This is a genomic window from Streptomyces sp. NPDC088097 (assembly GCF_044741845.1).
Lineage (GTDB): Bacteria > Actinomycetota > Actinomycetes > Streptomycetales > Streptomycetaceae > Streptomyces.
Genome location: NZ_JBIUTJ010000010.1, coordinates 1 through 57,671, shown reverse-complemented (window position 1 = coordinate 57,671; position 57,671 = coordinate 1). Strand labels below are relative to the sequence as shown.

Sequence of the window (57,671 nt, the reverse complement as noted above, 5' to 3'; positions counted from 1 at the left end):
CTGTCCACGGACTGCAACCCCGGCTCCTCCTACACGAGTTCGATGCCGTTCTGCATCGCCCTCGCCGTCCGGGACATGGGCATGACCCCCGACGAGGCGTTGTGGTCCGCCACCGCCGGCGGGGCCCGCGCCCTGCGCCGCCCCGACCTCGGTCGCCTCACCCCCGGCAGCCGCGCCGACCTGGCCCTGTTGGAGGCCCCCAGCCACGTCCACCTCGCCTACCGGCCCGGCGTACCGCTGGTGTCCGCCGTCTGGCAGCGGGGGGTCCGCGCGGTCTGAACCACCGCCAAGCGGCTGAAAATCGTACGGCCGAAAGGCTGTTGAACCGGGCCGTCCTTTGTCTTCCCTCCGTAAGGCCCCGGGCGTACCTTGAGCCACCAATCTGATGTGTCGTCAGTAACTTGTGGCCCGAGGGGAAGACGAAGGTGTCCGACCGGAAACGCTCCACCGCGCTCGCGCTGGCCTCCGTGCTGGCCGGATCGGCGGTACTGCTCAGTGCCCCCGCGGCCCATGCCGACGTGGTCGACGTGCAGTACGACTGCAAGACCCCCATCGGGGACAAGTCGGCCGTATCGCCCATCGACATCAAGGCCGTCAAGGAGGGCGACGGCTACAAACTCACGATGTCCTTCCAGAAGGGCGTCTCCTCCAGCCCCATCGAGCTGGGCAAGGGCGCGATGACCCCCAGCGCCGTCGTCCTCGCCGACGGCGCCGAGAAGGCCTCGATCCCGGTCTCGGGACCGCCCAACCCCGAGGCGATACCCGCCAACACCCCCATCAAGATCACCGACCTCTCGGGCACCTACACCCCGAAGAAGAGCGGCAAGGTCACCTTCACGGCGGGCGTCCTCACCATCAAGGCCATGGGGACCACCACCACCTGCACCCCAGGCAACAGCCCGAAGCCCTCCCTGGAGCTGGACGTCACCGCCCCCGGCGGCGGCTCCGGCGACCCCGCGCCGCAGCCGGGCGCGGGCGGCGGCGACACCCTCCCGCAGACCGGCCCCGAGGACTCCGCCCTCGCGCTCGGCACCCTCGGAGCCACCGTCCTGCTCTCCGGCGCGGCCGGGGTGCTCTGGCTGACCCGGCGCGGCGGGCGGGCCCAGCGGACCCGGTCCTGAACGGAGCGGCCCCGGTCATGCCCGTCCTCCCCACCCTCAAGCGGCTCGGCGCGGTCCTCCTCGCCGCCGCCACCCTGTACGGCGCCCCGGCCGCGGCCGGCGCCGAGGAACCCGGCTGGACCGCCGAACCGGCCACCGGGCGCCCCGGCGCCGCCGCCCGCCCGTACTTCTACCTCGCGGGCACTTCCGGCTCCGTACTGGAGGACCGCCTCGCCGTGGCCAACACCACCGACCGGGAGCGCGTCATCACCCTGCGCGGAGCCGACGCGTACAACACCCCCGACGGAGCCCTCGCGGTGCGCCCGGCCGGGGAGACCACCGGCGCGGGCTCCTGGATCAGCCTCGGCGGCGCCACCTCCGTGAAGGTCCCGCCGCGCACCCGCGCGGTCGTCCCCTTCACGGTCACCGTGCCGCCGGCCTCCCCGCCCGGGGACCACCCCGCCGCCGTCGTCGCCACCGAGGGCGGGCGCGAGGTGGCCGTACGGATCCACCTGCGCGTCGGCGGTCCGACCCTGGCCGCCCTCACCGTCGAGGACGTCTCCGTGCACGGCGCGGGCGCCGCCGGCGTCATCGCCTACACCCTGGTCAACCGGGGCAACGTGGCCCTCGCCCCCGAGCTGGCCGTCCGCGCCGAGGGCCGCTTCGGCAAGGTGCCCGGGCGCACCGCCCGCACCCTGCCCGTCGAGCTGCTGCCCGGCCAGCGCGTCCGGCTGACCGAACCCTGGCCCGGCGCCCCCGTCTTCGGCCGGGTCGCCCTCACCCTCACCGTGACCGCCCCCGGCGGCGCCCGCGCCACCGGCGCCACCTCGGCCTGGTTCCTGCCCCGGGGGATCGCCGCCCGCACCGGAGCGGGGATCCTCGCCCTCGGCCTCCTGGCCCTGGCCACGCTGTTCCTCGTCCGCACCCGGGGCTCCCGGCGCGGGACACCGCCCGACGCCCCGGGCGGGGCGGGGCCCGACGGGGCCACACCACAAGACGCGCTGCCGCACCACGGGACGGAACGGCCGACGGAACAAGGGCCGACGGAACAAGGGCCGACGGAACATGAGCCGACGGAACAAGAGCTGACGGGAGCACCCCGGTGAACACCCAGGTGAACGGCATCCGCAGCCGCGCCCGAGGCCGCGCGGCCCTCCTCGCCGCCGGCCTGGCCGCCCTCGTCGCGGCCCTGCTCCCGGCCGCGGCGCCGGCCGCCGCGGCGGCCGGCAAGCCCGCGGTGACCCTGTCCCTCCAGGCGGCGGCCAAGGGCACCGAGATCACCGTCGACGGCACCGGCTGGCGGCCCAAGACCATGGTCATGCTGCTGGTCTGCGGCCAGAACATGATCGGCGGCACCAACAGCTGCGCCAACGCCGACGGGGTGGCCGTCGCCGTGGCCGAGGACGGACACTTCGGAGCCCAACTGCCGGTCGTGGCACCGCCCAAGCCCTGCCCCTGCGTGGTCAACGTGACCTCCGTCAACGGCGACCAGTCCACCGTCGCCGCCCCCCTGAAGATCACCGACCACCCGGTGGCCGACCTCCCCGCCGAGTCCGGCACGGCCCGCCTCGCGGTCCTCACCGGAGTCCGGCTCAAGGGCGAGGACGGGGTACTGACCTGGTTCGGCGCCCCGCCGAGCCGGAGGTTCACCGTCACCGTCGGCAATCTCGGCTCGGCCCCCGTCAAGGACCCGGTTTTCCAACTCGGCACCGCCCACGGGGTGTTCGCCCCGATCTGGGAGGAGGCCCGCTGGAAGGGGACGATCCCGCCCGGCGGCAAGGCCGAGGTGGAGCTGGGCGCCTCCCTCTCGGCGGGCGCACACGGGGACTACACGCTCTCCCTCAAGTACGGGGACACCGTGCTGGCGAGCCAGCCGTGGGGCGTGGACCGGCCGTACGGGGTGCTGCTGTTCTGGGGCCTGCTGCTGGTGGTGATCCCCACGGCCGTCTTCCGGATCGGCATGGCCGTGGTGGACCGGGTCCGCCCGCACGCCCGCGGGTCCGGCGGCAGCGGCCGCCACCGCGGGGCCAAGGCCCTGGAGGCGGCCGCCGCCGTCACCGCCCGGCTCCCGAAGCTCCCCGTACGGGACCACGCGCCGGTCGGGGCCGCCGACCCGACCGCCCCCCAGACCCCCACGGCGGTCCTGCCGTGGTTCACCCCGACAGATCACGCACAGACGTCCGCACAGACATCCGCACCGTCTGAGAAAAGTCCGACGACGAAGGGACATTCGTGAAGACCCAACGGAGGGTGAGCGCGGCCCTGGTCGCGCTGCTGCTCAGCGGCGCGGGCATCGCGGTGGCGGCTTCCCCCGCCCAGGCCGCCGACGCCACGTTCAAGGTGAAGTGCGTACCGCCCGCGGGCGGCGGCGACCCGGTCGAAGGCGAGACCACCGCCAAGATCACCGCCCCGGCCACGGCCAAGGTGGGCGACGAGGTCGACGTGTCGTGGGAGACGGTCAAACCCGCCTCCAACAACACCGACCTGATGGTGATCCCGAAGGACTCCGTGGTGCCCACCGGCTGGTTCGCGGTGGGCGGCGGGGGCTCCGCCGAGCTGAAGGTCGTCGGGGAGAAGAAGAACCCGGAGATCGCGAAGAAGGCCCCGATGGTCATGTCGACCATGAAGGGCAAGATCAAGCTCACCAAGGCGGGGAAGGTCACCCTGACGCCCGGCCGCTACGAGGTCGCCGTCTCCTTCCCCTTCGGCACCTTCGTCACCAAGTGCGCCCCGGTGGGCACCGTGACCGGCGGAGCCACCATCGACGTCTCCGAGGGCTCGACCGGCGGGGCGACGACCGGGGGCGCGACCACCGGCGGGGCGACGACCGGCGGAGCCACCACGGGCGGGGCGACCACCGGCGGAGCCACCACCGGCGGCGCGACGACCGGGTCCACCACCGGCGGCAGCGGCGGCCAGACCGACTTCCCGGGCAAGGCGGTCGAGGTCGCGTACGACTGCGGCGCGGTCGTCCCCGGCGGGATCAAGACCCCGGTCACCATCAGCGCCAAGAAGAACGGCGGCGGCTACGACCTCACGGTCAAGACCGCCAAGGGCGCGATGGCCGCCCCCATGGCGCTGCCCGCCGGGGCCCTGAAGCCCTCGATGGACATCAAGCTGGGCGGCGCCGACAGCGGCTCCGTCAAGGTCACCGGCCCGGCCAACGCCGAGCCGATCCCCGACAAGGCCCCGGTCAGCCTCAGCGACATGACCGGCACCTACAAGCCGGGCAAGACGGGCAAGACCACGCTGAGCCCCGACCAGCTGACCATCGACGTCACGATGGCCCCCGGCTCCACCCCGATCAACGTGCCGTGCAAGGCCACCGCGAGCGGGGTCTCCCTGGAGCTGGACACCACCGCCCAGCAGGGCGGCACCACCGGCTCCACCACGTCCGGCACCAGCGCCGCGAGCGGCGGCGCCGCCGGCGGACTCGCCGAGACCGGCGCGTCGGACGACGGCGGCCTCAAGGCCCTGGGCCTGATCGCCGGCACGGTGATCCTGCTCGGCGCGGCCGTCTTCACCTTCACCCCCTGGCGCCGCCTGCGCGGCACCCGGTAGGAGCGAGGAGCACCGGCCCGGGAACGGGAACGGCCCGGCACACCGGAAGGTGTGCCGGGCCGTTGCCCGTCGTGAAGGGGTGCGTCAGTGCACCGTGCCCATCATCGACTGGACCTTCTTGCGGTACGAGTAGACCGCGAAGCCGGCGAGGACCGCAGCCGTCGCCTCGAACGCGATCACCCACAGACCGTTGAGGTCCACGCCCGCGATGGAGAGCAGACCGGTCGTGCAGTCACCTGCGGTCACCGCGAGGAACCAGACGCCCATCATCTGCGAGGCGTACTTCTGCGGGGCCATCTTGGTGGTCACCGAGAGGCCGACCGGGGAGAGGCACAGCTCGCCGATGGTCTGGATCATGTAGATCGAGACGAGCCACATCGGGGAGACCTTGGTGCCGTCGCCCGCCATGTTCATCGGGACGATGAAGACGAAGAACGAGGCGCCGACCAGGACCAGACCCATCGCGAACTTCACGATGGTGTTCGGCTCCTGGTTCTTGCGGGCCAGCCACAGCCACATCCAGGCGAAGACCGGCGCGAGGGCCATGACGAACAGCGGGTTCAGCGACTGGTACCAGGTGGCCGGGAAGCCGAAACCGAAGACGGTGTCGGCGGTCTTGCCGTCGGCGAACAGCGACAGGGTCGAACCACCCTGGTCGTAGATCATCCAGAAGACCGCGGCGGCCACGAAGAACCAGATGTACGCGGACATCTTCGACTGCTCGGGGGCCGACAGGTCCTTGTCGCGCTTGATGCGAACGAGGACCGCGATCGGGATGATCAGGCCGGCCAGGGTGATCGGGATGAGCGCCCAGTTCAGGGTGTACACGCCCAGGGCGCCGATCGCGCCGTAGAACATCGCGGCCACGGCGACAACGCCGACGACCTTGAGGATGACGGCCTTGCGCTCGGCGGCCGACAGCGGGTTCGGGACCAGGCTGCTGCGGGCGTCGAGGTGCTTGGTGCCCAGGAGGAACTGGACCAGTCCCAGGCCCATGCCGACGGCGGCCAGCAGGAAGCCGAAGTGCCAGTTGACCTTCTCGCCGACGGTACCGACGACGAAGGGGGCGACGAAGGCACCGAGGTTGATGCCGATGTAGAAGATGGTGAAGCCACCGTCGCGACGCGGGTCGTCCGGACCGTCGTAGAGGTGACCGACCATCGTGGAGATGTTGGCCTTCAGCAGGCCGGAACCGGCGGCCACGAGGGCCAGACCGAGGAAGAACATCGCCTGACCGGGCAGGGCCAGCGACACGTGGCCGGCCATGATCACACCACCGGCGATGGCGACCGTCTTGCGGGCGCCCCAGACACGGTCGCCGAACCATCCGCCCGGCATGGCCATGAGGTAGACCATGGCCACGTAGACGGAGTAGATCGCCGTGGCCGTGGCCATCGTGAAGGCGAGGCCGCCACCCTGGCTGCCGGTCGCGGCCTCCGTCCCTCCCGACACCAGGTACAGGACGAGAAGTGCGCGCATGCCGTAGTAGGAGAAACGCTCCCACATCTCGGTCATGAACAGAGTGGCCAGGCCACGGGGGTGGCCGAAGAAGGTCTTCTCGGGGGACGGAGCCGCCGAGTCCTTCGTCAGGCTGGAAGCCATGGTCGATCCTTGCTTGGTCGGGACGCGTGGCTTCGTGAGCTGAACAGCGCCCGGTGGGGGGTTGGCCGGCACCGGCGAAAGGAGCCCCACCCCACGCCTGGGGGTCTCGCCTCCGGGTAGGAGGCGAAGGGACGGCGTTCACCGGGATCCACGCCCCGAGCGCACCATCGCGCGCAGGGCCCGGCCCACAGGTCATTCACTGTCATCTGGGTCGGACGAAACCGACCAGAGCAGAATTCGAGGACCTCAGCTCGCTTTTCGGCGCAAAGGTCCCCTGGGTAGTGCATCAGGCGTCTCGCCACCATACGACACGACACTGTCGGATAAGGAAGGACTTGAGAGATGGATCACAGGCACCCAGGGAACCGTTTGACCATATTCGAAGGCTCCGGGTCCTCCATAAACCCAGTTCGAGAGGGGTATGGAAGCGGGCACCGTCTTTGAGCCGCTGCGGACTACCATCACCCACATGACGCGTGTACTGCTCGCCGAGGACGACGCATCCATCTCGGAACCCCTGGCCCGCGCCCTGCGCCGGGAGGGCTACGAGGTCGAGGTCCGGGAAGACGGCCCCACCGCCCTGGAGGCCGGACTGCAGGGCGGCATCGACCTCGTCGTCCTGGACCTGGGCCTGCCCGGGATGGACGGCCTGGAAGTGGCGCGGCGCCTGCGCGCCGAGGGCCACGGCTTCCCGATCCTGGTCCTCACCGCCCGGGCCGACGAGGTCGACACGGTCGTGGGCCTGGACGCCGGCGCCGACGACTACGTGACCAAGCCCTTCCGGCTCGCCGAGCTGCTCGCCCGAGTCCGGGCCCTGCTGCGGCGCGGAGCCAACGAGGCCGCTCAGGCCCCCGCCACCCACGGCGTGCGCATCGACGTCGAGTCGCACCGTGCCTGGATGGGGGAGGAGGAGCTCCAGCTCACCGCCAAGGAGTTCGACCTGCTGCGCGTGCTCGTGCGCGACGCCGGCCGGGTCGTCACCCGCGACCAGCTGATGCGCGAGGTCTGGGACACCACCTGGTGGTCCTCCACCAAGACCCTCGACATGCACATCTCCTGGCTGCGCAAGAAGCTCGGCGACGACGCGGCGAACCCCCGCTACATCGCCACCGTCCGGGGCGTCGGCTTCCGGTTCGAGAAGAGCTGACGGGGAGCCGATCGGGCGCCGACGGGGAGCCGACCGCGAACCGATCGGGCGCCGACCCGGAGCCGACCGGGCGCCGTCCGAGTCCACCCGCCCCGGTGGGGCATCCTCTTAGTCATGCGCCGCCGCCTGATCAACTCCACGCTCGCCGTGGTGCTCGTCGTGATCGCCGTGTTCGGGGTCTCCCTGGTCATCGTGGAGACCCGCACCATCACCAGCAGTGCCCAGGACCGGATCAGCTCCGAGGCCCAGGGACTGCTGGGCATAGTGGAGTCCGACGCCCTGGAGCACAAGCTGCTCGACGAGCGCGCCCTCGCCGAGCAGCTCGACGTCGGCACGTACGCCCGTGTCGTCGCCCCCGGCCGGCCCGTCCTGGAGGTCGGTGACCGGATCGAGGGCAGCGTCATCCGGGGCACCGCCCGCAACGAACAGGGCGACTCGGTGGTCGTCGAGCAGTCCCGCTCCACGGTCACCAAGGAGGTCGGCCGCACCCTGGCGGTGGTCGGCGCCGTCGCGCTGCTGGCCGTGGTCGCCGCCGTGCTGCTCGCCGTACGCCAGGCCAACCGCCTGGCCTCCCCGCTCACCGACCTCGCCGAGACCGCCGAACGCCTCGGCTCGGGCGACCCCCGGCCCCGGCACAAGCGCTACGGGGTCCCCGAGCTGGACCGGGTCGCGGACGTACTGGACTCCAGCGCCGAGCGGATCGGCCGGATGCTCACCGCCGAGCGCAGACTCGCCGCGGACGCCTCCCACCAACTGCGGACCCCGCTGACGGCCCTGTCGATGCGGCTGGAGGAGATCACCGTCACCGACGACCTGGAGACCGTGCGGGAGGAGGCGACCATCGCCCTGACCCAGGTGGAACGGCTCACGGACGTGGTGGAGCGGCTGCTGACGAACTCACGGGACCCGCGCACCGGCTCCGCGGTCCCCTTCGACCTGGACGAGGTCGTCAAGCAGCAGGTGGAGGAGTGGCGGCCGGCCTACCGCAGCGCCGGACGGGCCATCGTGCGCTCCGGGAAGACGGGGATGCGGGCCGTCGGCACCCCGGGAGCGGTCTCCCAGGTGCTGGCCACGCTCGTGGAGAACGCGCTCATGCACGGCGGCGGCACCGTCGCGCTGCGCACGCGCGTCATCGGGAACCAGGCCGTCCTGGAGGTCACGGACGAGGGCCCCGGGGTTCCGCCGGACCTCGGCAACCGGATCTTCGAGCGGGCCATCAGCGGTCGCAACTCCACCGGGATCGGCCTCGCCGTCGCCCGGGACCTCGCCGAGGCCGACGGGGGCCGCCTGGAGCTGCTCCAGGCCCAGCCCCCGGTGTTCGCCCTGTTCCTCAGCCGCACCGCCCCGCCCCGGACGGAGACCCCCGAGCCGACGGTGCGCTGAGCGGAGCGGGGGAGCGGACGGGGAAGCGGGGGAAGGCAGGGCGAGCGGGGGAGAGCGGCGGGGACTAGTTCCCGGCCGGCTCGGGGGTGCGGGGAGCCGCGGGCGCGTCCACGACCTGTGCGTCCGCGGCCGGCAGGTCGCCGTCCGGCGATTCGCGCTGCTCGACGATCAGCGAGGGGGCCGCCGGGGTGGGCAGGGCCTGGAACACCCAGGTCCGGTAGGACCAGAAGCGGAAGACGGTCGCCACGGCCATGCCGACGAACTTGAAGACGTTGTTCTGGAGCGAGCTGTCCAGGTGGAAGCCGTACGTGGCGATGTAGAGGACACCGCTCTCGATGACCATGCCGATCAGGCTGAACAGGACGAACAGCGCCATCTCGCGGCGCCGGCTGCCCAGGTCGCGGTCACGGTAGGTGAAGTAGCGGAACCCCACGTAGTTCGTGACGATGGCCACGACGATGGCTATGACGTTCGCGCGCACCGTCTGCAGGTCCGTGGTGGCGCGCAGCAGGTTGAACACTCCGAAGTTGACCAGGACGCCCGCCCCGCCGACCGCGCCGAACTTCACTGCCTCCCTGGCCAGACCGCGGAAGCGCTCGGACAGCGGTGCTGCTTTCGGCGTGCTCATGTGATGGCTCAGTCCTGTCAATCGATGACGTCAACCCGCCCATGGTAATTGTCGTCCCGGCGCTCCGTCCGTGCCTCCCGCCCCGTGGGACGTACGGCACACGGGACCGGTACACGACCGTCACACGGGACGGGCCCGCGGGACCGGCGCGCCGCCACCCGCCAGGGTCCCGTCCGGATGGCGGAATACCGACGGATACCCTGGAGGCGTGACGTTCCCGGTAGTCGGCATGGTCGGCGGCGGACAGCTCGCCCGCATGACCCACGAGGCGGGCATCCCCCTCGGCATCAGATTCAAGATCCTCAGTGACACCCCACAGGACTCGGCGGCCCAGGTCGTGAGCGACGTCGTCATCGGCGACCATCGCGACCTGGAGACGCTCCGTGCCTTCGCGCGCGGCTGCGACGTGATCACCTTCGACCACGAGCACGTACCCATCGAGCACCTGCGGGCCCTGGAAGCGGACGGCATCCCCGTCCGACCGGGGCCCGACGCGTTGGTGCACGCCGCGGACAAGGGGGTGATGCGCGCCCGCCTCGACGAGATCGGCGCGCCCAGCCCCCGCCACCGGATCGTGACCGATCCGGCGGACGCGGCGGCCTTCGCCGAGGAGGTCGGGGGCTTCCCCGTCATCCTCAAGACGGTGCGCGGCGGGTACGACGGCAAGGGCGTGTGGTTCGTCCGCACCCCTCAGGACGCGGAGGCCCCCTTCAAGGCGGGCGTCCCGGTCCTCGCGGAGGAGAAGGTCGAGTACGTCCGCGAACTCGCGGCCAACATCGTCCGCTCCCCGCACGGACAGGCCGTGGCCTACCCCGTCGTGGAGTCCGTCCAGGTGGACGGCGTGTGCGACACGGTGATCGCCCCCGCCCCGAACCTCTCCGAGGAGCTGGCGGGCCAGGCCCAGGCCCTGGCCCTGCGCATCGCCAAGGAACTCGGCGTGACCGGCCACCTGGCCGTGGAGCTGTTCGAGACCACCGACGGCCGCATCCTCGTCAACGAACTGGCCATGCGCCCGCACAACAGCGGGCACTGGACGCAGGACGGTGCCATCACCTCCCAGTTCGCCAACCACGTCCGCGCGGTCCTGGACCTCCCCTTGGGCGACCCCCGCCCCCGGGCCCGCTGGACGGTCATGGCCAACGTGCTCGGCGGGGACTACCCCGACATGTACGCGGCGTACCTGCACTGCATGGCGCACGATCCGCAGGTGAAGATCCACATGTACGGCAAGGACGTGAAACACGGCCGCAAGGTCGGCCACGTCAACACCTACGGCGACGACCTGGACGACGTGTTGGAGCGCGCACGTCACGCTGCCGGCTACCTCAGAGGAACGATCACCGAATGAGCACCTCCCCCGCGGGCGCACGCCCCGTCATCGGCATCGTCATGGGTTCGGACTCCGACTGGCCGGTCATGGAGGCCGCGGCCCAGGCCCTCGACGAGTTCGAGATCCCCTACGAGGTGGACGTGGTCTCCGCCCACCGGATGCCCCGCGAGATGATCGCGTACGGCGAGCAGGCCGACGGCCGGGGCCTCAAGGCGATCATCGCGGGCGCGGGCGGAGCCGCCCACCTGCCCGGCATGCTGGCCTCCGTCACCCCGCTGCCCGTCATCGGGGTCCCGGTGCCGCTGAAGTACCTCGACGGCATGGACTCCCTGATGTCGATCGTCCAGATGCCCGCGGGGGTTCCCGTCGCCACCGTCTCCGTCGCCGGAGCGCGCAACGCCGGCCTCCTCGCCGTGCGCATGCTGGCCGCGCACGACCCGGAGCTGCTGACGCGCATGCGCGATTTCCAGCAGGAACTCAACGACCAGGCCACCGAGAAGGGCAAGCGGCTACGGACGAAGGTCGCCGGCACCGAGACGTTCGGGTTCGCCAAGTGAGCGCCGGGCGCCACCTCGCCGAGGCCCGGGAACTCCTCGCCGAGTACCCGGTCGTCGACGGGCACAACGACCTCCCGTGGAGCCTGCGGCTCCAGGTCCGCTACGACCTCGACCAGCGGGACATCGCCGTCGACCAGTCCGCGTACCTGCACACCGACATCCCCCGGCTGCGCGCCGGCGGCGTCGGCGCGCAGTTCTGGTCGGTGTACGTCCCCGCGCGCCTGACCGGCGACGACGCGGTCAGCGCCACCCTGGAGCAGATCGACTCCGTCGACCAGCTGATCGCCCGTTACCCGGACGACCTGGTGCGGGCGCTGACGGCCGACGACATGGAGGCCGCCCGCGCCGAGGGCCGGATCGCCTCCCTGATGGGCGCCGAGGGCGGGCACTCCGTCAACAACTCGCTCGCCACCCTGCGCTCCCTGCACCGGCTCGGCGTGCGGTACATGACGCTCACGCACAACGACACCATCGACTGGGCGGACTCGGCGACCGACGAGGCCCGGCACGGCGGCCTCACGGACTTCGGCCGCGAAGTCGTCCGCGAGATGAACCGCGTCGGGATGCTGGTGGACCTCTCGCACGTGGCCGACACGACGATGCGCGACGCCCTCGCCGTCTCGCGGGCGCCGGTGATCTTCTCGCACTCCTCGGCCCGCGCCGTGTGCGACCACCCGCGCAACGTCCCGGACGACGTCCTCGCCCTGCTCCCGGCCAACGGCGGGGTCGCGATGGCCACCTTCGTACCGAAGTTCGTCCTCCCGGCGGCGGTCGCCTGGACCAAGGCCGCCGACGAGAACCTGCGCGCGCACGGCTTCGACGCCCTCGACACCACCCCCGGGGCGATGGCCCTGCACCAGGCCTTCGAGGCCGAGCACCCGCGCCCGGCGGCCACCGCCGCCACGGTCGCCGACCACCTGGACCACATGCGCGAGGTCGCCGGCGTCGACCACATCGGCATCGGCGGGGACTTCGACGGCACCGCCTTCACCCCCACCGGCCTGGACGACGTGGCGGGCTACCCGAACCTGATCGCGGAGCTCCTCGGCCGCGGCTGGTCCAAGACCGACCTGTCGAAGCTGACGTGGTCCAACGCGGTGCGCGCCCTGCGCGACGCCGAGGCGGTCTCCCGCGAGCTGACCGCGGACCGGGGCCCGTCGAACGCCCACCTCTGACCGGCGCGAAGGGGGTGTCACCACCGCGAAAGCGGTGGTGGCACCCCCTTCCGCAGCCCCGCCATGACCCGAACGCCACATCCGCCAGGCGCCCCCCTCGCCCCACATGTCACGGTGGCAGCATCTCCCTGCTGCCGCCGAGACCGGAGCGAACGCCATGGCCGACCTGCAGGACGAACCCCACTCCGTGGGCATCGGTGCCACTGACGTGCCCGCCCCCGCCGTGGTGGCCGGCGCCTTGGACCGCGCCGCGACGCTGCTCGCCGTCCATCCCGTCGCGGATGGCTGCAACACCCTGGTCTGGACCCTGCGCCAGAGCCCGTACCACGACATCGACACCCCGGACATCGGCGTCGACACCGACATCCCGCGGCTGCGCGCCGGGGGAGTGGGCGCCCAGTTCTGGTCCCTGCTCGTCCCCTCCTGGCGCGCCCACGAGCCGGGCGGCGAGGACCGGGTGGTCCGCGACACCCTGGAACAGATCGACGTCGCCCTCGCCCTGATGCGCCGCTACCCCGACGGGCTCTGCCTCGCCCTGACCGCCGACGACATGGCCGACGCCCGCAACCGCGGCCGGATCGCGTCCTTCCTCGGCCCCGTCCCCGGACGGACCCTCGGCGACTCCCTCGGCACCCTGCGGGCCTTCCACGCGCTCGGCGTACGGATCCTCGCGCCCGCCGGGGCCCCCTGGGCCGAGGACGGGCTGACGGCCTTCGGCCACGAGGTCGTCCGGGAGGCCAACCGCCTCGCGATCCTGCTCGACCTGACGGGCTGCGAACCCGCGGCGGCCTGCCTCCTCGCGGGCGCCTCGAAGGCCCCGGTGATCATCTCGAACACGGGGGCGGCGGCGCTCAACCCCCACCCGGGCAACGTCACGGACGAGGTGCTGCTCGCGCTGCGCGCGGCGGACGGCCTGGCGATGGTCACCTTCGACACGGCCCGCACGGGGGACTCCCTGCACGCGGTCGCGGACCACGTGGACCACGTACGGGCCCTCGCGGGCCCGCACGGCGTCGGCCTGGGCGCCGCCTTCGGCGCGGAACGGGGAACCCCCCGCCCGGCCGGACTGACCGACCCCTCGGGCTACCCCAAGCTGATCGCGGAACTACTCGAACGGGGCTGGTCGGAGTCCGACCTGGCCCTGCTCACCTGGGGCAACGCCCAGAGGGTGCTGCGCGACGCGGAGTTCACCGCCCGCGCCGCACAGCACCGCAGGACGCCCTAGAGCGTGTCCGCGCCCTGCGCCGTGCCCGCCAGTTCGTGCTTCGGGCGGACGGTGGCCTTCCACAGCCGGACCCCGGACCACACCGTGGCGTAGAGCAGGATGCCGTTGCGCGCGCACAGCAGGAAGGTGCCGAGCGGGCTGGTGGTGAGGATGTCCGAGCCGTACCAGACCGGGAAGATCAACGTGGTCAGAGCGGTGGCGACCACCATCAGCCAGGCGATCGGCCGCTGGGTGGTGTGACGCGAGGTCAGGCAGACGGCGGACAGGCCGAGCAGCCAGATCATGTACTGCGGGCTGATCACCCGGCTGGTCACCGTGAACAGCATGATGGCGCACAGCGCGGCGTCGAACGGCGTCGCGGTGGACCAGCGGTTGGCCCTGATCCGCCACAGCAGGAGCAGCAGGAAGCCGATCACGGTGAGCCCGAGCGAGGCCCGCGCGATGCTGGACACGTACGGGCCGACGTACTCGAAGGCCCCGTACTGGAAGTTGATCTTGCCGGGCCAGATGTCGAAGAGTCGGGCCGCCATCAGCGCGGAACCGCCGAGCGACTCGACCTGCACCCCGCGGTCGCCCTGGTTGCCCAGGAAGCCGAGGGTGTCGCGGAAGAGTGCGGCGAAGACGGCGAGCAGCGCCACGCACGAGAGCGCGGCCGCGATGACCGCGTCCCGGGTGGACTTGCCGCGCGGGGTGCCGAGCAGCGCGAGCAGCGGCCACACCTTGACCATGGCGCCGATGCCGGCGACGACCCCGCCGAGGCGCGGCCGGAAGCGCAGGAAGAGCAGGGAGAACACGGCGAGCAGGGTGACCTGGACGTCGTAGCGGGCGAACGGGGTGCCCATCAGCATCGGCAGGGAGATGAGCCACAGGACGGCTCCGCCCATGCTGCCGTCGCTGCGACGGGCCGCCCGCATCAGGCCGCCGAGGATCGCCGCGTCGCACAGGACGGTGAGGGCGACGAAGGCCTGGAAGTAGGTGAGGAAGGGCAGCAGGTCGGGCGAGAGGAAGATCGCCGCGGCGGCCGGGGGGTACTGCCACATGATGTCGTTGTGCGGCATCGTCCACGTGACGAGGATGTTGTACCAGTTGTGGTAGGTCGCGGTGATCTCTACTCGGACGACGTTCGAGCTGTAGAAGTCGTTGACGAGCATCCAGAGCATCGCGGCCCGGGAGGCCAGCCAGAAGCCCGCGATGCCCCACAGGGCCCCGCGTCCTCGCATGGCTGCTTCGAAGGGTCCCCGCCGGTCACGCGTGGCGGGCGCCGCCGTCGCAGATGCGGTGGGGTTGGTCGGAGGGCTGCTGGTCGTGGTCATCGGCCCGAAGTCTACCTAGTGATTTATTGCGTCCCTTTGACTGCAACCCGTCAAATCTGGGTAGGTAGCCGTGTTCTGACCAGCGCCGACGCCCCCCGATCCGGCCCCGCGCGGCCGCCGAGATCGTTACGCGACCGCCGAATTACGCGTGCGGTCGCCCCATCGCCCGGTACGTCCAGCCGGCCGCCCGCCAGACCTCCGGGTCCAGGGCGTTGCGGCCGTCCAGGAGCAGGCGGTCCGTCACCACCTCGCCCAGCACGGCCGGGTCGAGGTCGCGGAACTCGCGCCATTCGGTGAGGTGGAGCACCACCTCGGCGCCGCGGGCCGCGGCGAGCGCGGAGTCGGCGTAGCCGAGGGTGGGGAAGACGCGGCGGGCGTTGTCCATGCCCTTGGGGTCGTAGACGGTGACCTGGCCGCCCTGGAGGTGGATCTGCCCGGCGACGTTGAGCGCGGGGGAGTCGCGGACGTCGTCCGAGTCGGGCTTGAAGGTGGCTCCGAGCACGGCGACCCGCTTGCCGAGGAAGGAACCGCCGACCGCCTCGCGGGCCAGCTCCACCATGTGGCCGCGGCGGCGCATGTTGATGGAGTCGACCTCCCGCAGGAAGGTCAGGGCCTGGTCGGCGCCCAGCTCGCCGGCGCGGGCCATGAAGGCGCGGATGTCCTTGGGCAGGCAGCCGCCGCCGAAGCCGATGCCGGCGCGCAGGAACTTCTTCCCGATCCGGTCGTCGTGCCCGATGGCCTCCGCGAGCTTGGCCACGTCCCCGCCGGCCGCCTCGCAGACCTCGGCCATCGCGTTGATGAAGGAGATCTTGGTGGCGAGGAAGGAGTTCGCCGCCGTCTTGACCAGCTCGGCGGTGGGGAAGTCGGTGACGACGAGGGGGCTGCCCTCGGACATGGGCGTCTCGTAGACCTCCCGGAGCACCGTCTCCGCCCGCTCGCCCCGGACGCCGATGACGATCCGGTCCGGGTGCAGGGTGTCCTGGACGGCGAAGCCCTCGCGCAGGAACTCCGGGTTCCAGGCCAGCTCCACGTCCTCGCCCGCCGGCGCCAGTTCGGCGAGCTTCGCCGCGAGCCGGTCCGCCGAGCCGACGGGGACGGTGGACTTGCCGACCACGAGCACGGGCCGGGTCAGGTACGGCGCCAGGGACTCCATCGCGGAGTCCACGTAACTCATGTCACAGGCGTACTCCCCGTGCTTCTGCGGGGTGTTCACGCAGACGAAGTGGACGTCACCGAACTCCCCGACCTCCTCCCAGGAGGTGGTGAAGCGCAGCCGCCCGGTGGAGCCCGGCAGTCCGGCCACGTGCGCGGCGAGCAGCTCCTCCAGCCCGGGTTCGTACATGGGGACGCGGCCCGCCGCCAGCATCTCGATCTTCTCCGGGACCACGTCCAGTCCCAGCACCTCGAAGCCCAGCTCGGCCATCGCGGCGGCGTGCGTGGCGCCGAGGTAGCCGGTGCCGATCACAGTCATCTTGAGGGGGGCCATGAGTGCTCCAGAGGTGCGGGGCCGTTTGCGGCCACCGAGCATAGTCGGGCTCCGGGCGGGGGACGTTCTCCGCTGTCACGCAGCTCACGTGCGCGGTACATATCGCTGCACCGGGGCCGGACACTAAGATTTGGGTTACTTAACGGTAGTTAGCATCACGCATCACACTTGGGGAGTGAGAGTCTTGGCGGGTTCTGCCGACTTCGACCTGTACCGCCCGGCCGAGGAGCACGACATGCTCCGCGAGTCCGTCCGCTCGCTCGCCGAGGCGAAGATCCTGCCGTTCGCCGCCGCGGTGGACGAGGAGTCCCGCTTCCCGCAGGAGGCCCTCGACGCCCTGGTCGCCAGCGACCTGCACGCCGTGCACGTGCCCGAGACCTACGGCGGCGCCGGCGCCGACGCGCTCGCCACCGTCATCGTGATCGAGGAGGTGGCCCGCGTCTGCGCCTCCTCCTCCCTCATCCCGGCCGTGAACAAGCTCGGCTCGCTCCCGGTGATCCTCTCCGGGTCCGAGGAGCTGAAGGCCAAGTACCTCGGCCCGCTGGCCAAGGGCGACGCGATGTTCTCGTACGCCCTCTCCGAGCCGGACGCCGGCTCGGACGCGGCGGGTATGAAGACCCGCGCCGTGCGCGACGGGGACTTCTGGGTCCTCAACGGCGTCAAGCGCTGGATCACCAACGCCGGCGTCTCCGACTACTACACGGTCATGGCCGTCACGGACCCGGAGAAGCGCTCGAAGGGCATCTCGGCCTTCGTCGTGGAGAAGTCCGACGAGGGCGTCTCCTTCGGCGCCCCGGAGAAGAAGCTCGGCATCAAGGGCTCCCCGACGCGCGAGGTCTACCTCGACAACGTGCGCATCCCGGCCGACCGCATGATCGGGGCCGAGGGAACCGGATTCGCCACGGCGATGAAGACCCTCGACCACACCCGCATCACGATCGCGGCCCAGGCCCTCGGCATCGCCCAGGGCGCCCTCGACTACGCCAAGGGCTACGTCCAGGAGCGCAAGCAGTTCGGCAAGCCGATCGGCGACTTCCAGGGCGTGCAGTTCATGCTCGCGGACATGGCCATGAAGATCGAGGCCGCCCGCCAGCTGACCTACTCGGCGGCGGCCCGTTCGGAGCGCGTCTCCGGCGGCGGCCCGCACGAGGACCTCACCTTCTTCGGCGCGGCGGCCAAGTGCTTCGCCTCCGACGTCGCGATGGAGGTCACCACCGACGCCGTCCAACTCCTCGGCGGCTACGGCTACACCCGCGACTACCCGGTCGAGCGCATGATGCGCGACGCGAAGATCACGCAGATCTACGAGGGCACGAACCAGGTCCAGCGCATCGTCATGGCGAGGAACCTGCCGTAGGCGCTGTCGGACGGGGAACCTGCCGTAACCCTGTCGAACATCGCGGAGAGTGACCCGAGGGAGCCCCGGCCGACCGGCCGGGGCTCTCCCGTTCGTAACGGGTTGCCGACAGGTTGGGGGCGTACGGCCGTCAACCGCGGTCCGTGACGCACCCTCGTGGGACGGGGTCGGCGCGGGCGCCCTGCGCGCCGGTCCGCGCCGCGCAGGTCGCGGCGAAAACGACCGCAAGGCTCTGACCAGGAACGACGTCGCGCAGGTCAGGCGTACTTTCCCACGGTGTCCCCTCTATAGGGGTGTTCGGGCGGGTTCCGGTCCGATGTGTCGCAATCCGCCCGTCTCCACAGGGCCGCCCACTCGTAACCGGAACGTGGCCGGGGGCGGCCCCGGTGGGCCTCCTCGGGGCTTCGCACGTCCACGGATGGGCTAAATTTGAACCTTCGTACGCCCGAACCGGTTGGGGAGAAAACAATGACGGAAGCGATCCTGCTGGTTGGCGGGCAGGGGACGCGACTGCGCCCCGTGACGGTGAACACCCCCAAGCCGATGGTTCCCGCGGCCGGTGTCCCGTTCCTCGCCCACCAGATAGCCAGGGCCGCCGCCGCCGGTGTCACCCACATCGTGATGGCCACCTGCTACCTCGCCGAGGTCTTCGAGCCCTACTTCGGTGACGGTTCCGACTTCGGCATCACCCTCGAATACGTGGTCGAGGACGAGCCCCTCGGCACCGGCGGCGCCATCCGCAACGCGGCCGAGCGCCTGACCGGCGGCCCGGACTCCCCCGTACTCGTCTTCAACGGCGACATCCTGACCGGCCTGGACATCGCCGGCCTGGTCGAGTCCCACCAGGCTGCCGACGCGGACGTCTCCCTGCACCTGGTGCGGGTCGAAGACCCGCGCGCCTTCGGCCTGGTCCCCACCGACTCCGAGGGGCGGGTGCTGGCCTTCACCGAGAAGCCGCAGACCCCCGAGGAGATCATCACCGACCAGATCAACGCCGGCTGCTACGTCTTCCGACGCAGCGTCATCGACAGCATCCCGGCCGGCCGTTCGGTGTCCGTCGAGCGCGAGACCTTCCCCGGCCTCCTGGAGTCCGGTGCCAAGCTGCACGGGGTCACCGAGGACACCTACTGGCTGGACCTCGGCAAGCCCGAGTCCTTCGTCCAGGCCTCCGCCGACCTCGTGCGCGGCATCGTCGCCTCCCCGGCCGTCCCCGGCCCGCGCGGTGAGTCCCTCGTCCTGCCCGGCGCCCAGGTGGCGGAGGGCGCCAAGCTCTCCGGCGGTACCGTGGTCGGCGCCGGCGCCCGCATCGAGGCCGGCGCGATCGTCCAGGGTTCCATCGTGCTGGCCGGCGCGGTCCTCGGAGCGGACTCCGTGGTGAGCGCCAGCCTCATCGGCGCGGGAGCCTCGGTGGGCTCGCGCACGGTGGTGAACGGCGCGGTCATCGGCGACGGTGCCGTCGTCGGGGCCGACAACGAACTTCGCGCGGGGGTACGGGTGTGGTGCGAGGCAGAGCTGCCCGACGCTGCCGTCCGCTTCTCCTCCGACCGCTGATCCGTGACCAACTCCAGTGAGGCGCAACCTGTGATAGGCGAGCAGCAGACTCCCCGTACGACCGACGTCGCGACCACGAAGCTCCCCGAGTCGTGGGCCCAGACCCCGCTCACCGTGGTCATGCCCACGTACAACGAGGCGGGCAACCTGCCGGGCATGGTGGAGCTGCTGATGGGTCTCGACCAGCCGGGCCTGCGCCTGCTGGTCGTCGACGACTCCTCGCCCGACGGCACCGGCAAGATCGCCGACGAACTCGCGGAGGGCTTCCTCACCGACGAGGGCAAGCCGCGCATGTCGGTCCTGCACCGCACCGCCAAGGACGGCCTCGGCCGCGCCTACGCGGCCGGCATGGCCAAGGCCGTCGAGGACGGCGCCGAGTACGTGCTCCAGATGGACGCGGACGGCTCCCACCCGGCCGGCAAGGTCGCCGAGATGCTGGGCGTCGCCCGCTCCACCGGCGCCGGACTGGTCGTCGGCTCCCGCTACGTGCCCGGCGGCACCCTCTCCGACGCCTGGGGCGCGCACCGCAAGCTGCTCTCCCGCTGGGCCAACGCCTACGCGAGCACCATCCTGGGCACCCGCGTGCGCGACATCACGGGCGGCTTCAACCTGTGGAGCGCCGACGCGCTGAAGGCGATCGACCTGGCGTCGATCGGCAGCGCCGGCTACAGCTTCCAGGTGGAGATGAAGTTCAAGGCCCTGCGCCGCGACTTCCAGGTGATGGAGGTCCCGATCCACTTCGAGGACCGCACCGTCGGCGAGTCCAAGATGAACCTGGCCGTCCAGCTGGAATCCATCGCCATGCCGTGGAAGCTCCGCGCCCGCGCCGGCAAGTAGGCGTCACGACGCACACGCGAGAGGGGCACCCCCGCCCGGGGGTGCCCCTCTCGTCGTCCGTCCGGGCGAGGAGCCCTACGCGGGCTCCCGCGCGGCCTCGCCCCGGGGGGCGGCGGGCCGCCGCTCCAGGAAGCGCTTGAGCCGCCCCGCCAGGGGCCGTTCCACGAACCGCTGGATCAGCCACGCGGCCAGCAGCATCACGACGATCGACGCGGTCAGCAGCGTCCACGGCTCCACGTCGTCGTGCCACTCCCGCAGGAGCGTCACTCCGATCTGCTGGTGCAACAGGTACAGCGGGTACGACACGGCCCCCGCGGTCGACAGCCAACGCCAGTCGATCCGGTCCAGCCACCCCAGGGCGACGGCGGCCATGACCACGTAGCAAAGGGTGATGACGGCCAGGCACATCTCCCAGGACAGTCGGTCGCCCTTGACGGTGTTCCACTGGACGATGTCGTTCAGCCAGCGCTGCATCAGCAGCCAGGAGAAGGCGAGCAGCGCCCACGTCTCGCCCACGCGCGGACCCTCGCGGCGGATCAGGTAGAAGCAGACGCCGGAGATGAACAGGGGCGAGTAGTCCGGGTTCGCGAGCACGTCGAGCACGGGCAGTCCGGACCCGGGGGCCAACAGCGAGGCCACGGTCCAGATCCAGCAGAAGTTCATGACCTTGCGGTACGTCAGCCCGCTCCAGGCGACCACGGCGAAGATCAGGTAGAACCGCACCTCGGACCACAGGGTCCAGTACGAGGGGTCCAAAGGCTGGCTGCCCAGCGGGGTCTGCACCATCGTCAGGTTGGTGAGTATCTGGCTCAGCCCGGGTCCGTGGCCCCCGAACGGCTTGCCCGTCGCCAACAGGACGCCCATGGTCACCAGGACGCAGAACCAGTACGCGGGCGCCAGCCGGATGATCCGGCTGCGCAGGTAGCCGCCCAACGGGCGCCCCCAGGCCGACATGCAGATCACGAAGCCGCTGATCATGAAGAACAGCTCGACGCCCATCCAGCTGTAGCGGCCCACCATCGTCAGCCAGCCGAAGGCATCGCCGCCCCACAACTCGCGACGGGTGTAGTGGTGCACGAGCACCAGGACCGCCGCGAGGATCCGCAGCCCGTCGAGCACGCGCAACCGCGGTCTGACGGCGCTCCCCGGGTGCGGTCGGGACTGCTCCGGCAGGCCGGGGGCCACGGCCGGAGGGGTGTCACCGACCCACCGGTCACCGGTGAGACGGGGGAACGGCTGCAGGGACATGAAGGCTCCACGGGCAGAACGGACGCGTGCCCGAATTCTTCGACGGCCGCGCCGGGGCTCGGACCCGTTCGGGGGCCCCGGCGCATGGGCCGCGACAGTCTTTCGAGAATCCACCGGGCTGTCCAGGAAGCCCGATTGAGCGTGCCCTACGTCACTGACCGCGGACGGTCACCTTCTCGTCGTTCTGGATCTCCTTGACGAGCTGCTGCACCTTGGCCTTGTCCCAGACCAGGTTTCCGCCCCTCTGTCCGGAGATCGGCATGTTCAGGGACACGCCGTCACCGCTGTTGACGCCCTTCATCGCGAAGAACATCTGCCCCATGTCCCACAGGCCCATGTCCTTGTCCACGATCAGGGTGTCCAGACCCGCGCCCATCATCGGGTACAGGGAGAAGGGGTTGAGGACCGTGCCCGGCGTGGCCGCCTGGGAGGCCAGCGACGACAGGAACTTCTGCTGGTTCTTCGTCCGCTGGAGGTCCGACTCGGCGAAGGCGTACCGGGTGCGGACGAAGGCCAGCGACTGCTCGCCGTTCAGCGTCTGCTTGCCGGCCTTGAAGTCGGCGCCCGACTTCTCGTCCTTGAAGCCCTGTTCGATGTCCAGCTCCACACCGCCCAACGCGTCCACGATGTTCGCGAACCCGGCGAAACCGATCTCGGCGTAGTGGTCGATGCGCAGGCCGGTGTTGAACTCCACCGTGCGCACGAGCAGCTCGGGGCCGTCCTCCGCGTACGCCGCGTTGAGCTTGACCCGCCGGCCCTGGGCGGGGAACTTCTTGCCCGACTGGGAGCCGACGAAGGAGGGGATCTCCACGTCCGAGTCACGGGGCAGCGAGACCATCGTGTTACCGCTGGAGCACTTCGCCAGGATCATCATCGAGTCGGTCCGCTTGCCCTCGGCCGAGCCCGTGTGGAGCTTCTCCTTCTCCTCGTCCGACATCCCCTCGCGGCTGTCGGAGCCCACGATCAGGTACGTGGTGCAGTCGCCCTCCTTGGGGCGCTCGACGACCTTGGAGAGGTCCACCTCGCGGCGGACCTTGGAGTCCGCCCAGACGTAGGTGCCGATCCCGGTGACGAGCAGCACGGAGACCAGGACGATCGAGCCGACCTTGATCCGCTTGCGCCAGTCCGGAGCCGGACCGACCGGCCGCGCCGGTCCGCCGGGCCCGCCGGGGCCTGCGGGACCGCCCGGCGGTCGTCCGCCCGGTCCGCCGGGGCCCGCGGGCCGGCCGTAGACCTGCCCGGTGTTGTAGCCGCTGTCGTAGCTGTTGCCGGGGTCGCCGCCCTGACCGCCGCCCTGACCCTGCTGCGGGACCCCGTACCCCGGACGGGCGCCCGGCGGCGGGGCCTGCGGGGGCACCGGGGGCCGGGTCGGCCGCTGCGGCTGCCGCTGGACGTGCCGCATCCGCTGCGGTCCCTCCGGCTGCGCCTGCTCGCCGCCGCGCCCGTACCCGTCATCGCGGCGGCCTCGCCCGTCCCAGTCACTCATGCGCACAAGGATGCCTGGCCGGGCGTGTCGCCCGACACCCCGGTGGGTGCTTCGTACCGGGGCTGTTGCAGAGCTGATGCCTGGCGGGCCGACTTATGGTGGCTCCATGACAGAAATACCGGCCGAACCGCCCGGCAAGCCGATCTCGGCCTCCCGGACCACCCTCAGCCACATCATGACCGCCAACGACACCAACCTCCTCGGCACGGTGCACGGCGGTGTGATCATGAAGCTGGTGGACGACGCGGCCGGAGCCGTCGCCGGGCGGCACTCGGGCGGCCCCGCCGTCACCGCCTCCATGGACGAGATGGCCTTCCTCGCCCCGGTCCGGGTCGGCGACCTGGTCCACGTACGGGCCCAGTGCAACTGGACCGGCCGCTCCTCGATGGAGATCGGCGTACGCGTCCTCGCGGAGCGGTGGAACGAGTCCACCCCCGCCACCCAGGTCGGCAGCGCCTACCTCGTCTTCACGGCGGTGGACGCCGAGGGCAAGCCCCGTACGGTCCCGCCCGTGCTCCGCGAGACGGAGCGGGACGAGCGCCGCTATCAGGAGGCGCAGATCCGCCGGACCCACCGCCTCGCCCGCCGACAGGCGATCACCGAGCTGCGCGAGCGCCGCGCCGCCGAGGGCCTCGACGACTGAGCGGAGCCCCCTCGGGCGCGGACCCGGGCGCGGACCCGGGCCCTGAGGGGCCCCGCCCGAGGGGGACCGGTCATACGAACGGCCTACCGAGCCCCCGTAGACTCCTCAGTCGACCTCCGTCGACGTCCGGCCCCGCCCGAGCGACGGCCTGACCACGACCGGCTCTGCCGCGGAGTTCCCTGATGCCGACTGCCACGCAGACACCCCCGGCCGCCGTGCCCGCCCCCGCCCGCGTGGGGCCCCGGCGGCTGCCCGGGCCCGACTGGCTGTGGGCGGCGCTGCTGACCCTCGCCGTCACCACCTTCCGCGCAGGCACCCCGCAGCTCTGGCGCGACGAGCTGGCCAGCTGGAACGCCGCCTCCCGCGACACCGGCGAGCTGATCGGGATGCTGGGCCACGTGGACGCCGTCTCCGGCCTCTACTACCTGCTGCTGCACGGCTGGGTCTCCGTCTTCGGGGACTCCGAGGCGATGCTCCGGCTGCCGTCCGCGCTCGCCATGGCCGCCACCGCCGCGCTGGTGGTCGCGATCGCCCGGAACCTCTTCGACCGCCGCACCGCCGTCTTCGCCGGCCTGCTGTTCGCGCTGCTGCCCGTCGTCACCCGGTACGGCACCGAAGCCCGCTCGTACGCCCTGGTCGTGCTCGCCGCGACCGCCGCGACCTGGCTGCTGCTGCGGGCGCTGGAGCGGCCGGGCCCCGCGCGCTGGGCCGCGTACGCCGTCCCGGTCGCGCTGTCCGGCCTGCTGCACATGGTGTCCCTGCTGGTGCTGCTGCCGCACGCGCTGATCGTGCTGCTGCGGTGGTGGGGGCAGCGGCGCGGGCGGACCGTGGTCGGCTTCGCGCTGGGGGCCGCCGCCGGACTGCTGCCGGTCATCCCGCTGCTGCTGCTCGGCCGGAGCCAGGCCGGCCGGCAGATCGGCTGGATCAAGACCCCGCACCTGCGGGACCTCGCGGGGCTCTGGGACAACCTCTTCGCCTCCCCGCTCGTCGGGCTCGGCGTGGCCGCGACCGCCCTGCTGCCCCTGGCCTGGAGCCGCGGCCGGCGCCCCGCCGTCGAGCTGCTGCTGATCGGCGCCGTGCCCGTCGCGGCCGTGTACCTCGTCTCGCAGGGCTCCACCTCGTACTTCATCGACCGCTACGTGCTCTTCACCGTGCCCGCCTGGGCCCTGCTCGCCGCCGCCGGGCTGGCCGCGCTGAAGCCGCGTCCCGTCGGGGTCGCCGCACTGGCCGCGCTGATCCTGCTGGGCGTCCCCGACCAGCGCCACCTGCGCACCGAGCAGGCCAAGGAGACCGCGGACGGCCGGGCCGCCGCGGCGGTCATCACCAAGGGCTACCGGCCCGGGGACGGGTTCGTCCCGCTGCGCGGCGCGAGCGAGCGGTTCTACATGACCGACTTCCAGATCGAGTACCACCTGCCCGACCGGATCCGGATGCGCGACGTCTTCGTGCGGCGTTCCGCCGAGGACAGCGACGACCTCTTCCCGGTGGAGTGCGCGCTCCCCGAGCGGTGCCTCGGCGACACCGGGCGGATCTGGCTCGTGACCCGGGGCTCCGGCAAGGACGACGCCTACGGCAGGCTCCCGGCGGACCAGGCCCGGGCGCTGAAGGACCACTACCGGGTGACGACCTCCACCCACGTCCGCGGCCTGCGGGTCTCCTTGCTGGAGCGCACCCGCTGACGTCAAAGTCCGCCGGGCCCGGCGTTCGGGCGGCTCAGCCGTCCGAGCCGCACACCACCTGGTCGCCGGTGACCACGCCGAAGGCGCCCTGGTGGGGGTCCTCCGCCCGGACCGGGGCGACCTTCTTGTAGTCGGCTCCCGCGATCACCAGCACCGTACGGCCCTGCCCGGCCACCGCCCGCAGCTCGCTGCCGGGCAGCGCGGCGGCCACGGTCCGGGCCGAGCGGTCCCAGCGCGGGTCGTACGCGATCACCGTGCGCCGGACCTCGCGGCTGGCGCCGCCGGCCGGGGCCCGGGTGGTGTCGAAGCCGGTGGCGCGCAGGGCGGCGTCCACCCGGCCGCCGAGGCCGTCGATCCGGGTGCCGTTCTCCACCTGGACCCTGATCTGCTGCGGGGGCACGTCCACGGTCACGGCGGCGGGCCGGCCGGCCTTGCCGCTCTTGCCGGGCGTGGCGGGGGCGGCGAGCGGGCGGTCCTGGCGCAGGGACTCGAATAGCTTGGCCGCCTTCGGCTCGTCCCACTTCACCGTGGAGCCGATTCCCTTGACGGGGTAGGCGGGGTCGCCGACGGGGACCGAGGCGAACTCGGAGGAGGAGGGGGTGAAGTCCCGCATGGCCTGGCCCAGCGCGAGCATCTGCTCGGAACCGAAGCCCCGGTCGGCGCGCACCGAGCCCAGCAGGGTGGAGCTGACCTGCTTGAACTTGACGGGGTTCAGCAGGACCCCGCCTCCGGTGGCCTGCTTGATGAGGGCGGCGACGAACCGTTGCTGGCGCTGCATCCGGCCGAGGTCGGAGGCCCCGTCCACATGGCGCGAGCGCACGTACTGGAGGGCCTGGCCACCGGTCAGCCGGTGGCTGCCGGGGAGCAGGTCGAGGCCGGTGTAGGTGTCGTGCATGGCCTTGGCGGTGCAGATCTCCACGCCGCCCATGGCGTCGACGGTCCGCATGAAGCTGGTGAAGTCGACCTCCAGGTAGTGGTCGATCTTCACCCGGGTGAGGTTCTCCACGGTCCGCACCGTCAGGTTCGGCCCGCCCTCGGCGTAGGCCGCGTTGAGCTTGACCGGGTGGGCCTTGTGCTCCTTGCCGGTGACCTGGTCCTGATGGGCGGGGACCTCGGCGTAGCTGTCGCGGGGCAGGCTGACGACGCTCGCCCGCGCCTTGTCGGCGGACAGGTGCACGAGCATGATCGTGTCGGTGCAGTGGCAGGGGGCGCCGCCGAGGCGGTACTCGCGCTTCTCGTCCGGTGTGATCCTGTCGCGGCCGTCGGTGCCGACGAGCAGGACGTTCAAGCCGTGTCCGGCCTGCGGGCGGTTCTTCATGTCCTTGAAGGGGTCCACCCGCTCGATCCCGGTGTCCAGCCCGGTCATCACGGCGTGCCCGACGGCCCCGGAGCCCAAGACCACCAGGGAGAACCCGGCCGCGATCCGGACCCCCCAGCGCGGCTTGTCGCGCCGGCGGCGGGGCGGCGGGCCACCGGCGCGCCGCACGGGCAGCGGCGGGGGTGGTGGAGAGCCGGCGCGTCGGGTGGGACGGTTCGGCTGGGGCACGGGGGACACCTCCGCGGGGCAGCGGGGACAGCGGGCCCCGGGAACAGCCGGAACTGTTCACGGGTCGGGCCGATCCGGCATTTCATCCGATTCGTCCGAACAGTAGGCCCATACGATCAGCAGCTGTCCGTACCGCTCGTCCGCCGCGCACCCGGTTCCCCCGTACGCGGTAACGTGACACCGATACCCGACCTTGAAGGACCACATGCCCACCCAGCAGCCCGCAGTCTCGGTGATCATGCCGGTGCTCGATGAGGAGCGCCACCTGCGCGACTCCGTCCGCCACATCCTCGGACAGGAGTACGAAGGCGAGATGGAGGTGGTCATCGCCCTCGGTCCCTCCACGGACCGCACCGACGAGATCGCCGCCGAACTCGTCCGCGAGACCGCTTCCGATCCCCGAGCGCGCGTCCGCACCGTCCCGAACCCCACCGGCCGCACGCCCGCCGCGCTCAACGCCGCGATCAAGGCCTCGCGCCATTCGATCGTCGTCCGCGTCGACGGCCACGGCATGCTGTCCCCCGACTACATCGCCACCGCCGTCCGCCTCCTGGAGGAGACCGGCGCGCAGAACGTCGGCGGCATCATGCACGCCGAGGGCGAGAACGCCTGGGAGGACGCCGTCGCCGCCGCGATGACCTCGAAGATCGGCGTCGGCAACGCGGCCTTCCACACCGGCGGCGCCGCAGGCCCCGCCGAGACCGTCTACCTGGGCGTCTTCCGCCGGGAGGCCCTCGAACAGCAGGGCGGTTACAACGAGGAGTTCATCCGCGCCCAGGACTGGGAGCTGAACTTCCGCATCCGCGAGGCCGGCGGACTCATCTGGTTCTCGCCCGAGCTGCGCGTCCAGTACCGTCCGCGGCCGTCCGTACAGGCCCTGGCCAAGCAGTACAAGGACTACGGCCGCTGGCGCCACGTCGTGGCCCGCTACCACTCCGGCTCCATCAACCTGCGCTATCTGGCACCGCCGACGGCCGTCTGCGCCATCGCGGCCGGGCTGGTCGCGGGCGTGGCGCTCACGCCGTGGGCCCTCGTGGTCCCGGCGGGCTACGTGGCGGCGATCGTCGCCGGCTCCCTGCCGGCCGGCAGGGGGCTCTCCCTCAAGGCCCGCGCGCGGATCCCCGTGGCCCTCGCCACCATGCACATGTGCTGGGGCTTCGGGTTCCTCACCAGCCCGCGCTCGTTGGCCCGCAAGGTCATCGCGAGCCGCCGCCCGTCGGTGCGCCGCGACCCCTCCGAGGTCTGAGAGCGGCCCGGGACGACGTACGAAGGGGTGGGCGGGTCCGCAGCGGACCCGCCCACCCCTTCGCGTTCACCCGGCCCGCGGCCGGGACCGCCCTACCAGCGGTACGGCTTGTAGACCTCCATGCAGGCACCGGTGTCCGCGCCGTTGAGCTGGTCGGCGCTCTCCGGCACCGAACCGGCCTCCGGCGGGGCCGCCTGCGGGTAGGCCGTGCCCTCCCGCCAGTCGGCGCCCACGATGACGGTCAGCCGGGAGACGTCCGCCGACTGCTGCACCGCGGTACCGGGGATGCCCAGGGCCGCCGCCACGGTCTGCGCCTCGTCCGCCAGGTCGGGGGACGGGTAGCGCACCACGGTGGTCTTCTCCGGGACCAGGGCGCTGTCCGCGCGGGCGGAGGTGAAGCCCTTGGAGACCAGCGCCTCGGTGACGACCTTGGACCGCGCGGGCGCCAACGGCATCCCGGCGGCCGTGCCGTTGACCACGTGCACGGAGATCTTGTCGTTCGTGGTGACCGGTGCCTTCGAGGCGTCCCGGCCCGCCGACGCCGTCGGCGAGGCACCCGGGGCCGGTGAGGTGGTGACCGCAGGACTCTGCGGGGCCGTCGGAGTGCCGTTCTTGTCGAAGGCCACGTCCGTGCGGACCAGCGTCCACAGCTTCTCGGCGTCGGCGACGTTCACCACGAGCCGGTCCCTGTCCCGAGGGTCCTGGAAGGTCGGCATGGTGGTCATCGTGATCCGGTTGACCGGGACGTCCTGGAGTTCCATGGCGAGGTTGTAGAGCTTCTTGACCGAGCCGATCTCCTCGGAGACCTCCAGGGCCTTGGTGGCGGCCTCGGCCAGGGCCGTGATGCGGCCGACGTCGGTGAAGGCGTTCTGGCCCTTGAGCTCGCGCATCATCGAGTTCATGTACATGTGCTGGGCCTGGGCCCGGCCCAGGTCGCTGCTGAAGGCGTGGCGGGTGCGCAGCCACTGGAGGGCCTGTTCGCCCTTGACCTTGGTGGTGCCGGCCTGGAGCTTGAGGCCCGAGCCGCCGTTGGAGGTGGCTATCGGCCGGTCCCAGACGTTGTCCTTGACGCAGACGGGGACCCCGCCTATCGCGTCGGCCATCTGCACCACGCCGGAGAAGTCGATCGTCATCCAGTGGTCGATGTAGACGTTGGTCAGCTTCTCCCAGGTGGCCAGGGTGCAGCCGGGGCCCCCGCGTCCGAGGGTCTCGTTGATCATGGCGTTGGTCCGCTTGAACTTCTCGCCGGTCTTCGGATCGGTGCACTCGGGTATGTCGACCCGGGTGTCGCGCGGGATGCTCACCACGGAGGCGTTCTCCCGGTCGGCCGACACGTGCAGCATCATCTGCACGTCCGCGAGCGGCGGGGCCCCGACGCTGTCGTGGCTGCCGCCCAGCTCCAGGTTCTCCGGCTTGTCGCGGCTGTCGGAGCCGATGAGCAGGATGTTCAGCGGACGCTGGCCCTTGGCGTTGGCCCGGGACTTCTCGACGCCGCTCTCCCCGCTCAGGCGCTGCCCGCTGCGGATGTTGCCGTCGAGGTGGCGGTAGTAGAGGTAGCCGGCCGCCGAGGTCGACAGGATCAGGAACGCCGTCACGGACGCCACCCAGAACAGCACGCGCCGGCGGCGCCGCCGGACGGGGCCGCTGCCCGCGGGCGGGGCGCCGTCGGAGCCGGACCGGGGCGGGGGCACGGTGGCGGAAGCGCCCTTGGCGGCGGACCTGCCGCTGCCCCGCTTGCCGCGGGTCGCCCTGCCGCCGGCCGTGTCACCCGCCGGGGCGCCCTCGCGGGATCTCCCCGCGGTGCCGTTGCCGCTGCTCCCGCCGTCGGATATGCCGTCGCCGGCCCGGTCGGGCGACCCCTCCCCCCGCACGTTGCTGTGCATCACGCGTACCCCCCTCAAGATCCATCAATGGTTCGGTGTGGTGCCGGGCCCCCCGGCTGCCGTCCGTCAGGTGCGGGTCGGTCGGTAACCGGTGTCCCACCGTCGTCCGTTCATTTGGCGCAGACCGCCTTGTCCGCCTCGACCCGCTGGACCCCTTCGGGAGTCAGCTGCGGAGCCTGCGCGGCGTCGAGCGGGGCGCCCGGCTCCTTGAAGTCGGAGCCCAGGGTGAGCCTCATCGGGGTCTTCGCGCCGGCGTTCGCGGTGCCCATCTTCAGGGCCGCGCCCGACAGCCCCATCATGTCCGCGAGCGCCCGCGCCTGATCGGCCTGGTCGGGACCGTAGTCGAGCTGGGTGGCGGTCAGCCGCGAGGAGGCGTTGCCGTGGTTGCTGGAGCGGTAGACGCCCTTGGTGTTCTGGAGCCAGGTCAGGGTGGTGGAAGCCGATCCGGGGGGACCGCCGCCGTTGTAGACGTCCACCCGGACGTCCCCGGCGGGCGAGCGGGCGCCCTGGAGCAGCGCGTCCTGCCGGCTCTTCTCCGTGGCGCCGGCGGCCGCCTTGGCCGCCTTCTCCTTCTTCTCGACCTCGGTGAGCGAGACGTCCCCGCGGATCATCGCCAACAGCGGATCGGCCTGGGCGGAGTTGACGACGACGGTCGCCTTGCGGCCCACCGGCTCGTTCGGGTTGTCGAGCACCGGCAAGGTGGTGAAGGTGATGTTCTTGAGGTCGATGGTCCGCAACTCGCTCGCCAGGTCGGTGAGCTTGCCGAGGGAGCCGAGTCCCTGGTCCACCGTCAGCGACTTGGTGGCCGCGTCCGCCAACTTCACGAACTTGTTGGGGTTGGTCAGCGTCTCCTTGGACTTCATCTCGCGCATCATCGAACCCAGGAACTGCTGTTGGGTCTTGATCCGGTCGAGGTCGCTCCCGTTGTCGAAGGAGTGCCGGGTCCGTACGAAGGCCAGCGCCTGCTCGCCCTGGAGCCGGTGCTCGCCCGCCTTCAGGTTCAGTTTGGAGTCTTTGTCGTTGACGTCCTTCGCCAGGCACACCGGCACCCCGCCGACGGCCGTGCTCAGGGTCTTCACCGCGTTGAAGTCGACCATCATGAAGTTGCTGATGTCCATGCCGGTCAACTGCTTGACCGTGCGCATCGTGCAACCGGGGTCGCGCCCTTCCTGACCCAGGCTGTTGTTGAACCGGGTTCCCTTGGTTCCCGCCACCTCCTTCACCGAACCGTCCGGCTGCCGGGTCGGGCAGGCCGGGATGTCGGTGATCAGGTCGCGCGGGATGGACAGCACGGTGGCGTTGCTGCGGTCCTTGGACACGTGGAACAGGAGCGTCGTATCGGCGTGGCCGACGCTGTCGGTGTCCCCGTACCCCTGATTGCCCGCACCGCTGCGCTTGTCGGTGCCGATCACCAGGATGTTGATCGGCTGACCCTTCTGGAAGCTGCCGCCCAGGCCCTCCGTCCTGATGACGTTGAGGTTCCCGTTCAGGTGCTCGTAGTAGAGGTACGAGCCGATCCCGCCGCTGACCAGCAGCAGCGCGAGGGTTCCGCCGGTGATGGTCAGGGCCTTGCGCCGGCGGCCGGGGCCGCCCCCGCCCGCCTTGCGGGGTCGGTTGCCGCGCCTGCCTCCGGGCGGCCCCTCGCCACGCCTGGGCCCCGGTACCGCGGGGGGCGCCGGAGTCGAGGGGGGTGGAGCCGTACGGGTCCTGCGGGATCTGCGGGGGGCGGCAACCGAACGCTGCTGCGCAGCGGAATGGCCCAGTCGCAGTTCGTAGTTGCCGGTGCGGGGATTGAGGACCCACTGGTCAGCGGGGTCGATCTCCTCTGCCCGCCCACGGCTTTGCGCATCCACGGTTTTTCGAATCCTCCGTCGGTGCCTCGCGACGCGCCTCCCCCCAGGCGCGCGGTCAACGATCCGGCTGCTGGCGCACGGTCTCCTTGCATCCGGTGCACCGGATCGCTCACCCTATCCGCCCAGGTCAGCTGCAAACCATGCCGGTGACAAAATCCACTCCCCTTATAACGGGCCAAACGCCGCATCCAGCTCGGTTGGGCACCGGGCTTTTGGATTGCTTTACCGGCAGTCCGCCGCGCCGGCCGTCGTCCCGGTGAACGTCGGGACGGGCGTGGGGGTTCCGGCGGTTCCGTTTCGGTTTTCCGCAGGGGTGTCCGAACCGTCCTCCGCGTCCTCCGCGGGGCCGCTCCGGCCCGCTCCCGCGGGCTCCGGCGCGGGCGGGGTCACCGTGAGGGGCCGGTCCATCCGCAACCGCTCGAACAGGAGGGTCGCGTCGGGCTCCAGCAGCTCGTCCCGGTTCGGATTGGGAGCGTACGACTTGCGCGGAACCGTGAGGAACCTGATTTGATCGGTGGGTATGTCCCTTACGTTCCGCACCAGTTCGTACAGGCCGCGCAGCGAGGCCAGCCCCGGGTCGGTGGTCAACGAGGAGGTGGCCGCGTCCAGCAGCGGGTAGAGCCGCGTCGGATTCAGCAACACCCCGTTGCTCTGCACCTTCTTCACGAGGGATCCGACGAACTGCTGCTGGCGCCCGATCCGTTCGGTGTCACTGCCGTTGCCCAGGCTGTGCCTGGCCCGGACGAAGCCGAGCGCCTGCTCGCCGTGGAGCACCTGGCGGCCCGCCGAGAGCTTCAGGCGGGCCTCGGTGTCGTCCACCGGCTGCCGCAGGCACACCTCCACCCCGCCGACGGCGTCGACCATGCGCTTGAACCCGCCGAAGTCGATCACCATGTGGTGGTCGACGCGGATCCCCGTGAGCTTCTCGACCGTACGGATCGTGCAGGCGGCCCCGCCCCACTCGAAGGACCAGTTGAACTGGGCGAACATCTCCCCCGTGCGGGTGCCGTCCGCCTTCAGGCAGCTCGGCACCTCCGTCATCAGGTCGCGGGGTATCGAGACGGCCGTCGCGCTCTTCCGGTCGGCGGGCAGGTGCAGCAGCATCGTGGTGTCGGAGCGCTGCGTGCCCTTGTCCGCGCCGTACCCGGAGTTCCGGCCGGAGCGGGAGTCCGAGCCGATGATCAGGATGTTCTGGGCGCCGGTGGCGAAGTTCTGCGGGCGTTCGCGCTCGTAGCGGCGCAGCTCGGCCTCGGCCGAGGTGTCCGCGTGGATGTTGCCCTCCAGCTTGGAGTAGATCCACCACCCGGTCCCGGCCCCCAGCAGGACCAGCAGGGCGACTCCGAGTCCGATCCAGCGCAGCGTCCGGCGCCGACGACCCCGAGGAGACTTTCCCGCTCCTCCGGTCGCCGTGGCGCCGCCCGGTATGCCCGCGCTGTCCGTCACTCGTGTCCGTCCCCTCGCCGCACCGGCCGACAGCCGTACGCGGAGGGCACGGCCTGAGCCGATCCTGCCCCGAGGTGCCCGGGACGGCCCGGGGGCGAGGGCCCGGACGAGGCCGCGCGGGGGGCGGATCGGCCTGGTCCGGGGGTGGGCGGCGACGGGGCGAAGTTAGACCGTGTGGGTGACGCGCTCGCTCTCGATCCGCTGCTCCAGCGCCTCCGGGGACAGCCGGTCCAGGTTCCGGCACAGGACGACCGAGCCGCCCGCCGCGAGGGCCTCGAACAGCCCGGCGGACAGTCCCGCCCAGGTGTCGTAGCCGAGGCCCGACAGGACCCGGGACCCGGTGGCGCCGCGCTTCGCGGCGTCCTCGCGGGCCCGGTCCACGAGGGCCGCGTACGAGAGCTCCTCGCCGCCCACCGCCAGCCCCGGGGCGTCGGCGTCCACCGGGACGAAGGGGGCGAAGCGGTCGCCCTGCCCCGGCACCTCCACGGCGTAGTCGGCGAACCCGGCCGGCGGCTGCGGGAAGCGGCCGCCCAGCGGGCGCAGTGCGAGCGCGACGCGCTCGCCGGAGCAGGCCAGGGCCTCCTCCAGGGTGTCGGGCCCGGACACGACGAGGTCCGCCCCGGCCGGATCCCCGCCCACGTCGGCGACGACGCCGACCGACGCGCAGGCGAGCAGCCACACGGCGCTCTGCCAGTGCGCGGGGAGCAGTAGACACAGCCGGTCGCCCGGCTCGGCGGCCAGGTCGCCCTGGAGCAGATTGGCGGTCTTGGCCACCCAATTGGCGAAGGTGGCGACGGACAATTCGACGCGCTCGCCCGTGGCGTCGTCGTAGAAGGTGACGAGGGGGCGGCCCGGATCGGCGGCGAGCGCGGATCGCAGCAGGTCGGCAGGGGTGCGGTCAGTGGCGTTCACCCGGCACAGGGTACGCGGGCCCGCCCACCCCCCGTCCCTCGTACGGGGGGTGCCCGATCCCCCGTACAGGGGAGGGCGTAACGGTGCATTATCGGACGGATCGTCAGTTCTCCGATGGCGCTTCACCCGTGGTGTGGCCAGCATCGCTTTCATGCGTGGATTCCTTGCTTCCTCGATCGGCGTCGCGACGGCTGCCGCACTGGCCCTGCCGCTCGCGCTCCCTACCCAGGCACTGGCCGCACCCGCCCCGGCCACGGTCACGGCCGCCCCCGTGGCCCCGGGCGGGGCCACCCAGTCGCTCCCGCTGGAGGCCGTCGGACCGGCGGGCGGCCGGATCCCGGGCGTCCCCGGCATGAGCGCCTCACCGGGCCTGCCCGAGACCCGGGGGCTGGCCGCGCGCGAGGTCGACACCTTCTCGATGGTCGGTGTCGTCTGGGACGACGCGACCGCCGAATTCCTCGGCCGGGTCCAGGTCCGCACCCGCGGCGCCGGCACGGAGACCTGGTCCGACTGGCAGGACGTCGAGACCCACAACAGCGAGCACGCCGCCGACCCCGACGCGGTGGAGCGCGGCTCCGGCCGGGTCCGGGGCAGCACCGCCCCCCTGTGGGTCGGGCCGTCCGACGGCGTGGAGGTCCGCGTCCAGGCCGAGACCGCCGGCCCCAAGCCTCGCTCGGCGTCCCGGCTTCCTTCGGGCATGCGGATCGAACTCGTCGACCCGGGAGCGGAGCGGGGGGCCGCGCCCGACGGCAAGAACGCGGGGATCCGGCCGGTGGAACGCCCGGCGCAGCGCCCGGTGGGCGACGACAAGGGGGACACGGAGGTCGGCCTGCCCGACATGACCATGGAGGCGGCCGAGTCCTCCTCGGCGAACGCCCCGCACGCCCCGCTGGGCGCGCTGGAGATCGGCGAGCTCGACAAGGCCGACTCGACCGCCGACGCGGTCCTGGCCTCCGACGGCGAACTCGAAGCGGCCGCCCGCCCGTACATCGGTCCGCGCCCCCGGATCGTCACGCGGCGCGGCTGGGGCGCGGACGAGTCCCTGCGCGAGTCGGGCTTCGTCTACACGAAGACCGTCAAGGCGGCGTTCGTCCACCACACGGCTTCCGGCAACAACTACGCCTGCAAGGACGCGCCGGCGGTGTTGCGGAGCCTCTACCGCTACCACGTGGTCAGCGAGGGGTGGCGCGACATCGGCTACAACTTCGCCGTCGACCGCTGCGGAACGGTCTACGAGGGCCGGTCGGGCGGAGTCTCCAAGGCGGTCCTCGGCGCGCACACCATGGGCTTCAACACGGACAGCATGGGCATCGCGGTGATCGGCACCTTCACGAACACGACCCCGCCGAAGGCGGCCGTGGACGCGGTCGCCCGGCTCACGGCCTGGAAGCTCGGCCTCTTCGGCGCGGACCCGCGCGGGAAGACCACCCTGAAGTCGGGCGGGGGCAACCTGTACGCGAAGGGCAGCAGCGTGAAGATGAACGTCATCTCGGGCCACCGCGACGGCTTCGCGACGGAATGCCCGGGCCGCCTCCTCTACAACCAGCTCCCCCCGACCCGCACCTCGTCGGCCAAACTCCAGGGCCGCTGACCACCCCCACCACCCGCCGGGGCACCCCACGCCGCCGCGTCGCCCCGCAGGCGTCCGAGGCGAGGCGGCGCGGCCCCGGTCACCCGACCCGCCCGCGCCCCGGCCACCACCGGCGCCCCCGCCACGGCCGCCGCCCACCCCAGCCCCGCCGGCGCTTAGGCGCGGGCCGCGAGCCCGGACCCGCCTCCCGCCACAGCCGCGTCCATCCCAGCCCCCGCCGTCGTTTGAGGCGCGGGGGTCCGGGTCCGGGGACGCGGGCCTTCCCCCGCCACGGCCGCCGCCCCACCCAGCCCCGCCGGCGCTTGAGGCGCGGGGCGCGGGCCCGGACCCTCCGCCGGCCTCCGTCCACCGCCGCCCCATCCCAGCCCCGCCGGCGCTTAGGCGCGGGGGTGTGGGGGCGGAGCCCCCGGGTGGGGAGCCGCACCGGCGTCCGAGGTGGGAACGGAGGAAGGGCGGGGCGGGGAGCGAGCCCCGCGCACGGGATGGACCGGCCCCCGCAGCCCCCCCGCCCGCCCCCGGCCAGGGGCTACGCTCGGGGGATGGAGCGACCCGGCGACCCCCTCACCCGCACGGCGGTCCGCGCCGGCCGCACCGCGTTCCCGACGGGCCCCGGCCGCAGCCACGAGTCCGGGTCCGGGGCCGCGTCCCGGTCCGCGTCCGGGTCCGCGTCGGGCGCCAAGGCCCGGATCTGGAGCCCCGAGGGCCCGCTGGACCTCGGCCTCACCCTGGGCCCCCTCAGACGTGGCCCCGCCGACCCCACCTTCCGCACCACCCCCGACGGCGCCGTCTGGCGGGCCACCCGTACCCCCGCCGGCCCCGCCACCCTCCGGATCTCCGCGGCCCCCGACGCCACGGTGGCCGCCGAAGCCTGGGGCGACGGCGCCGACTGGGCCCTGGAACGGCTGCCCGAACTGCTCGGCGCCGGCGACGACCCCACCGTCTTCGTGCCCCGCCACCGCCTCGTGCACGCCAGCCACCGCCGCCGTCCGGGCCTGCGCCTGACCCGTACCGGGCTGGTGCTGGAGTCCCTGATCCCGGTGGTGCTGGAGCAGAAGGTGACCAGCGACGAGGCGTACCGCGCCTGGCGCCGCCTGGTGCGCCAGTACGGGCAGCCCGCGCCCGGCCCCAGCCCGGACCTGTACGTGCCCCCGGACCCCCGTACCTGGGCGCTGATCCCGTCCTGGGACTGGCACCGCGCCGGAGTGGACTCGAAGCGTTCGGCCACCATCGTGCGGGCGGCCCGCGCGGCGGCCCGGCTGGAGGAGGCGGCCGGCATGGACCCGGAGCGGGCGGCGGCCCGACTTGAGGCCCTGCCCGGCGTCGGGCCCTGGACCTCCGCCGAGACCCTCCAGCGGAGCAACGGCGCCGCCGACGCCGTCACCACCGGCGACCTCCACCTCCCGGGGATCGTCGGCTACGCCCTCATCGGCGACCGGGACACCGGCGACGCCGAGATGCTGGAGCTGCTCGCCCCGTACGCGGGCCAACGCCACCGCGCGACCCGTCTGATCCTGCTCGCGGGCCGCACACCGCCCCGCCGCGCGCCCCGCATGCCCCGCGGCGACATCGGCAGGCTCTGAGCCCCCGCCCCGCACCCCACACCCCACGCCGCGGCGCCGCCGCGACACCTCACCGCACCTCGATGAACTCCTCCACCGGCCGCTCCGGCCGCTCCCGGGGCGGCTCGGCCGCGTGTCCCACGGCCACCGCCCCCATCGGATCCCAGTGCTCCGGCAGCCCGAGCACCTTGCGCACCACGTTCCGGCAGAACATCGTCGAGGACACCCAGGCCGAACCGAGCCGCTCGCCGGCCAGCGCGACCAGGAAGTTCTGCACGCCCGCCCCCGTCGCGACGACGAACATCTCCCGCTCGGCCGCGTCCCGCCGGGCGTGCCCGTAGTCGTGGGAGCCGTCCATGACCATGCAGGGCACCACCAGGTAGGGGGCGGCGCGCAGCACGTCCCCGCGCCGGACCCGCTTGGCGACGGACTCCTCGGACTTGCCGTCGCGGCGCAGGTCGGCGATCCACGCGTCCCGCATCGCGTCCAGCAGCTCCCGCCGGGCGCCCGGCGACTCCAGCAGTACGAACCGCCACGGGGTGGTGTGGTGCGGCGCGGGGGCCGTCACGGCGGCGGCCACGGCCCGGCGCACGGCGCCCGGGTCCACGGGCTCGTCGGTGAAGGCCCGTACGGTGCGCCGCTGGGTGACGGCCTCCCGTACGGCCTCCGAGGTACCGAGGCGGAACATGTCGTCGGCGGCGGCGCGCACCAGGTCGCGGGCGGTGGAGCCCTCGCCGCGCAGGTGGCCCAGCCCCCGCACCACCGCGACCGGCAGCCCGGCGGCCTTGCCCTTGACGAGGTCGCCGGCGGCGGCCAGTTCGTCGGCGGTGGCGACGACGGTCGAGCTCAGCGGGTTGCCGTGGCCGTCGGTGGCGCCGCGCAGGTCGTCGAGGACCCGCACGCCGGCCGCGCCGATGGCCACGTCGGTCAGCCCGGCCCGCCAGGGCCGGCCGAAGGTGTCGGTCACCACGACCCCGACGTCCACGGCCAGCCGCTCGCGCAGCCCCCCGCGGAGGGCGGCGGCCGAGGCGTCGGGGTCCTCGGGCAGCAGCAGTACGGTGCCGGGCTCGGTGTTGGAGGCGTCGACCCCGGCGGCCGCCATGACCAGCCCCTGGCGGTTCTCCACGATCCGCAGGGGGCCGCGGCGCGCGACGACCCGTACGGTCTCGGCGTCGATGGCCTCCTCGCGGGAGTCGGCGCGGACGATCCTGCCCTCGGCCTTGGAGACGATCTTCGAGGTGACCAGCAGGACGTCCCCGTCGCGCAGGTCCGGCGCGGCGGCGGCGATCAGCGCGGCCAGGTCGTCGCCCGGCCGGACCTCGGGGATCCCGGGGAGCGCCCGGACCTCGTACGAGGGAGCGGTCACCGGGAGGACTCCGCCAGTTCCAGCGCGGCGCGGGCCATCGCGGCGGTGGCGTCGAGGTCGGTCATCATCAGCGGGACCGCACGGCAGGTGATCCCGGCGGCCTCGACCTCGGCGACGGAGTCCGCGTCGGCGGTGTCCACGAGCCAACCGTCGAGCAGACCGGTCCCGTAGTGCAGGGCGACGGCGGCGGCGGTGGACTCGACGCCGACGGCGGCCAGCACCTTGTCGGCCATCCCGCGCACGGGCGCGCCCCCGACGATGGGGGAGAGGCCGACGACGGGGGCGTCGGCGGCGGCCACGGCCTCGCGGATGCCGGGCACGGAGAGGATGGTGCCGACGGACACGACGGGGTTCGAGGGCGGGAAGACGATCACGTCGGCGGCGGCGATGGCCTCCAGCACTCCGGGGGCCGGCTTGGCCCGGTCGGCGCCCACGGGCACCACGGCCTCGGCGTCCACCGCGGCACGCATCCGGACCCAGTACTCCTGGAAGTGGATGACCTTGCGCTCGCCGCTGTCGGGATCGGTGATCGCGACGTGGGTCTCGACCCGGTCGTCGGACATGGGCAGCAGCCGGACGCCGGGCTGCCAGCGGTCGCACAGGGCCTCGGTGACGGCGCTGAGCGGGTAGCCCGCGCCGAGCATCTGCGTACGGACGATGTGGGTGGCGAAGTCGCGGTCCCCGAGCCCGAACCAGGCGGGTCCGACCCCGTAGGCCGCGAGTTCCTCCTTGACGGTGAAGGACTCGTCGGTGCGGCCCCAGCCCTGGTCCTCGTTGATGCCACCGCCGAGGGTGTACATCACCGTGTCCAGATCGGGGCACACCTTCAGCCCGAACAGGTGAATGTCGTCACCGGTGTTGCCGATGACCGTGATGTCCGCGTCGGGGACGGCGACCTTGAGGCCACGGAGGAAACGGGCGCCGCCGATGCCGCCGGCCAGAACAACAATGCGCATGAGAACAGTCTGTCAGCCGCAGGCTGTCGATCGAGGGGCGGTGGTCGGGTGACGGGGGGGACTGTCAGCCGCAGGCTGTCGATCGAGGGGCGGTGGTCGGGTGACCGGCCGGACTCAGGCGGGTACGTGGTCCTCGCGGGCCGGGGAGCAGTGGCGCATCGGCATCTCGGTCAGCCCGGGGAAGTAGACGTGGAGGCTGACGGCCCCGTCGAGGGTGTCGTTGACCACCTCGTGGTCGTAGCCGGGGGCGAAGACGCGCTGGGCGCCGGGGCCCAGGGAGAGCGGGCCGCGCGCGCCGTGCTCGGTGAGTTCGCCGTCCAGGACGGTCAGGACGCCGGCGGAGTCGCCGTGGTCGTGGCGGCCGCTGCCCTGGCCGGGGACCCAGCTGAGCAGCCAGACCTCGTATCCGGGGCCGGTGCGCAGGCGGTGGTACCAGCGGGTGGTGGCGTCGTAGCGGACGAGGTGTTCCCAGCCGGCGCGGTCGGCGGCGATCTCGCGGGCGAGGCCGACGAACTCGGCGACGGTGGCGGGGTGCTCGCGGGCGGGCTGGAGGAGGTGCTGGACGGAGAGGATGTCGCCGGCGATCTGGAGGTCGCTCTCGACCGCGGTGGGGGCGGTGGCGGAGACGGCGGGAGCGAGGGCGTTGGGTGCGCTGTTCATCGTGGGGGTTCCTCGACGGATGTCAGTCGTGCGGGGCGATTGCCGTGGGGGAGGGGCCGGTGCTCGGACGGAGCCAGGCTCCGGAGGCATCAACAGCCGCAACAGCAACAGCGAACCTGGGCAGCCCACAGGAACCCACGAATGGGGATCCGGAAGGAGGCTGCGGGCGCTGACATGGCAACAAGGAGACCGGGGGACAGGCCTGACTGTCAACCCAATGTCCGTATTGCGAGAAAAGATTCACCTCATCCGGTTAGCGTGTGCGGAGAAAGGTTTGTGCACTCGATACCAGGGGATGTGCGCTCCAAGTCCTGCGCGATCCACACCCCCACCGGGTTCAAACCCGCCGCCGCCACTCGTGATCGGAATGTGATCCCCGCCGCAAAAACGGCCGGATCGCAACCCCGCTCGGGAGTGACGCGTAACTACCGGTGAGGGTGGCGCCCGCATGAGGCCAGTGGCATGTGTCACGATTTTTGGCGATATCAACACTTTCTGCATACGCTTGGTTCCGCAGAGTGAATAAGGCGCCCAATAGCAGATCTTGGCTTGACTGGGCAGGAGCCACGCACTTGTAATTTCACTCGTGTCGTTACGTAGCGATGAGTGACGGCAACACCACGGGGACGCACGAACAGAGCGAGGGGCGCACATGACCGAGCTGTTTCAGGAACTGCTGGTCGAGGAGGCGGACGAGGAGCTCGGATGGCAGGAGCGCGCACTCTGCGCCCAGACCGACCCCGAGTCCTTCTTTCCCGAGAAGGGCGGCTCCACCCGCGAAGCGAAGAAGGTCTGCCTCGCCTGCGAGGTCCGGTCCGAATGCCTTGAGTACGCCCTCGCCAACGACGAGCGATTCGGCATCTGGGGCGGTCTGTCCGAGCGTGAGCGCCGCCGGCTGAAGAAGGCAGCGGTCTGATCCGGCCGGCCCACTCCCACCAGGGCGGCCACGCCACCACGCACGAGATATCGAGCGCCCGGCCCCCCGCGGCGCCCGGCGGCCGGAGCGCGACCACCGGCGGCTCGACCCGCACAACTCGTACAACCCACACAACTCGCACAACCCGCACGACCGCCGGCACGACCCGCACGACCGGTGTCACCGGCAGTGCGACGGCCGTTGCCGACAGCACCCACCACGAGCACCCGCAGCAGAGCAAACGGTCCGCCTCCCGCACCTTCCCCGCAGGAGGCGGACCGTCGTGTTCCACACCTTCCCGACGGGAGGCGTACCCGGGTCTTCGCAGCCGTTAGTGTGGGGCGCTGTCCAGCAGCCTCCGAGGGCACACCACCCCCGGATCCCCGGCCGGAGGGCCCGTACCGCGATGTCCCTGCACAGCAACTCGACGGCCTCCCACCAGACGGCCGCGACCCCCGAGTTCCCCCGGCACGTCGTCACCGCGGTCCTCGTCGCCCATGACGGAGCCCGCTGGCTGCCCCAGACCCTCGCCGGGCTCCTCGCCCAGGAACGCCCCGCGCAGGCCCACGTCGCCGCGGACACCGGCAGCGCCGACGACTCCGCGCGCCTGCTCACCCAGGCCTTCGGCGACGACCGCGTCCTCCACCTCGCCCGCCGCACCGGCTTCGGCGCCGCCGTCGAGGAGGCCACCCGCACCGCGGGGGTGCTGACCCCCGAGGAACTGCCCTACCTCAAGCGCCCCAGCGGTTGGGACCCCGTCAGCCGCACCTGGCGCGACGACGCCTACGACCTCCCCGAACTCCCGCACGGCGAACCCGTCCAGTGGCTCTGGCTGCTCCACGACGACAGCGCGCCCGAGCCCGACGCCCTCGCCGAACTGCTGCGCGTCGCCGAGGAGAACCCCGAGGCCGCCGTCATCGGCCCGAAACTGCGCGGCTGGTACGACCGCAAGCAGCTCCTCGAAGCCGGCGTTACCATCGCCCGCAGCGGCCGCCGCTGGACCGGCCTCGACCGCCGCGAACAGGACCAGGGCCAACACGACCAGGTCCGCCGGGTCCTGTCCGTCTCCACCGCGGGCATGCTGGTGCGCCGCGACGTCTACGACACCCTCGGCGGCTTCGACCGCCGGCTGCCCCTCATGCGCGACGACGTCGACCTGTGCTGGCGCGCCCAGTCCGCCGGCCACGAGGTCCTCGTCGCCCCCGACGCCGTCATGCGTCACGCCGAGGCCTCCGCCCGCGAACGCCGCACCGTCGACTGCGCCGGCCGCTCCGCCGTCGGACCCCACCGCGTCGACAAGGCCGGCGCCGTCTACACGGTGCTGGCCAACTCCTCCGCCCGCGCCCTGCCGTACGTCCTGCTCCGCCTCCTCCTCGGCACCGCGCTGCGCACCCTCGGCTACCTCATCGGCAAGGCCCCCGGCCAGGCCGTCGACGAACTGACCGGCCTCCTCACCACCCTGCTGCGCCCCGGCCGGATCCTCGCGGCCCGCAGACGCCGCCGGCGGCCCGCCGTCCCCAACACCGACCTCCGCTTCGCCTTCCCGCCCCCCGGCGCCACCGTGCGCGCCAACGCCGAACAGCTCGCCGGGTACTTCGGCACCGACCGGGAGGCCGAAGCCGCCCCCGCGGGCCGGCACGGCGGAGCCGTCGAATCGGGACCCGGCGGCGACGACGCCGACTTCCTGGAACTCGAACAGTTCGGCCGGCTCAAGCGGCTCGCCCGCAAGCCCGCCCCCGTCCTCTTCGCGCTCCTCCTGCTGGTCTCCGTCGTGGCCTGCCGCGCCCTCCTCGGCGGCGGCACCCTCATGGGCGGCGCCCTGCTCCCCGCCCCCGACGGCGCGCTCGCCCTGTGGCGCGGCTACACCGGCGACTGGCAGCCCGTAGGCACCGGCACCACCGCCGGGGCGCCCCCCTACCTCGCGCTCCTCGCCGCCTTCTCCGCCCCGCTGTTCGGCTCCACCCACGCCGCGCTGACCCTGCTCCTGGTCTGCTCCGTCCCCCTCGCCGGCCTCACCGCCTACGTCGCCTCCCGCCCGCTCGTCGCCTCCCGACTGCTGCGCGCCTGGGCGGCGATCGCCTACGCCTTCCTCCCCGCCGTCACCGGAGCCCTCGCCGGCGGCCGCCTCGGCACCGCCGTCCTCGCCGTCCTGCTCCCCCTCGCCGCCCGCTCGGCCGTCACCGCCTTCGGGTTCGCCGACCGCGAGGAGGGCGGCGGTTGGCGCTCGGTGTGGACGTACACCCTGCTGTTGACCGTCGCCACCGCCTTCACCCCGGTCGTGTGGCCGCTCGCCGCCGTCCTCGGAGCCGCCGCGCTGGTCGCCCGCCGCGCCCGCTGGAAGACGTACGCCCTCCGGCTGCTCGCCACCCTCGCCGTACCGGTCCTCGTGCTCGCGCCCTGGTCGCTCGGCCTGCTCACCCACCCCGGCCGGCTCCTCGACGAGGCCGGACTGCCCTCGGCGGGCGGCTCCGCCGGCGCCCTCGACCTCCTCGGCGTCAACCCCGGCGGACCCGGCACCCCCGCCGCGATCCTCCTCGCCGGACTCGTGGTCGCCGCCCTCGCCGCCCTCATCCGCGCCGACCGCACCTTCGCCGTCCGCACCGCCTGGGCCGTCGCCCTGACGGGGCTGCTCCTCGCCGTGCTGCTCAACCGCGGCGGCTGGGCCGGTCCCGCCACGCTCCTCTACGGGCTCGGCCTGCTCGCGGCGGCCGTCCTCGGCGCCGACGGAGCCAAGCACCGGGTCGCCACCCGCAGCTTCGGCTGGCGCCAACCCCTCGCCGTGCTCGTCGCCCTCGCGGCCGCCGCCGGCCCCCTCTGCGCGGCCGCAGCCTGGATGACAGCCGGCGCCGACGGCCCCCTCGGTCGCCGCGACCCCGTCCAGGTCCCCGCGTTCGTCGCCGCCCAGTCCGAGGACAGCAACCGCACCCGCACCCTCGTCCTCGGCGGGGACTCCCCGGCCACCGTCTCCTACAGCCTGGTCCGCGGCCCCGGCGTCCGCCTCGGCGACGCCGAACTCCTCGCCGAGGCGGGCTCCGAGCCCCGTCTCGCCAAGGCCGTCGCCGGACTCGTGTCCGGCTCCGGCGCCGACCAGTCCGAACAGCTCGGCGCCTTCGCCGTCCGCTACGTGATGATCCCGGCGGGCGGCCCCGACGCCATGCGGCAGATCCTCGACGCCACCCCCGGCCTGCGCCAGCGCCACCAGGAGGACGGCACCGCCGTCTGGGAGGTCCAGCGCCTCCCCGCCCGCGTCGCGATCGTCCCCGGCAAGCGCGGCCAGGCCCCCACCGCCGTCGACGCCGGACCCGTCGAGGTCCACGCCAAGATCCCCGCCGGCGAGGAGGGCCGCACCCTGCGCGTCGCCGACCGGGCTGACCCGGGCTGGCGCGCCACCCTCGACGGCCGACCCCTCACCCCCAAGACCCTCGACGGCTGGGCCCAGGGCTTCGCCCTCCCGGCCTCCGGCGGACGCCTCGACCTCGTCCACGAGGACTCCCTCGCCCGCGACGCCTGGCACTGGGCCCAGGGCGCCCTGGCCCTGGTCCTGCTCGTCATGGCCCTGCCCGGCCGCAGCGCCCGCCTCGACGACGACCTGCCCGAGGAGGACGCCGAGGCCGGCTCCCCGACGGGCGACGAGTCCGGCGGGGGCCGCCGGGCCCGTCGCCTGCGCGCCTCCGACGGGCCCGAGCCCGAACCGGCCCCGACCGAGGCCGTCGCCGACCCCTACGCCGCGATCCCGGCGCAGCAGGTCTACGGGGAGGAGGCGTACGCGTACCAGGAGCCCTACGGCCAAGGCACGCAGCAACCCCCGTACGAGGCCCACCCGGAACAGCCGTACGCCCAGCCGTACCCGTACCCGCAGCAGGACCACGGACAGCAGGGCCACGAGCAACAGGGCCACGAGCAACAGGGCTACGGACAGCCGGCCCACCAACAGCCGGGCTACGAACAGTCGGGCTACGAACAACAGGGTTACGAACAACAGGGCTACGCACAGCAGGGACAACAGGGCTACGCACAGCAGCCCCCCTTCCCCCAGCAGCACCAGCCCGAGCAGGAGTACCAGCCCCAGCAGCAGTACCCGTACGCGCAGCAGTCGGGCTACGACGCCCACGGACAGCACGACCCGCGTCCCGACGGGAGCCCCCAGCAGTGAAGAAGCGCGCCCCCCTGACCCTGGCGGCCGTGACGGCGGCGCTGGCCGCCGTCACCGGCCTGGCCTTCCTCACCGCCCCCTCCGCCGCCCCGGCGGCCGGCTCCGGTCGGGACACCGCCGCGCGGATGCCCGTCGAGCGCTCCGTCCTGGTCTGCCCGGCACCCAGCTCCTCCGACATCGCCGAGACCACCTACACCTCCCTGACCCCCGGCAAGGTCGGCGGCAAGGGCACGGCCCGGCTGCTAACCAAGGAGGGCAAGGCCGTCCTGGAGCCGAAGGCCCCCGGCAAGCCGGTCGGCGCCACCGCCTCCGGCGCCGAGGCCCCCGCCCTGACCGGCGCCGCCGACGGGATCCTCGCCCCCGGCTGGACCGCCCAGCAGACCACCAAGGTCGCGGTCGGCCAGGCCCGCGGCCTGCTCGGGGTGGCCTGCACCGCGCCCGGCAGCGACTTCTGGTTCCCGGGCGTCAGCACCGCCAAGGGCCGCCAGGACTACATCCACCTCACCAACCCGGACGACACCGTCGCCGAGGTCGACATCAAGCTCTACGGTCCCGACGGGCTGCTCAAGGCCAAGCCGGGAACCGCCGACACCGTCATCGCGGTCGACCCCCGCTCCAGCACCAAGGTGTTGCTCTCCTCACTGGCCCCCGACGCCCAACTCGCCGACCTCACCGCGCACGTGACGACCGGCTCGGGTCGTGTGGGAGCCTCCGCGCAGATCGCCGAGGACGGGGTCGGCGCCGACTGGCTCCCGGCCTCGGCCGGCCCCGCCGGATCGGTGGTGCTGCCGGGCATCCCGGCGGACGCCACCTCCGTACGACTGGTGGCCTTCACCCCCTCCGAGGACGACGCGGACCTCTCCCTCAGGCTGGCCGGCGCCACCGGCTCGATCAGCCCGGCCGGCAACGAGCAACTGCACGTCAAGGGCGGGATGACGGCCGCCGTCGACCTCAAGGACCTCACCCGGGGCGAGAGCGGCTCCCTGGTGCTGACCCCCACCGACGCGAAGAAGCCCACCCCCCTGGTCGCCGCCCTGCGCGTGGTGCGCGGCACGGCGCCCAAGCAGGAGCTGGGCTTCATCGCGGCGAGCGACCCGGTCGGAGCCCGGGCCACCGTCGCGGACAACCGCGCCGACGACAAGGCCACCGTGCTCGCCCTCACCGCGCGCGGAGCCGACGCCAAGGTCCGCGTCACCGCCTCGGCGGGCACCGAGGGCGGGGAGCCGGCCGTCAAGGAGGTCACAGTCAAGGCGGGCACCACCCTGACCCTGGCCCCGCCGCCCGCCCCGGCGGGGGGCAAGGGCGCCTACGCGTTGACGCTGGAGACCCTCTCCGGCGGACCGGTCCACGCCGCCCGCACCCTCACCCTCCCGCACGAGGGCATCCCCATGTTCACCGTGCAGTCCTTCGTCGACGACCGCTCCACGGTCGCCGTCCCGAAGGCCGTCGAGGACCCCTCGATCCTGATCCGCTGAGCGGTCCACCGCACCGGCCCCGCCACCGCACCGGCCCCCGCCGCGCGCAGGACCCTCAGTCCTGCCCGTAGCGGGGGTCGACCGTCTCCGGGGACAGCCCGAGCAGCTCCGCGACCTGCTCCACGACGATCTCGTGCACCAGCAGCGCCTTCTCGTCCCGCGTCTTCGCCCGGATCTCCACCGGCCGCCGGAACACCACCACCCGCGCCGGACGCCCGTCGCGGGCCTCCACCAGCCCGCCCAACGGCACCGCCTCGTCGTTCCAGCCGCCGTCCGGACCGCCGGGCGGCCCCGGTACGTCGGCGATCACGAACTCCACCTCGTCCAGCTGCGGCCAGCGCCGCTCCAGCCGCTCCACGGAGTCCCGTACGAGGTCGCCGAAGAGCTCCGCCCGGCTCGCCGCCAGCGGCACCTGCGGGGGCGCCAACGGCCCGCGCATCCCCCGTCCGTGCCGATCGCGCCGGCGCGGTCCGGGCTCACGCGGGGGAGGGGCCGGGGCCACGGGAGGGAGGGGGGGAATCTGGCTGTCCGTCACCCCCGCAGACTAGCTCTCACCCCGCCGACCGGCAGGGCCTCGATCAGGTCGGGGGCCGGTGTCGCGCCCGCCCCGCACCCCGCACGATCCGTCCGGGACCGGGCACCGGCCCGGACCCGCGGCCTCCCCGCCGCCGGGCCCCGCGCCCACGACACGGGGCCGGGCGGGGGGTGAGTCGTCGCGGCCCGGTCAAGAGTGAGGTACCGTCCAACGTCGTGAGCCTTGTACGTCGCTGTTCGCGCACCGCGTGCGGCCGCCCTGCCGTCGCCACACTGACGTACGTCTACGCCGACTCGACCGCAGTTCTCGGCCCGCTCGCCACCTACGCCGAACCCCACTGTTACGACCTGTGCGCTCCGCACTCCGAGCGCCTGACCGCCCCGCGCGGGTGGGAAGTCGTACGCCTGACGGACGGTTCGGGCCCGGCACGCCCCAGCGGCGACGACCTCGAAGCCCTGGCCAACGCCGTGCGCGAGGCCGCCCGTCCGCCCGAGCGCGCGGCCGAGGCCGGCGGCTCCGCCGGCGGCCCCCCGGTGACCGGTGAGACCCGCCGCGGTCACCTGCGCGTCCTGCGCTCGCCCGATTCCTGACCATCGGATCGTCTGAAGAGCCGCTCTGCGCACAGGGTAGGTTTGCCCCACCGCACAGACACCTTCAGGAGGGCAGGCAGTGGCCGCAGATCTTTCGAACATCGTCAAGGCTTATGACGTTCGGGGCGTCGTACCGGACGAATGGGACGAGCCCCTTGCCGAATTGTTCGGTGCGGCGTTCGTCGAGGTCACCGGAGCCACGGCGATCGTCATCGGCCACGACATGCGCCCCTCCTCGCCCGGCCTGTCCGCCGCCTTCGCCCGCGGCGCGGCCGCCCGCGGGGTCGACGTGACCCTCATCGGCCTGTGCTCCACCGACCAGCTGTACTACGCCTCCGGCAAGCTGGACCTGCCCGGCGCGATGTTCACCGCCTCGCACAACCCGGCCCAGTACAACGGCATCAAGCTGTGCCGCGCCGGCGCCGCCCCGGTCGGCCAGGACACCGGCCTCGCCACCATCCGCGAGCTGGCCGAGAAGTGGACCGACGAGGGCGCCCCCGCGATCCCCGCCGGCACCACCGAGGGCACCGTCACCGAGCTGGACAGCCTTCCCGGCTACGCCGAGCACCTCAAGGGCCTGGTCGACCTCACCTCGATCCGCCCCCTCAAGGTCGTCGTGGACGCGGGCAACGGCATGGGCGGCCACACCGTCCCCACCGTCTTCGCGGGCCTCCCGCTGGACCTCGTCCCCATGTACTTCGAGCTGGACGGGACCTTCCCCAACCACGAGGCCAACCCCCTCGACCCGAAGAACATCGTCGACCTCCAGGCGCGCGTGCTCGCCGAGGGCGCCGACCTCGGTCTGGCCTTCGACGGCGACGCCGACCGCTGCTTCGTCGTCGACGAGCTGGGCGCGGGCGTCTCCCCGTCCGCCATCACCGCCCTCGTCGCGGCCCGCGAGCTGGCCCGCAACGGCGGCAAGGGCACGATCATCCACAACCTGATCACCTCGTGGTCGGTCCCCGAGGTCGTCCGCGAGCACGGCGGCACCCCGGTCCGCACCCGCGTCGGCCACTCCTTCATCAAGGAGGAGATGGCCACCTCCGGCGCCATCTTCGGCGGCGAGCACTCGGCGCACTACTACTTCAAGGACTTCTGGAACGCGGACACCGGCATGCTGGCCGCGCTCCACGTCCTCGCGGCCCTCGGCGGCCAGGACGGCCCGCTCTCCGAGCTGGTCTCCTCCTACGACCGCTACGTCGGCTCCGGCGAGATCAACTCCACCGTCGCCGACCAGGCGGGCCGCACCGCCGTCGTCAAGGCCGCGTACGCCGACCAGGACGGCATCACCTTCGACGAGCTGGACGGCCTCACGGTCTCCGCCGCCGACTGGTGGTTCAACCTCCGCCCCTCGAACACCGAGCCGCTGCTGCGCCTCAACGTCGAGGCCCGCGACGAGGCGGGCCTGGCGAAGGTCCGCGACGAGGTCCTCGCCCTCGTCCGCGCCTGACCCACCGGGCCCACCGGCCCCACCACCTCGCCCCGGGGCTCCGCTCCACGTGCCCGGCCCCGGCCCGGCTCCGCTCCGGCGGGGCCGGGTCCGGTCGTTCCGGGCCCGCCGGGGTTCGGGGCGCGGGGCCGCACCGCAGGTGACTCGGCGGTACGCTGACCTCGCCCGATCCGCACCCCGAAGGGAACCGCCCCATGCCGCTCGAAGCCGGCCTGCTGGAGATCCTCGCCTGCCCCGTCTGCCACGCCCCCCTCCGGGACAACTCGGCAGACGACACCGCGCCCGAGCTGATCTGCACCAGCCAGGACTGCGGCCTCGCGTACCCGGTCCGCGACGGCATCCCGGTCCTCCTCGTGGACGAGGCCCGCCGCCCCGCGTGACCCCGCCCGACCCGCGCCGCAGACCGCACACGCCGTCAACACCGCCGGAGGCCGCCATGCTCGACGAGTCGCTCCTCGACGCACCGGACGATCTCGCCCGGGCCGACCGCCGCGGTCTGCTCCGCGGCGCCGCCGAGGCCGGGGCCCGCGTCCGCACCGCCGCCCGGCACGCGATCGAGGCCGGCCTCGCGGACCTGCGCCCCGACGGCCGGCCCCGGTCCGTGCTCATCGCCGGACCCGGCACCGCCGCGACCGGAGTCGCCGACCTCCTCGGCGCCCTCGCCGGAGCCTCCGCCCCGGTGACCCGGCTCCACCCCACCGGCGTCGCCCACGCGGCCGGCGCCCTGCGCTGGACCCTCCCCGGCTGGGCCGGCCCCGTCGACCTGCTGCTCCTGGCCACCACCGACGGCACCGAGCCCGGCCTCGCGGTCCTCGCCGAGCAGGCCTACCGCCGCGGCTGCTCCGTCGTCGCCGTCGCCCCCGAGCGCTCCCCGCTCGCCGAGGCCGTGGACGGCGCGCACGGGATCCTCGTACCGATGGCCAAGGCCCCGTACCAGGAGTACGACGAGTCCGCCGCGGCCGGCCCCGGCGCCCTCTGGGCCCTGCTGACCCCGCTGCTGGTCCTCCTCGACAAGCTCGGCCTGGTTTCGGCTGCCCCCGACGCCCTCCAGCGCGTCGCCGACCGGCTCGACCGCACTGCCGAACGCTGCGGGCCGGCCGTCGTCACCTACTCCAACCCCGCCAAGACCCTCGCGTCCGAGCTCGCCGACTCCCTCCCGCTCATCTGGAGCGAGGGCGCCGCCGCGGCCCCCGCCGGCCGCCGCTTCGCCGCGACCCTCGCCGAACTGGCCGGCCGCCCCGCGCTCGCCGCCTCCCTGCCCGAGGCGCTCCCGGCCCACGGAGTGCTCCTCTCCGGAGCCTTCGCCGCCGGAGGCGACCCCGACGACTTCTTCCGCGACCGGGTGGACGAACCCCAAGCGTTCCGCGCCCGCATCGTCCTGCTGCGCGACCGGCCCACCGGCGGCCTCACGGCCGCCCCCGCCGCGCGGGAACTCGCCCTCAGCCACGACACGGCCATCAGCGAGATCGAACCGGAGGAAGGCGGAGAGCTGGAACAGCTCGCCGAACTCCTCGCCGTCACGGACTTCGCCACCGCCTACCTGGCGCTGGCCTCCGGGGGACACGCCTGAGGCGGCCACCCGTGCCGCCCCACCACCACATCCAGGAAGACGACGATGGACCGCCTGACGAACACGATCCGCCCCTACGCGTGGGGTTCCACCACCCTGATCCCCACCCTCCTGAAGGTGGAGCCCACCGGTGAACCCCAGGCCGAGATGTGGATGGGCGCCCACCCCGGCGCCCCCTCCCGCCTCGACCGCGGCCGGGGCGAGACCACCCTGTCGGCCGTCATCGCCGCCGATCCCGAGGGCGAGTTGGGCACCGCCGCCGTCGCCAAGTTCGGCCCGCGCCTGCCGTTCCTCCTCAAGCTCCTCGCCGCCGGCGCGCCGCTCTCCCTCCAGGTCCACCCCGACCTGGCCCAGGCGAAGGCCGGGTTCGAGGACGAGGAGCGGCGCGGCGTCCCGATCGACGCGGGCCACCGCAACTACAAGGACGCCAACCACAAGCCCGAGTTGATCTGCGCCCTGACCCCCTTCGACGGCCTGTGCGGCTTCCGCCCGCCGCTGGAGGCCGCCGCGCTCCTCGAAGGCCTCGGCGTCGACACCCTCAAGCCGTACGCGGACCTGCTGCGCGCCCACCCCGTCGAGGCGGCCCTGCGCGAGGTCCTCACCGCCGTCCTCACCGCCGACCGCGCCGAGATGGCCCGTACGGTCACCGAGGCCGCGGAAGCCGCCGAGCGGCTCGGCGGCCCGTACGAGCCCTACGCGGGCCTCGTCCACGACTACCCGGGCGACCCGGGCGTCATCGCGGCGATGCTCCTCAACCACGTACGGCTCCAGCCCGGCGAGGCCATGTTCCTCGGCGCCGGCATCCCCCACGCCTACCTCGACGGCCTCGGCGTGGAACTGATGGCCAACTCCGACAACGTGCTGCGCTGCGGGCTCACCCCCAAGCACGTGGACGTTCCCGAACTCCTCAAGGTGGTCCTCTTCCGGCCCACCGCCCCGGGCGTCCTGCGCCCCGAGAGCGACGTCGAAGAGGTCTACGAGACCCCCACCGACGAGTTCCGCCTCTCCCGCTTCCTGCTCGCCCCCGGCGGCGCTCCCCATACCCTCCCGGACACCACCCCGCAGATCCTGCTCTGCACCGCGGGCGCGCCGAAGGCCGGCGAACTGACCCTGGCCCCGGGTGAGTCGGTGTTCGTCCCGGCGGGCGAAAAGGTCGAACTGTCCGGAAACGGAACCGTCTTCCGCGCCACCATCCGCGTCTGACGTACCGTCGGCCACACGAACGGCTGCGAGAATGCGGCCGTATCCAGTGGCTAGGAAGGGACATCGGCACCCATGAGCGCGTCGGGCGGCACCAAGGCGATCGTGGCGGCACTCGCCGCCAACCTCGCCATCGCTGTGGCCAAATTCGTGGCATACCTCTTCAGCGGTTCCTCGTCGATGCTCGCCGAAAGCGTCCACTCGCTGGCGGACTCGGGCAACCAGGGACTGCTGCTCCTCGGAGGCAAGAAGGCCCAGCGCGAAGCGACCCCGCAACACCCCTTCGGATACGGGCGCGAGCGCTACATCTACGCCTTCCTCGTCTCCATCGTGCTCTTCACCGTCGGTGGCATGTTCGCCATCTACGAGGGCTACGAGAAGATCCACGAGCCGCACGCGATCGAGGCCTGGTACTGGCCCGTCGGCGTCCTCCTCTTCGCGATCGTCGCGGAGTCGTTCTCCTTCCGCACCGCGATCAAGGAGTCCAACGAGACCCGCGGGTCCCTCAGCTGGAGCCAGTTCATCAAGCGGGCCAAGGCCCCCGAGCTGCCCGTCGTCCTCCTGGAGGACCTCGGCGCGCTCATCGGCCTCGTGCTCGCCCTGGCCGGCGTGGGCCTCGCCCTGCTCACCGGCAACGGCGTCTGGGACGGCATCGGCACCCTGTGCATCGGCATCCTGCTGATCATCATCGCCATCGTGCTGGCCCTGGAGACCAAGTCGCTGCTCCTCGGCGAGGCCGCGGGCACCGAGCAGGTCGAGCAGATCAAGGCGGCCGTGGTCGACGGCCACACCGTCACCAAGGTGATCCACATGCGGACCCTGCACCTCGGACCCGAGGAACTGCTGGTCGCCGCCAAGATCGCCGTCCAGCACGACGACACGGCGACCGAGGTGGCCAACGCCATCAACGCCGCCGAGGCCCGCATCCGCGCGGCCGTCCCGATCGCCCGGGTGATCTACCTGGAGCCGGACATCTACCGCCCCGAGGCGGCCGCCGCCGGGGCGAGCCCCGAGCCGGCCCCCCGGGGCGACTGACCCGCTCCGGGGCCACACCACCCCCGGCCCCGGACACACGAAGGCCCCCGCAGCCGATCGCCGCGGGGGCCTCCGTACGTCCTGGGACCGTTCCTACGAGGGCACGTCCGCGCGCTCGTCGGCCGGACCCGCCGGCCGCGGGACGTCGTCCCCGTCGCCCGCCGCCCGCTCGGCCTCGGCCACCGAGCCCTGCGCCTGCACCGGCAGGACGACCGGCCGCGGGGCCCGCCCGCGCGCCCGCCGGGCCACGAACGCCAGCACACCGCCGGCGAGGAGCACCAACAGGCCCGCCAGCTGCCCCCACACCGCGAGCTTCGCCATCGGGTACGCCACCACCTTCGCGGTGACGGCGGCCACCGGGACGGGACCGTTGTTCGCGAACTGCGAGCCGTCCGAGTTCAGCCGGTTGTCGGCCATCAGGAAGACGTACCCCTTGGGCACCTTCACGTTGAAGGGCACCGTCGAGGGGTTGCGCCACTGCTCCAGGTACGGCTCGTCCAGCGGCGTGCCGTTCAGCACCAGCCGGTACTGGCCCGCCACCTTGCTGCTGACCTTGTACTGGATGCGGTCGCCGCCGACGGCCACGACCCGGTTCATCTGCGTCTTCTTCATGGACCACGGAACGGCGGCGAGGACCACGTCCCCCCGGCGCGGCCCGCCCTCGGCGACCGGTTCCAGGTAGAGGCCCTCCCCGTTGGTGTAGGTCGGTGTCATGGTCCAACCGACCTGCTCGCCCCGCGTGTACCGCGAGGGCGGGTCGACGGCCTTCGCCACCGTCACCCCCCCGAGGATGACCGCTCCGAGCACCAGCAGGACGATCGCCGCGATCCCGCGTCTGCGTCCTGGCCTGTGTTCCATTTCGTCCCTTCCGATGTACCTGCCTTGCATCGTAGGTCGACGCGGACACCGCAGATGCCGCCGGGGCCCCGGTGCGCCAAGTCGGTGGATACCGATTCGGACACTGCGCCCACGCCGTCGGGCCCCGTACCGGAGAGGTACGGGGCCCGACGGAACGGGCGGGCGCGGCGCCGGCTAGCGGATCTCGCGCAGCACGTCCAGGATGGCCGGCCCGTCCGGAGCGGACTGGAGCCGCTCGCGGAAACCGGTGCCCATCAGCTTGCGCGACAGCAGGGCCAGGATGCGCAGGTGCTCGTCCCCGGCGGCGGCCTCCGGCACCGAGATCATGAAGACCAGCCGGGCCTTCGTCCCGTCCAGGGCGCCCCACTCGATGCCCTCGTCGGACCGGGCGAAGCCGACCGTGGGCCGGACCACCGCGTCCGTCTTGGCGTGCGGGATGGCGATCGACTCGCCGAGGCCGGTGGTGCCCTGCGCCTCACGGGCCAGCGCCACCCGGACCAGCTCGTCCACGTCCCGGACGTTGCCGGTGCCGGCCAGCATCTCGGCCATCTCGCGGATGGCCGCCTCCTTCGAGTCCGAGACGAGCTGCGTCTTGACGGTCCGCTCGTCCAGGTAGCCCGACAGCACCTCGGCCTCGGCGGCCGGGGCGGAGACGGCGCCGGTGGTCCCGGTCGCTCTCACGGCCGTCGTACGGGCGGACGGGGCCGTACCGCCGGACCCGACGCCCGCGCCGACCCCGACCAGCACCGGCTCGGGCACGCCCGCCGGGGCGAGGGTCCGGGCCGCGCCGCCGTTGCGGCGCTCCTTCAGCTCGATCAGGGCGTTGGTGGTCAGCGCCGTGACCACGGTGCCCGCGACGATGGCGATCAGGAAGCCGATGACGCCGTCGATGGCGCCCAGCGCGGCCACGATCGGCCCGCCGTGCGGTACGTGGTCGCCCACGCCCGCCACGCCCGCGATGGCACCGGCCACCGCGCCGCCGAGCATGTTCGCCGGGATGACGATCGCCGGTCGCGCCGCCGCGAAGGGGATCGCGCCCTCCGAGATGCCGAACATGCCCATGAAGAGCGCCGCCATGCCGGTGTCGCGTTCCTGGTCGGAGTACAGCTTGCGGCGCAGCACCGTCGCCAGGCCCTGGCCGAGCGGCATGACCGGGATGGCCGCCGCGCACATGCCCATGACCGCGTAGTTGCCCGACGCGATGAGCCCCGTACCGAAGAGGAAGGCCGTCTTGTTGACCGGCCCGCCCATGTCGAAGGCGATCATCAGACCGAGGATCGCGCCGAGCAGGATCGCGCTGGTGCCGGTCATGCCGGAGAGCCAACCGGTCAGGGTCTCGAAGACCCAGGAGATCGGTTTGCCGATGACGTAGATGAAGAAGAGGCCCAGGGTCGTCGTCGCGACGATCGGGATCACGATGATCGGCATGATCGGCTGGACGACCTTAGGTACCTGGACCTTCTTGATCCACAGGACCAGATAACCGGCCAGGAAGCCCGTCACGATCGCACCGATGAAGCCCGCGCCCGACTTGGAGTCGTAGAGCGCGCCCGTGTTGGCGATGAAGCCGCCGATCATGCCGGGCACGAGCGCCGGCCGGTCGCCGATGGCGTACGCGATGTAACCGGACAGGATCGGGATCATCAGGGTGAAGCCGATGACGCCGATCTGGAAGACGTGGTCCCAGAAGGTGCCCGGGGTGACCACGTAGCCCTTGTCGGTCGCGTGACCGCCCAGGGCCAGCGCGATGGCGATCAGCAGACCGCCGACCACCACGAACGGGATCATGTACGAGACGCCGTTCATCAGCGCCTTGTAGGCGAGGCTGCGCTCCTTGCCCCCACCACCGGCGCCGCCGGCCGCGGCGGCCGTCCCGCTCTGGACCGGAGCGCTCTGGACGCGCTCGATCAGTTCCTTCGGCTTGTGCACACCGTCGGCCACGCCCGTGGACAGGACCCGCTTGCCGGCGAAGCGCTCGCGGTCGACCTCCTTGTCCGCGGCGATGATGACCCCGTCCGCCTCTCTGACATCGTTGTCAGAGAGCACGTTCTCGGCCCCGATCGAGCCCTGCGTCTCCACCTTCATGTCGACGCCGAGTTCGGCGGCGGCCTGCTGGAGCTTCTCCGCGGCCATGTACGTGTGGGCGATCCCCGTCGGGCAGGCCGTCACGGCCACGAACTTCAGGCGCCTGGAACCGCTCGCGCCCCCGCCACCGTTGGGGCCGGCTGGACTGGTCACTGGAATCTCCTTCATGCCATGGGTCCTGCGGGGATCGCCCGTACGGCCCGATCCAACGGCATCCTCCCCCGGACAGGGGTCGGATCAAAAGTCCGAAAGGCCCTCGACCTCGTCGCCGGAGGACCCGAATCCCCTCCGCTCCCATCGGCGACATCTTGCCGAACCGGCTGGGGCCGCTAGGCCGATCGGTGTAGATTCGACCCCAGTGTCAGGCGTCGCTGCTGATGGCGGTCGGGCGGTCCTCGTGACCGGCCGAGGGGAGAGAGGGCCCCCGACGGACTGTTGCTCTGTGTACGGTCCGCCCGTGCACGGCTCAGCCGTACCCACCCTCTCGAACCATGAGGAGCAGCACCCATGGACTTCAAGGTCGCAGACCTTTCCCTTGCCGCGTTCGGCCGCAAGGAGATCACCCTGGCCGAGCACGAGATGCCCGGCCTGATGTCGATCCGTCGCGAGTACGCCGCGACGCAGCCGCTCGCCGGCGCCCGCGTCACCGGCTCCCTGCACATGACGGTGCAGACGGCCGTGCTCATCGAGACCCTCGTCGCCCTCGGCGCCGACGTCCGCTGGGCCTCCTGCAACATCTTCTCCACCCAGGACCACGCGGCCGCCGCCATCGCGGTCGGCCCGAACGGCACCCCGGAGAACCCGCAGGGCGTCCCCGTCTTCGCCTGGAAGGGCGAGACGCTGGAGGAGTACTGGTGGTGCACGGAGCAGGCCCTGACCTGGCCGAACACCCCCACCGGCGGGCCGAACATGATCCTCGACGACGGTGGTGACGCCACCCTCCTCGTCCACAAGGGCGTCGAGTTCGAGAAGGCCGGCGCCGCTCCGGACCCCTCGACGGCGGACTCCGAGGAGTACGCGTACATCCTCACCCTGCTCAACCGCACCCTCGGCGAGGCCCCGCAGAAGTGGACGCAGCTCGCGTCCGAGATCCGCGGCGTCACGGAGGAGACCACCACCGGTGTCCACCGCCTCTACGAGATGATGGCCGAGGGCACGCTGCTGTTCCCGGCGATCAACGTGAACGACGCCGTGACGAAGTCGAAGTTCGACAACAAGTACGGCTGCCGGCACTCCCTGATCGACGGCATCAACCGGGCGACCGACGTCCTCATCGGCGGCAAGGTCGCCGTGGTCTTCGGCTACGGCGATGTCGGCAAGGGTTGTGCGGAGTCGCTGCGCGGCCAGGGCGCGCGTGTCATCGTCACCGAGATCGACCCGATCTGTGCCCTTCAGGCCGCCATGGACGGGTTCCAGGTCGCGAGGCTCGACGATGTGGTCGAGACCGCCGACATCTTCATCACGACCACGGGCAACAAGGA

The 57,671-nt window shown here is 72.5% G+C and carries 46 protein-coding genes (1 of these 46 running past the window's edge); 29 read left to right on the top strand and 17 right to left on the bottom strand.

Annotated features, from left to right (window positions below; all coding sequences use genetic code 11):
* The 5 genes from hutI to ACIOD1_RS24960 form a co-directional block, all read left to right on the top strand.
* Positions 1–279: the end of an imidazolonepropionase gene (gene hutI, locus ACIOD1_RS24980; protein WP_401904714.1), read on the top strand. Its footprint begins 900 nt before the window's first position; the window shows 279 of its 1,179 coding nt (coding positions 901–1,179); the start codon falls outside the window, past its left edge; its stop codon occupies positions 277–279.
* 146 nt (positions 280–425) lie between these two features.
* Positions 426–1,121 (top strand): LPXTG cell wall anchor domain-containing protein, encoded by a 696-nt coding sequence (locus ACIOD1_RS24975; protein WP_401904712.1) that lies wholly within the window; start codon positions 426–428, stop codon positions 1,119–1,121.
* Positions 1,122–1,138: 17 nt separating this feature from the next.
* The gene (locus tag ACIOD1_RS24970; RefSeq protein ID WP_401904710.1) at positions 1,139–2,206 is read left to right on the top strand and encodes a hypothetical protein; all 1,068 of its coding nucleotides are present in this window, start codon (positions 1,139–1,141) and stop codon (positions 2,204–2,206) included.
* A complete protein-coding gene (locus tag ACIOD1_RS24965; RefSeq protein WP_401904708.1) occupies positions 2,203–3,336 on the top strand; it encodes a hypothetical protein in 1,134 nt (377 codons plus the stop codon). Before ACIOD1_RS24970 ends, ACIOD1_RS24965 begins: the two co-directional genes overlap by 4 nt.
* Entirely contained in the window at positions 3,333–4,661 is a 1,329-nt protein-coding gene (locus tag ACIOD1_RS24960) for a hypothetical protein (RefSeq protein WP_365620847.1), read from the top strand. Before ACIOD1_RS24965 ends, ACIOD1_RS24960 begins: the two co-directional genes overlap by 4 nt.
* Positions 4,662–4,745: 84 nt before the next feature.
* Here the strand turns inward: ACIOD1_RS24960 and ACIOD1_RS24955 are convergent, their stop codons facing one another.
* Complete coding sequence (locus ACIOD1_RS24955) at positions 4,746–6,263, bottom strand: oligopeptide:H+ symporter (RefSeq protein ID WP_365620844.1); 1,518 nt, start codon at positions 6,261–6,263, stop codon at positions 4,746–4,748.
* Between the two features lie 469 nt (positions 6,264–6,732).
* Between ACIOD1_RS24955 and ACIOD1_RS24950 the strand changes: the two genes are divergently transcribed.
* Positions 6,733–7,410 carry a response regulator transcription factor gene (locus tag ACIOD1_RS24950; RefSeq protein ID WP_365620840.1) on the top strand — a complete coding sequence of 226 codons (678 nt, stop codon included), beginning with the start codon at positions 6,733–6,735 and terminating at the stop codon, positions 7,408–7,410.
* Between the two features lie 114 nt (positions 7,411–7,524).
* Entirely contained in the window at positions 7,525–8,793 is a 1,269-nt protein-coding gene (locus ACIOD1_RS24945) for an ATP-binding protein (RefSeq protein ID WP_365620837.1), read from the top strand.
* A gap of 64 nt (positions 8,794–8,857) precedes the next feature.
* Here the strand turns inward: ACIOD1_RS24945 and ACIOD1_RS24940 are convergent, their stop codons facing one another.
* Positions 8,858–9,421, bottom strand: a complete 564-nt coding sequence (locus ACIOD1_RS24940) for a GtrA family protein (protein WP_365620834.1) — start codon at positions 9,419–9,421, stop codon at positions 8,858–8,860.
* 229 nt (positions 9,422–9,650) lie between these two features.
* Between ACIOD1_RS24940 and ACIOD1_RS24935 the strand changes: the two genes are divergently transcribed.
* The 4 genes from ACIOD1_RS24935 to ACIOD1_RS24920 all read left to right on the top strand — a co-directional run bounded on the left by ACIOD1_RS24935 (position 9,651) and on the right by ACIOD1_RS24920 (position 13,708).
* Positions 9,651–10,769: a 5-(carboxyamino)imidazole ribonucleotide synthase gene (locus ACIOD1_RS24935; protein WP_365621251.1), complete on the top strand. Its 1,119-nt coding sequence runs from the start codon at positions 9,651–9,653 to the stop codon at positions 10,767–10,769.
* A complete protein-coding gene (gene purE / locus ACIOD1_RS24930; RefSeq protein WP_365620831.1) occupies positions 10,766–11,308 on the top strand; it encodes a 5-(carboxyamino)imidazole ribonucleotide mutase in 543 nt (180 codons plus the stop codon). Before ACIOD1_RS24935 ends, purE begins: the two co-directional genes overlap by 4 nt.
* On the top strand, positions 11,305–12,483 hold the full coding sequence (locus ACIOD1_RS24925) for a dipeptidase (protein ID WP_401904704.1): 1,179 nt from the start codon (positions 11,305–11,307) through the stop codon (positions 12,481–12,483). Before purE ends, ACIOD1_RS24925 begins: the two co-directional genes overlap by 4 nt.
* Positions 12,484–12,640: 157 nt before the next feature.
* Positions 12,641–13,708 carry a membrane dipeptidase gene (locus tag ACIOD1_RS24920; protein ID WP_365620825.1) on the top strand — a complete coding sequence of 356 codons (1,068 nt, stop codon included), beginning with the start codon at positions 12,641–12,643 and terminating at the stop codon, positions 13,706–13,708.
* On the opposite strand, the gene ACIOD1_RS24915 is transcribed toward ACIOD1_RS24920, so the two are convergent.
* Both ACIOD1_RS24915 and ACIOD1_RS24910 read right to left on the bottom strand, forming a co-directional pair.
* Positions 13,705–14,928 carry a glycosyltransferase 87 family protein gene (locus ACIOD1_RS24915; RefSeq protein WP_401904702.1) on the bottom strand — a complete coding sequence of 408 codons (1,224 nt, stop codon included), beginning with the start codon at positions 14,926–14,928 and terminating at the stop codon, positions 13,705–13,707. The two genes, ACIOD1_RS24920 and ACIOD1_RS24915, sit on opposite strands and share 4 nt — an antisense overlap.
* Before the next feature lie 235 nt (positions 14,929–15,163).
* On the bottom strand, positions 15,164–16,507 hold the full coding sequence (locus ACIOD1_RS24910; protein ID WP_401904699.1) for a UDP-glucose dehydrogenase family protein: 1,344 nt from the start codon (positions 16,505–16,507) through the stop codon (positions 15,164–15,166).
* A 184-nt stretch (positions 16,508–16,691) separates the two neighbouring features.
* On the opposite strand from ACIOD1_RS24910, the gene ACIOD1_RS24905 reads away from it, so the two are divergent.
* The 3 genes from ACIOD1_RS24905 to ACIOD1_RS24895 all read left to right on the top strand — a co-directional run bounded on the left by ACIOD1_RS24905 (position 16,692) and on the right by ACIOD1_RS24895 (position 20,252).
* Positions 16,692–17,864, top strand: coding sequence for an acyl-CoA dehydrogenase family protein (locus ACIOD1_RS24905; RefSeq protein WP_365620816.1), 1,173 nt, complete (start codon positions 16,692–16,694; stop codon positions 17,862–17,864).
* Between the two features lie 468 nt (positions 17,865–18,332).
* Positions 18,333–19,415, top strand: a complete 1,083-nt coding sequence (locus tag ACIOD1_RS24900) for a sugar phosphate nucleotidyltransferase (protein ID WP_401904696.1) — start codon at positions 18,333–18,335, stop codon at positions 19,413–19,415.
* Positions 19,416–19,535: 120 nt separating this feature from the next.
* Entirely contained in the window at positions 19,536–20,252 is a 717-nt protein-coding gene (locus tag ACIOD1_RS24895) for a polyprenol monophosphomannose synthase (protein ID WP_365621248.1), read from the top strand.
* Positions 20,253–20,327: 75 nt separating this feature from the next.
* Here the strand turns inward: ACIOD1_RS24895 and ACIOD1_RS24890 are convergent, their stop codons facing one another.
* Both ACIOD1_RS24890 and ACIOD1_RS24885 read right to left on the bottom strand, forming a co-directional pair.
* Positions 20,328–21,500, bottom strand: coding sequence for an acyltransferase family protein (locus ACIOD1_RS24890; protein WP_401904693.1), 1,173 nt, complete (start codon positions 21,498–21,500; stop codon positions 20,328–20,330).
* Positions 21,501–21,651: 151 nt separating this feature from the next.
* Positions 21,652–22,986, bottom strand: a complete 1,335-nt coding sequence (locus tag ACIOD1_RS24885; protein WP_401904691.1) for an LCP family protein — start codon at positions 22,984–22,986, stop codon at positions 21,652–21,654.
* Positions 22,987–23,092: 106 nt separating this feature from the next.
* Between ACIOD1_RS24885 and ACIOD1_RS24880 the strand changes: the two genes are divergently transcribed.
* Together ACIOD1_RS24880 and ACIOD1_RS24875 are read left to right on the top strand one after the other, a co-directional pair.
* Positions 23,093–23,629: an acyl-CoA thioesterase gene (locus tag ACIOD1_RS24880; protein WP_365620806.1), complete on the top strand. Its 537-nt coding sequence runs from the start codon at positions 23,093–23,095 to the stop codon at positions 23,627–23,629.
* 182 nt (positions 23,630–23,811) lie between these two features.
* Entirely contained in the window at positions 23,812–25,308 is a 1,497-nt protein-coding gene (locus ACIOD1_RS24875) for a glycosyltransferase family 39 protein (RefSeq protein WP_401904689.1), read from the top strand.
* Positions 25,309–25,342: 34 nt separating this feature from the next.
* Here ACIOD1_RS24875 and ACIOD1_RS24870 read toward each other — a convergent pair whose 3' ends face one another.
* Positions 25,343–26,854, bottom strand: a complete 1,512-nt coding sequence (locus ACIOD1_RS24870) for an LCP family protein (protein WP_401904687.1) — start codon at positions 26,852–26,854, stop codon at positions 25,343–25,345.
* Positions 26,855–27,059: 205 nt separating this feature from the next.
* Between ACIOD1_RS24870 and ACIOD1_RS24865 the strand changes: the two genes are divergently transcribed.
* Positions 27,060–28,100 carry a glycosyltransferase family 2 protein gene (locus ACIOD1_RS24865; RefSeq protein WP_401904684.1) on the top strand — a complete coding sequence of 347 codons (1,041 nt, stop codon included), beginning with the start codon at positions 27,060–27,062 and terminating at the stop codon, positions 28,098–28,100.
* Positions 28,101–28,192: 92 nt separating this feature from the next.
* Here the strand turns inward: ACIOD1_RS24865 and ACIOD1_RS24860 are convergent, their stop codons facing one another.
* The 4 genes from ACIOD1_RS24860 to ACIOD1_RS24845 all read right to left on the bottom strand — a co-directional run bounded on the left by ACIOD1_RS24860 (position 28,193) and on the right by ACIOD1_RS24845 (position 34,191).
* Positions 28,193–29,983 (bottom strand): LCP family protein, encoded by a 1,791-nt coding sequence (locus ACIOD1_RS24860; RefSeq protein ID WP_365621245.1) that lies wholly within the window; start codon positions 29,981–29,983, stop codon positions 28,193–28,195.
* Positions 29,984–30,093: 110 nt separating this feature from the next.
* Entirely contained in the window at positions 30,094–31,836 is a 1,743-nt protein-coding gene (locus tag ACIOD1_RS24855; RefSeq protein WP_365620794.1) for an LCP family protein, read from the bottom strand.
* Positions 31,837–32,058: 222 nt separating this feature from the next.
* Entirely contained in the window at positions 32,059–33,279 is a 1,221-nt protein-coding gene (locus tag ACIOD1_RS24850) for an LCP family protein (RefSeq protein ID WP_401904681.1), read from the bottom strand.
* A gap of 165 nt (positions 33,280–33,444) precedes the next feature.
* A complete protein-coding gene (locus ACIOD1_RS24845; RefSeq protein WP_365620790.1) occupies positions 33,445–34,191 on the bottom strand; it encodes a TIGR03089 family protein in 747 nt (248 codons plus the stop codon).
* A gap of 151 nt (positions 34,192–34,342) precedes the next feature.
* Between ACIOD1_RS24845 and ACIOD1_RS24840 the strand changes: the two genes are divergently transcribed.
* Positions 34,343–35,782 carry an N-acetylmuramoyl-L-alanine amidase gene (locus ACIOD1_RS24840; RefSeq protein WP_365620787.1) on the top strand — a complete coding sequence of 480 codons (1,440 nt, stop codon included), beginning with the start codon at positions 34,343–34,345 and terminating at the stop codon, positions 35,780–35,782.
* 539 nt (positions 35,783–36,321) lie between these two features.
* Complete coding sequence (locus tag ACIOD1_RS24835; RefSeq protein ID WP_401904678.1) at positions 36,322–37,362, top strand: DNA-3-methyladenine glycosylase family protein; 1,041 nt, start codon at positions 36,322–36,324, stop codon at positions 37,360–37,362.
* Between the two features lie 49 nt (positions 37,363–37,411).
* Here ACIOD1_RS24835 and ACIOD1_RS24830 read toward each other — a convergent pair whose 3' ends face one another.
* The 3 genes from ACIOD1_RS24830 to ACIOD1_RS24820 all read right to left on the bottom strand — a co-directional run bounded on the left by ACIOD1_RS24830 (position 37,412) and on the right by ACIOD1_RS24820 (position 40,323).
* Positions 37,412–38,707, bottom strand: a complete 1,296-nt coding sequence (locus tag ACIOD1_RS24830; RefSeq protein ID WP_401904676.1) for a coenzyme F420-0:L-glutamate ligase — start codon at positions 38,705–38,707, stop codon at positions 37,412–37,414.
* A complete protein-coding gene (gene cofD, locus ACIOD1_RS24825) occupies positions 38,704–39,663 on the bottom strand; it encodes a 2-phospho-L-lactate transferase (protein WP_365620778.1) in 960 nt (319 codons plus the stop codon). The genes ACIOD1_RS24830 and cofD overlap by 4 nt, the downstream gene beginning before the upstream one ends.
* 114 nt (positions 39,664–39,777) lie before the next feature.
* A complete protein-coding gene (locus tag ACIOD1_RS24820; RefSeq protein ID WP_401904674.1) occupies positions 39,778–40,323 on the bottom strand; it encodes a cysteine dioxygenase in 546 nt (181 codons plus the stop codon).
* A gap of 652 nt (positions 40,324–40,975) precedes the next feature.
* Between ACIOD1_RS24820 and ACIOD1_RS24815 the strand changes: the two genes are divergently transcribed.
* The 3 genes from ACIOD1_RS24815 (at position 40,976) to ACIOD1_RS24805 (ending at position 46,867) form a co-directional block, all read left to right on the top strand.
* Positions 40,976–41,239, top strand: coding sequence for a WhiB family transcriptional regulator (locus tag ACIOD1_RS24815; RefSeq protein WP_003983763.1), 264 nt, complete (start codon positions 40,976–40,978; stop codon positions 41,237–41,239).
* 406 nt (positions 41,240–41,645) lie between these two features.
* A complete protein-coding gene (locus ACIOD1_RS24810) occupies positions 41,646–45,392 on the top strand; it encodes a glycosyltransferase (RefSeq protein ID WP_401904672.1) in 3,747 nt (1,248 codons plus the stop codon).
* Positions 45,389–46,867, top strand: coding sequence for a DUF5719 family protein (locus tag ACIOD1_RS24805; protein WP_365620769.1), 1,479 nt, complete (start codon positions 45,389–45,391; stop codon positions 46,865–46,867). The genes ACIOD1_RS24810 and ACIOD1_RS24805 overlap by 4 nt, the downstream gene beginning before the upstream one ends.
* 55 nt (positions 46,868–46,922) lie before the next feature.
* Here the strand turns inward: ACIOD1_RS24805 and ACIOD1_RS24800 are convergent, their stop codons facing one another.
* Positions 46,923–47,306 (bottom strand): metallopeptidase family protein, encoded by a 384-nt coding sequence (locus tag ACIOD1_RS24800; protein ID WP_365620767.1) that lies wholly within the window; start codon positions 47,304–47,306, stop codon positions 46,923–46,925.
* 266 nt (positions 47,307–47,572) lie between these two features.
* Between ACIOD1_RS24800 and ACIOD1_RS24795 the strand changes: the two genes are divergently transcribed.
* The 6 genes from ACIOD1_RS24795 to ACIOD1_RS24770 all read left to right on the top strand — a co-directional run bounded on the left by ACIOD1_RS24795 (position 47,573) and on the right by ACIOD1_RS24770 (position 53,247).
* Complete coding sequence (locus tag ACIOD1_RS24795) at positions 47,573–47,992, top strand: DUF3499 domain-containing protein (protein ID WP_365620764.1); 420 nt, start codon at positions 47,573–47,575, stop codon at positions 47,990–47,992.
* A gap of 79 nt (positions 47,993–48,071) precedes the next feature.
* Positions 48,072–49,442 (top strand): phosphomannomutase/phosphoglucomutase, encoded by a 1,371-nt coding sequence (locus ACIOD1_RS24790; protein WP_365620761.1) that lies wholly within the window; start codon positions 48,072–48,074, stop codon positions 49,440–49,442.
* A gap of 194 nt (positions 49,443–49,636) precedes the next feature.
* Entirely contained in the window at positions 49,637–49,822 is a 186-nt protein-coding gene (locus ACIOD1_RS24785) for a Trm112 family protein (RefSeq protein WP_401904668.1), read from the top strand.
* Positions 49,823–49,878: 56 nt separating this feature from the next.
* The gene (locus ACIOD1_RS24780; RefSeq protein WP_365620755.1) at positions 49,879–51,012 is read left to right on the top strand and encodes an SIS domain-containing protein; all 1,134 of its coding nucleotides are present in this window, start codon (positions 49,879–49,881) and stop codon (positions 51,010–51,012) included.
* A gap of 45 nt (positions 51,013–51,057) precedes the next feature.
* Entirely contained in the window at positions 51,058–52,215 is a 1,158-nt protein-coding gene (manA, locus tag ACIOD1_RS24775) for a mannose-6-phosphate isomerase, class I (RefSeq protein WP_401904666.1), read from the top strand.
* Between the two features lie 72 nt (positions 52,216–52,287).
* On the top strand, positions 52,288–53,247 hold the full coding sequence (locus ACIOD1_RS24770; RefSeq protein ID WP_365620749.1) for a cation diffusion facilitator family transporter: 960 nt from the start codon (positions 52,288–52,290) through the stop codon (positions 53,245–53,247).
* Between the two features lie 93 nt (positions 53,248–53,340).
* Here the strand turns inward: ACIOD1_RS24770 and lepB are convergent, their stop codons facing one another.
* Both lepB and ACIOD1_RS24760 read right to left on the bottom strand, forming a co-directional pair.
* A complete protein-coding gene (lepB, locus tag ACIOD1_RS24765; RefSeq protein ID WP_401904664.1) occupies positions 53,341–54,105 on the bottom strand; it encodes a signal peptidase I in 765 nt (254 codons plus the stop codon).
* 174 nt (positions 54,106–54,279) lie between these two features.
* Positions 54,280–56,343 carry a fructose-specific PTS transporter subunit EIIC gene (locus ACIOD1_RS24760; RefSeq protein ID WP_401904662.1) on the bottom strand — a complete coding sequence of 688 codons (2,064 nt, stop codon included), beginning with the start codon at positions 56,341–56,343 and terminating at the stop codon, positions 54,280–54,282.
* Positions 56,344–56,697: 354 nt separating this feature from the next.
* Here ACIOD1_RS24760 and ACIOD1_RS24755 point away from each other — a divergent pair.
* Positions 56,698–57,671, top strand: a 974-nt coding sequence (locus ACIOD1_RS24755; RefSeq protein ID WP_365620740.1) for an adenosylhomocysteinase, incomplete at its 3' end; no start/stop codon positions are given.

Coding starts and splice junctions, on each gene's coding strand:
- ACIOD1_RS24860 (WP_365621245.1), bottom strand. CDS start 29,983: ATGCACAGCAACGTGCGGGGGGAGGGGTCGCCCGACCGGGCCGGCGAC.
- ACIOD1_RS24800 (WP_365620767.1), bottom strand. CDS start 47,306: ATGCGCGGGCCGTTGGCGCCCCCGCAGGTGCCGCTGGCGGCGAGCCGG.
- ACIOD1_RS24970 (WP_401904710.1), top strand. CDS start 1,139: ATGCCCGTCCTCCCCACCCTCAAGCGGCTCGGCGCGGTCCTCCTCGCC.
- ACIOD1_RS24880 (WP_365620806.1), top strand. CDS start 23,093: ATGACAGAAATACCGGCCGAACCGCCCGGCAAGCCGATCTCGGCCTCC.
- ACIOD1_RS24885 (WP_401904691.1), bottom strand. CDS start 22,986: ATGAGTGACTGGGACGGGCGAGGCCGCCGCGATGACGGGTACGGGCGC.
- ACIOD1_RS24910 (WP_401904699.1), bottom strand. CDS start 16,507: ATGGCCCCCCTCAAGATGACTGTGATCGGCACCGGCTACCTCGGCGCC.
- manA (WP_401904666.1), top strand. CDS start 51,058: ATGGACCGCCTGACGAACACGATCCGCCCCTACGCGTGGGGTTCCACC.
- cofD (WP_365620778.1), bottom strand. CDS start 39,663: ATGCGCATTGTTGTTCTGGCCGGCGGCATCGGCGGCGCCCGTTTCCTC.
- ACIOD1_RS24835 (WP_401904678.1), top strand. CDS start 36,322: ATGGAGCGACCCGGCGACCCCCTCACCCGCACGGCGGTCCGCGCCGGC.
- purE (WP_365620831.1), top strand. CDS start 10,766: ATGAGCACCTCCCCCGCGGGCGCACGCCCCGTCATCGGCATCGTCATG.
- ACIOD1_RS24810 (WP_401904672.1), top strand. CDS start 41,646: ATGTCCCTGCACAGCAACTCGACGGCCTCCCACCAGACGGCCGCGACC.
- ACIOD1_RS24815 (WP_003983763.1), top strand. CDS start 40,976: ATGACCGAGCTGTTTCAGGAACTGCTGGTCGAGGAGGCGGACGAGGAG.
- ACIOD1_RS24955 (WP_365620844.1), bottom strand. CDS start 6,263: ATGGCTTCCAGCCTGACGAAGGACTCGGCGGCTCCGTCCCCCGAGAAG.
- ACIOD1_RS24865 (WP_401904684.1), top strand. CDS start 27,060: ATGCCCACCCAGCAGCCCGCAGTCTCGGTGATCATGCCGGTGCTCGAT.
- ACIOD1_RS24915 (WP_401904702.1), bottom strand. CDS start 14,928: ATGCGAGGACGCGGGGCCCTGTGGGGCATCGCGGGCTTCTGGCTGGCC.
- ACIOD1_RS24920 (WP_365620825.1), top strand. CDS start 12,641: ATGGCCGACCTGCAGGACGAACCCCACTCCGTGGGCATCGGTGCCACT.
- ACIOD1_RS24770 (WP_365620749.1), top strand. CDS start 52,288: ATGAGCGCGTCGGGCGGCACCAAGGCGATCGTGGCGGCACTCGCCGCC.
- ACIOD1_RS24820 (WP_401904674.1), bottom strand. CDS start 40,323: ATGAACAGCGCACCCAACGCCCTCGCTCCCGCCGTCTCCGCCACCGCC.
- ACIOD1_RS24935 (WP_365621251.1), top strand. CDS start 9,651: ATGGTCGGCGGCGGACAGCTCGCCCGCATGACCCACGAGGCGGGCATC.
- ACIOD1_RS24945 (WP_365620837.1), top strand. CDS start 7,525: ATGCGCCGCCGCCTGATCAACTCCACGCTCGCCGTGGTGCTCGTCGTG.
- ACIOD1_RS24875 (WP_401904689.1), top strand. CDS start 23,812: ATGCCGACTGCCACGCAGACACCCCCGGCCGCCGTGCCCGCCCCCGCC.
- lepB (WP_401904664.1), bottom strand. CDS start 54,105: ATGGAACACAGGCCAGGACGCAGACGCGGGATCGCGGCGATCGTCCTG.
- ACIOD1_RS24900 (WP_401904696.1), top strand. CDS start 18,333: ATGACGGAAGCGATCCTGCTGGTTGGCGGGCAGGGGACGCGACTGCGC.
- ACIOD1_RS24950 (WP_365620840.1), top strand. CDS start 6,733: ATGACGCGTGTACTGCTCGCCGAGGACGACGCATCCATCTCGGAACCC.
- ACIOD1_RS24785 (WP_401904668.1), top strand. CDS start 49,637: ATGCCGCTCGAAGCCGGCCTGCTGGAGATCCTCGCCTGCCCCGTCTGC.
- ACIOD1_RS24780 (WP_365620755.1), top strand. CDS start 49,879: ATGCTCGACGAGTCGCTCCTCGACGCACCGGACGATCTCGCCCGGGCC.
- ACIOD1_RS24890 (WP_401904693.1), bottom strand. CDS start 21,500: ATGTCCCTGCAGCCGTTCCCCCGTCTCACCGGTGACCGGTGGGTCGGT.
- ACIOD1_RS24940 (WP_365620834.1), bottom strand. CDS start 9,421: ATGAGCACGCCGAAAGCAGCACCGCTGTCCGAGCGCTTCCGCGGTCTG.
- ACIOD1_RS24840 (WP_365620787.1), top strand. CDS start 34,343: ATGCGTGGATTCCTTGCTTCCTCGATCGGCGTCGCGACGGCTGCCGCA.
- ACIOD1_RS24895 (WP_365621248.1), top strand. CDS start 19,536: ATGCCCACGTACAACGAGGCGGGCAACCTGCCGGGCATGGTGGAGCTG.